The following is a 51,611-nucleotide window of genomic DNA, read 5'->3' as shown; positions in this document are numbered from 1 at the left end:
CCACAGGGGGGCGCCGGGTGGGAGGCCCGCTTCGGCGGCGGCGAGGGCGGCGGCGGAACCGCCGTCCAGGAGGCGGCGGAGGACGGCCGCGTCGCGCTCGCCCGGTCCCGGCTCCCCGCCCGCCTGCGCCTCGCGGTGCGCCGTGATCAGCCTGGACCGGACGGCCTCCGCCCAGTCGTCGTAAAGCTCCCGCGCGTCCAGGACCAGGCCCGCGCCGACGCCCTCGGCGGCCGCGACCTCCCGCGCCCTGGCCCAGATGGCGCGCTCGGCGACGTGGATGGCGCTCAGCACCGCCTCGATCGGCACGCCCTGCCGCGCCCGGGTGACGCCGAGCTCCGCCACGAACGACAGCTCCGCCTCGGTGGGGCCGCGCCGGGCCGCGATCGCGCGGGTCGCGGCGGCGAGCAGCGCCCGGGTGTGCCCGGCGATGTCGGCGGTCGGGAGCACCGACACCTCCCGGACCATCGACGACACTCCGGCGACGACGGACGGCAGCAGGTCCTTCTCGGCGGTGACGCGCTCGATGAGGTCGATCACCGGAGCCCAGTCGGTGTCAGTGTTCACGGAACCGATTGTGGTGGGCTACAAGGAGGACCGCCAAACGCGTGGCTCCGTCCATGTTTGTCGGCGGTCTCTCATGCATAAGGTTGGACCTCACCACAAATGGACCTGTCCAAGGGAGTTGTGCATGACCTGCCGTGCCGCCGTCATCGGTGCCGGGGCCGCCGGACTTGCCACCGGCAAGGCGATGCTCGACGCGGGCGTGGAGGTCGTGCTCTACGAGAAGGGCGACCGGCCAGGCGGGTTGTGGGCGCGGGACAACGCCGCCGGCCTGTCGCCCGCGTACGCGTCCCTGCACACCAACACCAGCAAGGGGCGCACCGAGTTCGCCGACCTCCCGATGCCCCGGTCGTGGCCGGACTACCCGTCCGCCGACCTGGTCGCGGAGTACCTCGCCGACTACGCGGAGCGGTTCGGCGTCGTCCCGCACATCAGGTTCCACAGCGAGGTCGTCTCCGTCGAACGGGACGGGCCCGAGTGGATCGTGACGACCGGCGACGGGGCGGCCGGCCGCTTCGACGCCGTGGTCGTCGCGAACGGGCACAACTGGGACCCCCGCTGGCCCGACCCCGCCTACCCCGGCACGTTCACCGGGATGCAGATCCACGCCCACGACTACCGGACCCCCGGCATCTTCCGCGACCGGCGGGTGCTGGTCGTGGGCATGGGGAACTCGGCCATGGACATCGCCGTGGACGCCTCCCACGTCGCGCACGGCCCCGTCCTGCTGTCGGCGCGGCGCGGCGTCCACATCGTCCCGAAGTACCTGTTCGGACGGCCCGCGGACGCGACGGGCGGTGCCCTCGCCGTCCTGCCGTGGCGGCTGCGCCAGCGCGTCGCCGAGACGATGCTGCGGCTGGCGGTGGGCGACCCGCAGGACTACGGCCTGCCCGCCCCTTCCGGCGGCCTCTTCCAGAACCACCCGACGATCAGCGACACGATCCTGCACCGGCTGACCCACGGCGAGGTCGAGGCGCGGCCCGGCATCGAGCGCCTGGACGGGGAGAAGGTCGTGTTCACCGACGGCACCGCCGACCCCGTGGACGTGATCGTGTGGGCCACGGGCTACCGGGTCGGCCTCCCGTTCCTGCCGTCCGCGCTGGTAGGCGACGACCCGGAGCGGCTGCCGCTGTACAGGCGCGTCTTCCACCTGGACGAGCCGAGCCTGGCGTTCGTCGGCCTGATGCAGTCCACCGGCGCGGCGCTGCCCATCGTGGAGGCCCAGGCGAAGCTGGCCGCGGCGTACTTCTCCGGCGGGTACGCGCTGCCGCCCGCGCCGGAGCGGCGCCGCGCCGTCGCCCGGGACCTGCGCGCCGCGACCGCCCGCTGGGGCGACCGGCGGCCCATGATGCGCGTCGACTTCGACCGGTACGTCGCGGAGCTGCCCCGGGAGGCGCGGGCCGGTCGGGGCAGGCTCGCCCGCGGCGCCCGCCCCTTCACCCCGACGGACCGTGAGGAGAGCACCCGCATGAACGAAGCGGACCGGAGAGGCTCGGGCGCGGCCCGGCACCGGCAGGCCGCGCGGCCGCCGGGGGACCGCGACCCGCGCGGCCTGCGAGTCCTCGTCACCGGCGCGTCGGGCACGTTCGGCAGGGCGGTCAGCACCCGGCTGGCCGGCCTCGGCGCCCGCGTTGTCGGCCTGGACGCCGCGCCGCGCCCCGACGACCCCGTCGAGGTCATCGCCTGCGACCTCACCGACGACGCGGCCGTCCCGGCGGCGGTGGCGGCGGCGATCGAGAAGCTGGGCGGGCTCGACGTGCTCGTCAACAACGCCGGGATCGGCGGCCCCGCCCCGGCCGAGCTGCCGCCCGGCGACGAGGTGCGCCGCCAGCTCGACGTCAACCTCCTCGGCACCTGGCGGGTGACCGCCGCGTGCGTGGACGCCCTCGTCGAGTCGCGCGGACGCGTCGTCATGCTGTCCTCGCGGATGGCCGTCATGCAGCTTCCCCTGGCCGCGGCCTACGGCGCGTCCAAACGAGCACTCGTCGCATATGCGGATGCTCTTCGCATGGAACTCGGAACGCACGTCGGCGTGACATGCGTGTACCCTTCGGCCGTGCGGAGCCCGATCCATGACTCGACCGCCGCGGCGGGGCTCTCCCTTGAGGGCATGAGCCGCTACGAACCCCTCGACGGCGTGGTGGACGCGGTGCTGCGCGCCGCTCTCTCGCGCCGCCCCCGCCGGGACGTGACGACGACCCGCCGCGGCGCCGTCGAGTTCTTCCTCGCCCGGCACGTACCCGGGCTGACCGACCGGATCGTCGCTCGGACGTTCGCCGACCGGGTCCGCTCGGGGGCGTTCAAGGGCGCCGAGCTGGCGGCCGGTGCCGTCCGCCGCCACACTGGCCGAGCATGAGCACCACGGAGAGGAAGTCGCAGCCGGGTCCGGCGACGCGGCCCCGCGCCCGCGACCTCGTCGGCTACTCCGCCGGCTCGCTCGGGATGGGCGTGTGGGTCACCGTCCCCGGGCTGCTGCTGCTCTACTTCATGACGCACACGCTCGGCGTGTCCCCGTTCCTGGCCGGGCTCACCCTGCTGCTGCCGAAGGCCCTGGACGCGATCGTGCATCCGTGGTTCGGCTCGGTGTCGGACCGGCAGGCGCGCCGCGACGGGCACCGGCGCCGCATGCTGCGCTGGGGGCTGCTGCTGGCGATCGCCTGGATCGGGCTGTTCTCGGTGCCGGCGGGGTTCTCCGGCTGGTCGGCGGCGCTGTGGGTCGGCGGCTTCTACATCCTCGGCAACGTCCTGTACGCCTGCTTCCAGGTGCCGTACCTGACGACGCCGTCCGACCTGAAGATCGGGTACCACGAGCGCACCCGCGTGTTCATGTACCGGATGCTGCTGCTGACGGTCGGCCTGCTCGGCGCGGGCGTCGCGGCTCCGGCGCTGGTCGCGTCGGGCGGACGCGACGACTACGCCCGGATGTCGGTCCTGCTCGCCGGCGTCCTCGTGCTCACCGGCGTCGTCGCGATCGTGTTCATCCGGCGGCTCGCCGACCACTCCGGCTTCCGGATCCCGGACGGGGACCACGCGCACTCCGTCATCGACGACCTCCGCATCACGTGGCGGGACCGCGACTTCCGCGCCCTGACGCTGTCGTACCTGTTCACCGGCATCACCACGCACATCTTCCTCGCGGCGGTGCCGTTCTACACCGAGTACACGTTCGACGACGAGCGGCTGACCGCGGTGTTCATGGGGGCGTTCCTCGTCCCCGCGGCGGTCGCCGGGCCCGTCTGGAAGAAGGTGTCGGAGCGCGCGGGCAAGCAGCGCTGCCTGCTGTTCTGCCAGGTCGTCTTCGTCATCGGGTCGCTCGCCCTGTGGCCGGGGGAGGCGATGGGCGTGCTGCCGACGCTCGCGGTGATCGTCGTGCTGGGCTCCGCGTTCGCCGGCCTCCAGCTCTTCGCGTTCTCCCTGATCCCCGACATCGTGGCCGCCGCCGAGGCCCGGGGCACGGCCCGCGCCGGCGCCTACACCGGCGTGTGGACGGCGACGGAGGCGACCGGCACCGCCATCGGCCCCTACGTGTACTCGGCGGTGCTCGCCGCGGGCGGCTTCGTCGCCACGACCGAGGGGCGGGCCGTCGCGCAGTCGGACTCCGCGATCCTGGCGCTGCTCATCGGCGTGACGGTGGTGCCCGCCGCGCTGATGGCGGTCGCGGTCGCGTTCCAGCGCCGCTTCGCCCTCGACCGCGCCCCCGCTCGCTGACCCCCGCCCGCTGACCGCGCCCGTCACCGCCGGGCGGGCGCTCACTCGTCCGCGGTGTGGATCCTCCGCGCCTGGTAGACGACGTCGGGGACGGCGTGCGCGCGCAGGCCGCGCAGGAGGTCGCGCCAGTCCGCGGACCAGCCCGCGCGGGGGCCGTGCCGCTCGGTGAGCGCGCACGCGAGCAGGCCGCCGGCGAGGTCGCCGCGCGCGACGAGCCGGGCCGCGTGGGGGTGCGCCTCCTCGGGGGCGGGCCGGGCGTGTTCGGTGTACTCGGACGGCCCGGTGGCGAGGGCGTCCGCGACGTCCAGGACGGCCAGGACGCCGAGTCCCGCGCACCTCCCGGCCAGCGCGTCGATCTCGCCGGCGGCGCCGGGCCCGTCCCAGCGGAGGACGGCGGCGGCCAGTTCGGTCGCGACCGGCTCGGGCAGGCGGCCCTCCACCGCCTGCACTGCGCGCTCCCCGAGCGTCCGGTGCCGGGCGGAGGCGTCCCGCACCGCCTCGGCCAGCGCGATGAGCCGCTGGAACGCGGGCAGGTCGCGCTCGGGCTCGGCGTCGGGCACGGCCGGGGCGGCGGCGAGCCCGGCGGCGGCACCGCCGAGTTCGGCGGCTCCGATGCCGGTCGTGACGCAGCGGACGAGGGCGTGCACCGCGTCCCGCCAGGCGCGGGTCTCGTCCAGGTCCGTGACGAGGCCGGCGAGCAGGGCGGGCGCTTCCGGCGCCCACGGCGCCCAGGTGGCGACGGCGGGCAGCGCCGCGGCGCGGGCCTCCGGGTCGGCGGAGCGCGCGACGCGCAGCACCAGCGCGGCGTAGCGGCTCCGGAACCGCTCCTCGACGTACACGGGCGGCGTGCCGAGCACCTGCCGGGCGAGGTCGCGCGGCCCCTCCGCGGCCTCGGCCAGGATCCGCCGCGCGACCGGCTCGTCCAGGCGGTCGCGGACGGCGGAGGCGATCGCGGCCCGCACGTCCCGGTGCTGGCCGGGGTCGTCCCAGGCGGCGGCGAGCGCGTCCATGGCGTCCGGCACCCGGTTGCGGAGCAGGATCCGCGCGGCCTCCTTCCGCGCGGTGACCTTGCCGTCCGCCAGCACCGGCCGGAGCATCGCCGACAGCGCCGACGGCGGGACGAACCGCGCCGCCCGGGCCGCGGCGTAGACGGCGACGTGCGCGTCGTCCGACTCGGCGCGGGCGAGCAGCTCGGGCAGGACCTCCTGCGGGGAGCGGGTCCACGGCAGGACGGTGAGCGCGATGCGCCGGACGTACGGGTCGCCTGACTCGAAGTAGGGGCGCAGCCGGGACGCCTCCGTCCCGGGGATCCGCGCCAGGGCCGAGACGGCGGCCGCCCGGTCGGTGGCGGGCGCCTCCCCGTCCGCCGCCACCCGTTCGAGCAGGGCGCGGTAGGCGTCGCGCTGCCGGGCCGTCCAGCGGTCCGCCCAGGCCGGGACGATGCGCGGCACGTAGGTGACGTCGGGGCGCCGGAAGCGCCCGGCGGGGGCGGTCCCGGAGAGGACGAGGCCGAGGAGGTCGGTGCGCTCGCGGGCGATGGCCGACAGGACCGCCGGGACCGCGACCGCCGACGGGTCGCGGGCCACGACCCGCCCGGCGCGTTCGGCGCGGGTCCCGGGCGCGGCGAGCCACAGGGTGATCGCCTGGGTGAGGACGCCGTCGTCGCGGGCGTCGAGGGCCGCCTCCAGGGCGTCCTGCAGTACCGGGACGCGGTGCGCGCGGCGGCGCAGCGCCCGGACGGCCAGCAGTGCGAGCCGGTGGTCGTCGCGGCGCGCGCCCGCCTCCAGGCGCGGTGCGAGCATCGCCGCGAGCAGGTGCTCCTGCCCGCGCCGCAGCACCCGGTCGAGGCCGCCGAGGGCGAGCGAGCCCGTACTGCCGGCCACCCGGTCCACCAGCTCCAGGCCGGAGACGAGGAGGTCCGCGTCGTCGTGCGCGGCGCCCTGGCGGCACAGCGCCGCGGCGATCCGGCCGATCTGGTGCCGGGTCTGGTAGGAGGTGTCGCGGGCGTTCAGCGCGTCGTCCGCGAGCCGCCCGGCCGCCGCCGCGGGCCCGGCGCGCAGCAGCCCCTCCGGGACGGACGTCAGCGCGTACAGCGCGCTGAGCCGGACGGGATCCTGCTCGTTGCGCAGCCGCGCGAGCGACTCCAGCGCCGCGCCGAGCACCGCCGGGTCGCCGGAGCGGCCCGCGCACCGGATGAGCAGCGCGTAGCCGGTGGCGCGCTCGTCGGCGTCCGGCCGGCGGGTCAGCTCGCCGAGGATCGGCAGGGCCTCCTCGTACGGCAGGAACGCCGCCATCGCCCACGTCCGGGACGGCGTCCCGGCGACCTTGCGCAGGCCCATCATGCGGCGGGCCTCCCGGTACCGCAGCGCGCGCGGGAGGACGTCCAGCAGGTCCTCGTCCAGCTCGGCGGCGCCGCGGTCGACGCCGCGCATGGCCGCCTCGAACACCGCCTCCCGGCGGCTCGGCGGGAACGCCGCCAGCAGCCGCCGCAGCGCGCCCGCGTCCTCCCGGACGGCGCGCGCGACGGCGGCCACGTCGCGGTCGCCGAGCCGCGCGAACCGGTCCCGGACGGACCTGCGGTGCAGCAGGACGGCCAGGTCCGCGCGGTGCGAGTCCGACAGCAGCAGGGCGAGCATCCGCTCCGGCTCGGCGTCCAGCAGCGCACCGGCCGCGGGGTGCAGCGGCCGCGGCAGCGGCCGGGTGCGGCAGTGCCGCTCCAGCAGCCGGACGACCCGGCCGGGGTCGTGCCGCAGCGCCGCCGCGACACCGGGCGCGTGGTGGAACCACCAGGCGTTCCGCGCCGCCTCGGGCAGCTCGGCGAGGCTGCGCTCGGCGTGGCCGAGCACGGCGTCCGGGTGGGCGCGGCCCAGCGCCGCCCAGTTCCCGACGGCGTGCGCGAGCCCGTCGAGCCGCTCGGCCACGGCGGGCGCGGCGCAGGCGGGCAGCAGCGTCGCCGCCTCCTGATCGCCCCAGCGGTCCGCGACCCGGCCGACGAGCGCGTCGGCCAGGTCGCCGCGCCGGTACTTGCGGACGGACTCGTACAGCGCCGCGCGCACCGCCGCGGGGGCGTCCTCCAGCCCGTCGAGGAACGCCCCCGGCGCGGCGCCGTACCGGACCGCCAGCCGGATCGCCCGGCAGGCCAGGCCGGCGTCCGGGTCGCCCGTCGCGCGCACCAGGTGCGCCACGGACGCCTCGTCCCGGACGGCCGCCGCGACGAACAGCGCCAGCGACCGCTCGTAGTGGCCCCGCGCGGACAGCTCGTCCAGCAGGGCCGCGAGGGCGGGGTCGCCGGACAGGCCGCGCAGGTCCGCCAGCCGGCGGCAGCGGGCCTTGAACGGCAGCGGTTCGATCTCGGTCAGGAGCTCCTCGGCGCGCATGGCACGCCATCCTGCCCGACCGAGGATCCCGCTTTCAGGTGATTATCCGGCCGCGGGGTGCGGGATCGACTTGTGCTCCAGGTAGGCGTGCAGGCCCTCGGGGCCCAGTTCGCGGCCCAGGCCGCTGCTCTTGTAGCCGCCGAACGGGGTGTTCGGGTCGAGGGTGTACATGTTGACGCCGCAGCTGCCGGTGCGGATGCGGCGGGCGACCTCGACGCCGTGGTCGACGTCGGCCGTCCAGACCGAGCCGCCCAGGCCGTACTCGCTGTCGTTGGCGATGCGGACGGCGTCCGCCTCGTCGTCGTAGGGGATGAGGACGAGGACCGGGCCGAAGATCTCCTCGCGGGCGATGCGCATGTCGTTGGCGACGTCGCCGAACACGGTCGGCGCGACGTACCAGCCGCGGTCGTGCGGGCGGTTCAGGCCGCCGGTGATCAGCTTGGCCCCCTCGTCCTGCCCGACGCGGATGTAGTTCTCCACCCGCTCCTGCTGCCGCCTGGCGACGAGCGGGCCGATCTCGGTGCCGTAGTCGGCGGGGTCGCCGACGGCGAGGCCGCCGACCATGGCGGCGAGGGCGTCGGCGACCTCGTCGTAGCGGCGGCGGGACGCGAGGATGCGGGTCTGCGCGGCGCACGCCTGGCCGTTGTTCATCAGCGCCGCCAGCTTGAAGCCCTCGATGGTGGCGGCCAGGTCGGCGTCGTCCAGGATGATCGCGGCGGACTTGCCGCCGAGCTCCAGCGTGACCCGCTTGAGCTGTTCGCCGCACACCGCGCCGATCTTGCGTCCGGCGGCGGTGGAGCCGGTGAACGAGACCTTGTCGACGTCCGGGTGCGCGACGAGGTGCGCGCCGACCTCGCGGCCCGCCGGGACGATGTTGACGACCCCGGCCGGGATCCCGGCCTCCTTGATCCACTCGGCGAGGAGGTAGGTGTCCAGGGGCGTCTCGGGGGACGGCTTGGCCACCACGGTGCAGCCGGCGATGAGCGCGGGGGCGAGCTTGAGCATCAGCGTGAACTGCGGGACGTTCCACGGGACGATCGCCGCGACGACGCCGGCCGGCTCCTGGGTCACGGTGACCGGGCCGAGCATGCCCTGCCGCTCCTCCTCCCACGTGTAGGAGGCGGCGAGGTCCACGTAGTACTGCAGCACCATCTGCGGGATGGCGGCCTGGCCGAACACCGAGAACATGATCGGCGAGCCCATCTCGGCGGTCACGAGGTCGGCCATCTCCTGCTGCCGCTCGGCGTAGATGGACGACAGCCGCCCGACGATCTCGGCGCGCTCCGCGGGCGTCATCCGCGGCCAGGGGCCCTCGTCGAAGGCGCGCCGCGCGGCGGCGACCGCCGCGTCGATGTCGGCCTCGGTGCCCTCGGGCACCCTGCCGAGGACCTCCTCGGTGTGCGGGGAGATGACGTCGATCGTGCCGGTGCCGGCCGGTGCGGCCCACTCGCCGCCGATGAACAGCCGATCGTGCTCACGCATGCTGCCGTGCCTCCTGACCGAGTGCTTGCTTGGGGCACAGCATCGCACGCCTGCCCGCCCGGCGGAAGAGCGATGAGACTCGCGTCTCACCTGGAGTCTGCTCCGGGTTCGAGCGGTCAGCGAAGGTGGGTGTTGGGTTCGCGCGCGCGGGGGGCCAGGTCGGGGATCTCGGTGAGCGCGACGCCCGCCGCCGTGAGGATCTCCGCGCCCCTGCCCTCGGTGAAGAGGGCCGGTTCCCGCCAGGCGAACACCACGCGCCGCGCGCCGGACGCCACGATCAGCTCGGCGCACGGCCGGGGCCGGGACGCCCGGTGCCCGCACGGTTCGAGGGAGCTGTAGACGGTCGCGCCGGCCAGGTCGCCGGACGTCTTGGCGAGGGCGGCCTCCTCGGCGTGGTCGTGCGGGTCGTCCTCGCGGGAGAAGCCGCGCGCGATCTCCCGGCCGTCCGCGCCGACGATCACCGCGCCGACGGAGAACGCGGTGGCCGACGGCGGGCACAGCCTCGCCAGGTCGCACGCCAGCTCCAGCCAGGCCCGGTCCGGGTCACCCACGCGCGTTCCCGATCAGGTAGCGCAGCAGCGCGAGGTCGCCGATGCGGGTGGCCTCCGCGAGCCGCATCGGGCGCTCCGGCGACTGCGGGAACACCCCGGACCGGACGAAGCGCGGCGCCGCCGGGTCGCCGATGAAGAACGGCGCGACCACGAGCTGCAGCTCGTCCACCAGGTCCGCGGTCAGGAACAGCGTGTGCACCCCGCCGCCGCCCTCGACCATGAGCCGCCGGACGCCCCGCGCGGCGAGGTCGCCGAGCACCCGCGGCAGCGAGAGGGGGTCGCCGGCGTCCACGACCTCGGCGAGGCCGGCCAGCCGCGGCGCCAGCTCCCCGGCCGCGGCGGGCGGCGCGTACACCAGTTTCGGCGCGTCCCCCGTGGTGAAGAACCGCGCGCCGGGGTCGAGGTCGCCGCTCCAGGTCAGCGTCACCTTGGTCAGGTCGGCCGGCTGCCCGCGCGCGACCCGCTTGGCGCGCCGCGCCTCGGAGCGGATCAGCAGTTCGGGGTCGTCGGCCCGGACGGTCCCGGCGCCGACGAGGATGGCGTCGCAGCCGGCGCGGACCGCGTCGACGCGGTCGAAGTCCGCGGCGCTGGACAGCCGCAGCCGCTCCGGGGTCGCGTCGTCGATGTAGCCGTCTGCGGACATCGCGCAGCTCAGCAGCACGTACGGACGATCACTCACCCCGCAACCCTACGGGAGCCCCGGCGACCGGGGCCGCGCGGCCATCGAAGATCGTTTGGGATGACACGGCGTTTCTGCGCGGGATGTGTCGGAGGGGGTGCCTATGGTTGCTGCGACATGCGATTCCTGCACACCTCCGACTGGCATCTCGGCAGGTCCTTCCACCGCGAGGACCTGCTGGCCGCGCAGGCGGCGTTCGTCGACCACCTGGTCGCGACCGTCGCGGCGGAGCGGGTCGACTGCGTGCTCATCTCCGGGGACGTCTACGACCGGGCGCTGCCGCCCGTCGACGCCGTCCGGCTGTGCGACGAGGCGCTGCGGCGGCTCGCCGCCCTCACCCGCGTGGTGCTCATCGCTGGCAACCACGATTCGGCGCGGCGCCTCGGCTTCGGGGCGGAGCTGATGGACGACGCGGGGGTCCACATCCGCACCGACTTCGCCCGGGTGGGGGAGCCCGTCATCGTCGGGGACACCGCCGTCTACGGCATCCCCTACCTGGAGCCCGAACTCGTCCGCCACCCCTGGGACCTGGACGAGCGCAGCCACGCCGCCGCGCTCACCGAGGCGATGCGCCGCATCCGGGCGGACGCCGCGGGCCGCGCGGAGCGGCCGGTCGTGCTGGCGCACGCGTTCGTGACCGGCGGCGAGGCCAGCGAGAGCGAACGCGACATCTCGGTCGGCGGGTCGTCGCAGGTGGCGGCGTCGGTGTTCGAGGGCGCCGACTACGCGGCGCTCGGCCACCTGCACGGCCGGTGGAGCGTCACCGACCGCGTCCGCTACTCGGGCTCGCCGCTCGCGTACTCGTTCTCCGAGGCCGACCACGTCAAGGGCTCCTGGCTGGTCGAACTGCGCGACGGCGCGGTCGCGGCGGAGTTCGTGGAGGCGCCCGTCCCGCGCCGCCTGGCCCGCCTCAGGGGACGCCTCGACGACCTGCTCACCGACCCCTCGTACGAAGCGCTCGAAGACCGCTGGCTCCAGGTCACGCTCACCGACCCGCGCCGCCCGTCCGCCGCGATGGAGCGGCTGCGCCGCCGGTTCCCGCACGCGCTCGTCCTCGGCTTCGAGCCGGAGGGCGGCGGGACGGACGGGGCCCGCACCTGGTCCGAACGCGTCCGCGAACGCTCCGCACTGGAGATCGCGGGCGACTTCGTCGCCGAGGTCACCGACGGCCCCGCGACCGAAGCCGAGCGCGCCCTCCTGCACGAGGCGTTCGAGCACTGCCGCCGCCGGGAGGCCCTGGCGTGAGGCTGCACCGGCTGCGGATCACGGCGTTCGGTCCCTTCTCCGGTACCGAGGAGATCGACTTCGACGCGCTGTCGGACGCCGGGCTCTTCCTCGTCCAGGGCCGCACCGGCGCCGGGAAGACGAGCATCCTCGACGCGGTGTGCTTCGCGCTGTACGGGCAGGTCCCGGGCGCGCGCAACGCCGCGAAGGGGCTGCGCAGCGACCACGCGGCCCCCGGCACGGGCCCGTCCGTGGTGCTGGAGACGACGATCCGCGGCCGCCGCCTGCGCATCACCCGGTCGCCCGCGTGGGAGCGGCCGAAGCTGCGCGGCACCGGGACCACCGCCGAGCACGCCAAGGTCATCCTGGAGGAGCTCGAGGACGGCACGTGGGTCGGGCTGACCACCCGGCTCGACGAGGCGGGCGACCTCGTCTCCCGGCTGCTCGGGATGACGGCCGTCCAGTTCTGCCAGGTCGCGCTGCTGCCGCAGGGCGAGTTCGCCGGGTTCCTGCGGGCCGGGGCCGACGAGCGCCGCAGGGTCCTGGAGCGGCTCTTCGCGACGGAGGTCTTCACGCACGTCGAGAAGTGGCTGGCCGACCGGCGGGCGGCAAGCGGGCGCGAGGCCGCCGAGCTGGGCGCGGCGGCGTCCTCGGTCGCCGGCCGCATCGCCGAGACGACGGGCGTCCCCTCGCCGCTCGGAGAACGCCCGGCGGTCCCGGCGCCGCGCCGGCCCGAGCCCGCCCCCGAACCGGCCGCCGACATCGGGGCGCTGCCCGCGTGGGCCGCCGAGCTCGCCGCCGGCCACGTTGACGTCCGCGCCGTCACAGAGGGGCTGCGTCAAGAAGTCAGGACACGGCTCGAAGCCGCCCGCCGGGCACTGGAGGACGCCAGGGCCCTCGCCGACCGGCAGCGCGGCCACGCCGACGCGCTCGCCCGCCGGGAGGCCCTGCGCGAGCACGCCGAGGAGAAGTCGCGCATGGCGTCGCGGCTGTACGCCGCGGAGCGCGCCGGCCGGGCCGTCCCGCTGGTGCGCGCCGTCCAGGCCCGGCACGCGGAGGCGCGGCGGGCGCGCCGGTGGGCCGACGAGAAGCGCGCCGAGGCCGGGGCGCTCCTGCCGCCGAACGCGTCGGAGGACGTGCTGGTCAAGGCCGAGCGGGCCCGCCGTGACGAGATCGCGAAGCTGGAGCGCGCCCGCGGTGAGGTGGCCAGGCTCCGGCAGGTCGAGGACGAGCGCGCGGCGCTGGCGCGCGAGCTTGCCGAGCTGGAGCCCAGGGAGGCGCGGCTCGCCGCGACCCTCGCCGAACTGCCCGGAATCGTCGCCGCCCGCCGGACCGAGCTGGAAGCGGCCAACATCGCGGCGGCGGGACGCCCCGGAGCGGAGGCCGCCGTCCGAGAGGCCGTGCGGCGGCTCGACGCGGCGCACCGCCGCGACCAGCTGGAGCTTCGCCTCGCCGAAGCGGAGGCGGGGTACCGGTCGGCGGTCGACGCCGCGCAGGCGGCCAAGGAGCGGGTCCTCGACCTGCGGCAGGCGCGGCTGGACGGGATGGCGTCCGTCCTCGCCGGGGAGCTGCGGGACGGCGAGCCCTGCCGGGTCTGCGGCTCGACCGAGCACCCGGACCCCGGCGCGCCGCCCGGCGACATCCCGGACGAGGCGGAGATCGAGCGCGCGCAGGCCGGAGCGGACGAGGCCCAGGAGGCCCGGGAGCGGGCCGGGACCGCCCTGGAGGGGTTGCGCTCCGAACGCGACCATGCGCTGGAGACCGCCGGGGAGGCCGACGCCGAGACCATCGCCGGGGAACTCGGAGAGGCGGAACTGGCGCTGCAGGCCGTGAACGCCCGCGCGGCGGAGGCCGAACGGCTTGAGGGTGCTCTCCTCCGGGACGAGCGGGAACTCGAGAACGTCCGCGAGGAGCACGAGGTGGTCTCGCGCGACCTCGCCGCGAACCGCGCCCGCGACCCGGATCTCGCGGTGGAGCAGGCCAGGCTGTCCGCCGAGCTCGACGAGGCGCGCGGCGAGGACGCGACGATCGAGGCGCGCATCGCCCGGCTCGGCCGCGAGGCGGGCGTGCTCGCCGCGACGATCGAGGCGCTGCGCGAATCCGACCGCGCCGCCGCGGAACTGGCCGCCGCCCGCGAGAACGCGAGGGCCGCCGCCGAGGCGGAGGGGTTCCGCACCCCGGAGGAGGTCCTCGACGCCGCGCTGCGGGACGAGGAGCAGGGCGCCCTGCGCGACAAGATCCGCCGGCTGGACAACGAGGAGGCCGCCGTCCGCGACCGGCTCCAGGACCCGGCACTGGTGAAGGCGGCGGCAGAGCCCGCCCCGGATCTGCCGGCCCTCGAGGCCGCGCTCGCCGCGGCGGAAGCGGCGCACACCGCGGCGGCGAGCGCCGCCGACCGCGCCCGGCTGCGTTGTGACCGGCTGGCCGATCTGCGTGCCGGACTCGGCGAGGCCGTCGGCGCGTGGCGTCCCGCAGCCGAGCGCCACGAGGTGGCCGAGCGCCTCGCGGGCCTGACGTCCGGCAAGCACGCCGCGAACCGGCACGCCATGTCGCTGTCGGCGTACGTGCTGGCCGCCCGCCTGGAGCAGGTCGTCGCCGCCGCGAACGAGCGGCTCTCGCGCATGTCCGGCAGCCGCTACGCCCTGCTGCACACCACCGAGAAGGCGGCGGGCGACCGCACGCGGGGCGCGGGCGGGCTCGGCCTGCGGATCGCCGACGCCTGGACGGGCATGGAACGCGACCCGGTGACGCTGTCGGGCGGCGAGTCGTTCATCACCTCGCTGTCGCTGGCGCTCGGCCTCGCCGACGTCGTCACCGCCGAGGCGGGCGGCACCGAGATCGGCACGCTGTTCGTCGACGAGGGCTTCGGCACCCTCGACGAGGAGACGCTCGACGAGGTCATGGACGTCCTCGACGGCCTGCGCGACGGCGGCCGGGCCGTCGGCGTCGTCAGCCACGTCGCCGAGCTGCGCACCCGCATCCCCGCGCAGCTGCGCGTCACCAAGGACCGCGCCGGCTCCACCGCCATGGTCACCGTCTGACGGGGCGCCCCGGCCCCGCGGCGTCCCCCCGGCGGGACGTCACAGGTAGAGGCCGGTGCCGTGCTCGGGACGTTCGCTGGCGATGGCGTGCAGGTCCCGCTCGCGCATGACGAGGTAGTTCTCGCCCTGGATCTCGACCTCGAACTGGTCGCCCGGGTGGTACAGCACCCGGTCGCCGGGCTTGACGACGCGCACGTGGTGGCCGACGCCGCAGACCTCACCCCAGACCAGGCGGTTGGCCTGCTCCACCGTCGCCGGGATGACGATCCCGCCGGTGCTGCGGCGCTCACCGCCGTCCTTCTCGGTCCTGATCATGACGCGGTCGTGGAGCATCTGGACTTCGAACTTAGGCTCGGACACGCTGGGGAGTTTATCCGCCGCCCCGGGGCAGAACGTTCCACGAGCATGCGGTGATCTCCGCCCACCCGGAACGCCCCGGTTCAGCGGACGGCGGGCAGGTGGCGGTCGCCGCCGGCGTGCGGCGGCTCGGGCGGGCCCGGATCCTCGTGCCGGGGGAACATGATCAGCGCCACCAGCGCCAGCGCGAAGCCGCCGGTCCGCAGCAGGAACGGCCCGGTCTCGCGCGGCCAGTCCTCGCCGAACAGGAACGTGCTGCTGAGGATCAGGTACGTCCGGCCGATGACGGTGAGCACCACCGCGATGATCGCGACGCGGCAGCGCTGCAGCGCGACCTGCAACTGGCCGAGCGCGATCGCGGCGGCCCCGATCGTCAGCCACGGGTAGGCGGACTCCAGCACCGCCTGGAGGCTGCCGGTCTCCATGTACACGATCGAGATGCCGCGGATGCCGGCCTCGGCCAGCCCGGCGCAGGCCCCGGCGCCGATGCCGTAGGCGACCCCGGCGAGCTTGCGGGCGTGCCGGCCGCCGGCGCGCCGGTCCCCGACGAGCCAGACGAGCGCGGCGATGACGATGGCCGGGGCGCAGATCGCGAGCATCGTCCACGGGCTGAGCAGCGTTCCCACCAGCGTGTGCTCCGCCCGCACCTCGCCCCCGGACGTGGCCGAGAGCCCGATCAGGATCGTGGCGAGGACGAACAGCGCGACGCTGGTCCACTCCCGCCCGCTCAGCCGCTCGCCGAGGAAGCGCACCGCGAACCAGACGAGGAGCACCAGGCCCGCCGCGAAGATCGGCTGCACGACGGGCAGCGGCACCCGGGAGAACGCGACGACCTCGTACCCGAGGCCGAGGAAGAGCAGGAGCCCGCCGCCCAGCCAGATCGGGTCGGTGAGCATGAGCCGCGCGACGCGGAACGGGCGGCTGCCGCGCAGCGGCTCCATGCGGCGGGCGGAGATCCGGAAGACGAGGAACGCGATGTAGTAGATGGTCGTGGCGAGCAAGGCCAGGGCGGCGTAACCCAGGTCGTGACCCATCGGGGGAGGAACCTCTCGGTTTGGCGAGTCGAGCGGAGCTCGTCCATCTGATGGTGGTGGGGGCTGGTGGACGGTGGGTGTCGTTCGCGCGCCAAACCGAATCGACCTTGCTCGCCAGCTTGCCCTGTTACTCCGCCCGGTACAAGGGCGCGGTCCTTGACCGCATGATCACTTGTATTTACGCCCCGTGGTGGAGGACATCCGCGCGAGCAGGCCGCGGGGCAGGAGCCGGCTGGCGCCCACGATCGCCTTGTACTGGGGGCTGGGGACGCTCACGAGGACGCCGCGCCGCAGATCGCGCAGCGCGGCGTCGACGACGTCGTCCTTGTCAAGCCACATGAAGTCCGGGACGTCCGACATGTCCATCTGAGCGCGTTCGTGGAACTCGGTGTGCACGAAGCCCGGGCACAGCGCCATCACGCGCACCCCGCCCCCCGAGCGCGCCCGGATGTCGGCGGAGACGCCCTCGCTGAAGCTCACCGCCCACGCCTTCGACGCCCCGTAGGTGCCGCGGGTCGCGAACGCCGAGACCGACGAAACGTTGATGACGCCGCCCCGCCCGCGCTCCAGCATCCCCGGCAGGGCGGCGTGGGTGAGCCGCAGGACGGCCTCGCAGTGGACCCTGAGCATCGTCAGCTCGTCCGCCACCGGGACGTCGAGGAACTTGCCCCGGTTGGCGAACCCGGCGTTGTTGACCAGGAGGCCGATGTCCTCGCGGACGCGCTCCTCGGCGGCGGTCAGGCCCTTCTCGGTGGACAGGTCGGCGGTCAACGTCTCGGTGCGGACGGCGTAGGTCTCGTGCAGCTCCGCGGCGGCCCGCTCCAGCCGCGCGGTGTCGCGGGCCAGCAGGACGAGGTCGAAGCCGTCGGCGGCGAGGCGGCGGGCGAAGGCGGCACCGATCCCCGCGGTGGCACCGGTGATGAAGGCGGTCGGCATGGGCCGAGCCTATGCCGACCGCCGGGTGGTCCGGGGCGGGCCAGGGCTCATCAGGGGCTCATCGGGCGGCGGCCCTCGCCCGGAAGTGCCGCGGGTCGGGACGCCGGGTGGCGCGGCGGTAGGCGAAGGTGAACCCCGGCCAGTTGTTGACGACCTTGCCGTCGGCGGTCATGTACCAGCTGTCGCAGCCCGTCTCCCACACGGTCGAGCGCATCCGCTCCCGCATCTCCCGGGTGAACGCGTCCTGCACGTCCGGCCGCACGTCGATCCAGTCGAGCCCGTGCCGGCGCAGCACCTCCACGCAGCCGAGAATGTACCGGAACTGCGACTCCAGCATGTAGATGATCGAGTTGTGCCCGAGGTTGGTGTACGGCCCGTACAGCAGGAACAGGTTGGGGAAGCCGCTGACCGTGATGCCGAGGTGCGCCTCCGCGCCGTCCCGCCACGCCTCGTTCAGCTCCCGGCCGTCCCGCCCGACGATCTTCATCGGGGCGAGGAAGTCGCTGGTCTGGAACCCGGTGCCGTACACGATGACGTCCACGCCGTACTCGCGTTCCGCGGTCCGGACGCCGGCCGGGGTGATCTGCTCGATCGGGTCGGTGACCAGGTCGACGTGCGGCCGGGCGAGCGCCGGGTAGTAGTCGTTGGAGATGAGGATCCGCTTGCAGCCCAGCGGGTAGTCGGGGATGAGGGCCCTGCGCAGCGCGGGGTCGTCCACACCTTCCTTCAGCGTCTTCCTGAACCGGCTGTCCACCATCGACAGCAGCTTCGGGTATTTGAAGAACCCGATCGCCCGCGACTCGAGCAGCGCGTAGATCCTGGCGCGGTTCAGCTCGTACAGGCCCGGCACGTTCCCGAGGAGGGCCTGCTGCCACGCCCGGTACGGCTTGTCGGGCTTGTCGATGACGTAGGGCGCGGACCGCTGGAACAGCCGCAGCTCCGCCGCCTCCTCGGCGATCTCGGGGACGAACTGGACCGCGCTCGCGCCCGTGCCGATCACCGCGACCCGCTTGCCGCGCAGGTCGGCGCCGTGGTCCCAGCGGGCGGAGTGGAAGCTCGTCCCGGTGAACGAGTCGCGGCCCTCGATGTCCGGCAGGACCGGCCGGTTGAGCTGCCCGCAGCCCGAGACCAGGACCCGCGACTCCAGCACGCCGGAGGTCGTGGAGATCCGCCAGCGGGCCCGCTCCTCGTCGAACCGCGCCTCGGTCACCTCGGTGCCGAACCTGATCCGGTCGAGCACGCCGTACTTGCCGGCGCAGTGCCGCAGGTATTCGAGGATCTCCGCCTGCGGCGGGAAGCGCCGCGTCCAGTCCGTCTTCCGCTCGAAGGAGTACGAGTACAGGTGCGAGGGGACGTCGCAGGCGGCGCCCGGATAGGTGTTGTCCCGCCAGGTGCCGCCGAGACCGTCCGCCTTCTCCAGGATCACGACGTCGTGGATCCCGGCCTGCCGCAGCCGGATCGCCATCCCGATCCCGCCGAACCCGCTTCCGATGATCACCGCACTGTGCACCATGGGCCGTCCGAACCTCATTCTGTAACGGTCTCCATGAGCGTAGGTGACCACGAGGTCACTGAACAGACGTCGCCCGGATCCGGCTCGGACGAGCCCGTGCCGCGCGGGCGAACGGCCGCGGGCGTGAAACAATCGCTCTGATCCGTCCCGCTGGGCCCGCGGCCCTGAAGAGGTGACACGACATGGCTGTGCCGGCGTGGCTGGGCGCGGCCGGCGCCTGGTCGTTCGTCGTGACCTTCCTGCTGGACGGGTGGACCCGGCCGGGGTACCGGCCCGTCCGGCACCCGGTCAGCGCCCTGGCCCTCGGCTCCCGGGGCTGGCTGCAGACGGCGAACTTCATCGTGTGCGGCCTGCTGATCGCGGCGGGCGCGGTGTCGCTTGCGGAACCGCTGAGCGGCGGGCTCGCGGTCGTGGTGGGCCTGTTCGGCGCCGCCCTCGTGGCCTCCGGCGTCTTCCCGATGGACGCCATGCGGGGCTACCCGCCGGGGACGTCCGACGAGACGCCCGCGGACGTGTCGGTGAGCCACCGGATCCATGACTGGGCCGGGATGGCCGTCTTCGGGGCACTGCCGCTCGCGGCGCTCCTGGCGGTGTTCGACGCCCCCGGCGCGGGGTGGAAGTGGTACTCGGGCGTGACGTGCGCGGCCCTGGCCGGCGGCCTGGTCGCGTTCGGGTCGGCATGGGAGCGGGACTCCGCGTACGCGGGACTCGTGCAGCGCGCGACGATCATCGTCGGCTGGCTCTGGCTGGGCCTGCTGTTCCTCCACGCGGCGCGGTAGCCGCCCCGCGGGATCAGGCGTCGCCGAAGGTCTGCGGGACGATGACGCGCAGCGCGTTGCCGCGCAGCCGGATCGACACGGGGGTGCGGCCGCGGACCTCGCCGTCCACGTCCACCCGCAGCGGCGGATCGGTCTCGATCCGCACCTCGTCGGTGGTGAGGAAGGCGTCCTCCCGCAGGCTCCGCCGCCGGCCCGTGAGGACGTGCCGCGCCGTCGCCGAGGCCAGCCGCAGCCGCCGCTCGTCGCCCAGCCGGTAGACGGCGAGCAGCCGGTCGTCGGGGCTGGCGTCGCGGGCGATGCGCTGCCCGCTCTGGTGCGCGCCGTTGGCGATGTTGAGCTGGTGCGTGGCCAGCTCCGTGGTCTCGCCGTCGATCGTGATGCGGGCGGTGAAGGCCCGGTGCCTCGCCAGCAGGGCCGCCGCCGTCATGCCGTAGGCGGAGCGCCCCACGACGCGCTTGAGCGCGTGCGGTACCCGGTCGGCGACGTGGACCGACAGGCCGAGGCTCACCATGTTCGCGAAGATGTGCTCGCGCTCCTCGCCCGGCCCCTCGCCCCTGGGGTCGCCGGTGCTCTCGAACCAGCCGACGTCCACGTCGGCGACCTTCCCGCCGCCCGGCTTGCCGAGGGCGAGCGTCCGGATCGCGCCGGGCAGGTCCATCGGCAGTTCCAGGCTGCGCGCGAAGTTGTTGGTCGTGCCGAGCGGCAGCACGCCGAGCGCGATGTCGCGGTGCGCCAGGTGCCCGACGGCCTCGGTGATCGTGCCGTCCCCGCCGCCGACGACCACGAGGTCGGGCTCCAGGGCGAGGACGTCGGCGAACAACTCGCGCAGCCGGGTCGGGTCGGTCACCGGGAAGACGTGCGGGAACTCGATCCCCGACTCGCGCAGCATCCGGCGCGCCCTGCCGTAGAGCCGGCGGCCCCGCCGGGACTGGGAGTTGATCACCAGGGCGGCGCGCCCGCCGGCCGCGATCGCCGACTCCAGCTCGGCCTTGCTCCGCATCTCGGCGCTCCGCATCTCGACCGGTGCTCCCTCGTCCGCGTCGTACCGGCAGTGAACGTGGACCGGGACCCCGGCCCGGTACTTTATAAACCCTTAACCGGCCGTTGAAACATGCCCGCAGGTGGGGACCATTACAGGTGACGTACATCTGAATGACCCGGGGCGTGAACATGGGGCTGCGCGGCTTTGCGGGAGTTGGGTTCGTCCTCGGAGTCGCCGGGCTGACGGCGTCCATCGCGGCCGGCGGCGCCGCCCGCTCGTCCGTCCTGGCCGACGACGGCGCGGCCGTGGTCGGCGAGCGCCGCCCCCGCCGCCGGGTGCTCGATCTCGCGATCCGCTCGCCCGTCCTCGCGGGCACCGGCCGCGCCCGCCTGCTGCTGCCGCCCGCCTGGTCGCGGGACGCGGCGCGCAGGTGGCCGGTGCTGTGGCTGCTGCACGGCGCGGGCCCGCGCCGGGCGGGCCACACCGCCTGGAGCGACCACACCGACATCGAGGAGCTGACCGAGGACGCCGACGTGATCGTCGTCATGCCGGACGGCGGGCCGTGCGGCAGCTACACCGACTGGTGGAACCGCGGCGGTGGCGGCACCCCGCAGTGGGAGACGTTCCATCTGCGGGAGCTCCGGCAGATCCTCGAACGCGGGTACCGCGCCGGGCCGGACCGCGCCGTCGCCGGCAACGCGATGGGCGGGCTCGGCGCGCTGTCGTACGCGGCGAGGCACCGCGGCCTGTTCCGGGCGGCGGCCTCGTTCAGCGGGCCCGTGCACACGCTGCACCGCGAACCGTGGGGGCTGGACGTCGCCGACCTCGTGGAGCTGGGCGTCGCGGTCGGCGCGCCGTCCCTCGACTGGACGGACGTGTGGGGCGACCCGGTCGAGCAGCGCGTCGTGTGGCGGCAGCACAACCCGTACGACCTGGCCGACCGGCTCGCCGGGGTCCGGGTCCACGTCAGCGCCGGCGACGGCACGCCCGGCCCGTACGACCCGCGCCCCGGCACCGGCCCGGACGCGCTGGAGGCGCTCGTCCACACCGTGTCGCTGGAGTTCGCGGGCAAGCTGCGGAAGCTCGGGCTCCCGGTGTCGACGCACTTCTACCGCGGCACGCACGGCTGGCCGTACTGGCGCCGCGAGCTGCGGGCCGTCCTGCCCGCGCTGCTGGCCGAGATCACCTGATCTCCGGCTAGGGTCGGGACGTGACCGAACCTCGTTCTGATTCCGGGGTGCCCGCGTTCTGGCGGGCGCTCGGCCTGCCCGGCATCATCGACGTCCACGTGCACTTCATGCCGCAGCGGCTGATGAGCGCGGTCTGGGAGTACTTCGACGCGGCCGGCCCGCTGATCGGCACCGACTGGCCCATCCGGTACCGGGACTCGGAGGAGGAGCGCCTGGCGTTCCTGCGCGGGCTCGGCGTCCGCGCGTTCACCTCGCTGCTGTACCCGCACCGCCCCGGCATGGCCGAGTCGCTGAACGAGTGGGCCGCCGGGTTCGCCGCCCGCGTCCCCGAATGCGTCCAGACCGCGACGTTCTTCCCCGAGCCCGGGGTCGAGGACTACGTCGTCCGCGCGCTGGACGCCGGAGCCCGGGTCTTCAAGGTCCACCTCCAGGTCGGCGGGTTCGACCCGCGGGCCAAGGAGCTCGACCCGGTGTGGGGGACGCTCGCCGACGCCGGCGTCCCGGCCCTCGTGCACGCCGGGTCGGGCCCGGTCGCCAACGGGTACACCGGGCCGGGGCCGTTCGGCGAGGTCCTCGCCCGGCACCCGCGCCTCACCACGATCGTCGCGCACCTGGGCGCGCCGGAGTTCGACGGCTTCTTCGCCCTCGCCGACCGGTACGACCGCGTCCATCTGGACACGACGATGACCTTCACCAGCTTCGGCGAGCTGGGCGCCTTCCCGCCCGCGCTGATGCCCCGGCTGCGCGACCTCGGCCTGGCGGGGCGCATCCTGCTCGGCACGGACTTCCCGAACATCCCGTACCAGTACGCGCACCAGCTGGAGGCGCTGGCCGCCCTCGACCTCGGCGACGACTGGCTCCGCTCCGTCTGCTGGCACGGCCCGGCGGCGTTCTTCGGCCTGTCCTGACCGCGCGAGCCGCCGTTTCACGAGTTTTCACGCCGGACGGCTGGTCATCGGCGGCGGCGGCACGGGGCGCCGTCCCCGTCCTTGACAGTTCCGGCGGCCGCCGAGATTTTGGGAGCGCTCCCACTGTTCACCGAATGAGGTCCCCGCATGAAAGCGCGTCTGACGGCCGGCGCGGTTCTCGCCGCCCTCCTCCTGGCGATTCCCCTGGCGCTGTTCTCGTTCGTCGCGCCCGCCGGCGCCGCGACCCAGCTCTGCGGAGCCACCGACACGGTCTCCGTCGCGGGCGGCGAGTACATCGCCCAGAACAACATCTGGGGCGCGGACACGCCGCAGTGCATCACGGTGGACGGCACGTCATTCACGGTCGACTCGGCCGGCCACTCCAACTCCACCAGCGGCGCCCCCGCCGCGTACCCGTCGCTCTTCAAGGGCTGCCACTGGGGCCAGTGCACCACCGGCAGCGGCCTGCCCGTCCAGGTGGACGGCGACATGCCGGCCGTCACGACCGACTGGAGCACGAGCCTGCCCGGCTCGGGCTCGTACAACGCCGCGTACGACCTCTGGTACAACACCGCTCCCGCCACGACCGGGGCGCCGGACGGCGCGGAGATGATGATCTGGCTGGACTACAACGGTCCCGTCCAGCCCGCCGGGACGCGGGTCGCGAGCGGCGTGCAGATCTCCGGCGCCTCCTGGGACGTGTGGACCACCCAGATGGACTGGCGGTACATCGCCTACGTCCGCACCTCCGGCACCGCGTCCGTCGACGACCTGGACCTGCGGGCCTTCACCAGGGACGCCGTGGCGCGCGACGCCGTCGAGGAGGACTGGTACCTGATCGACGTCGAGGCCGGGTTCGAGATCTGGCAGGGCGGGCAGGGCCTGCGGACGAACGCGTTCTCCGTCGACGTGGGCGGCACCACCGACCCGCCGACCGACCCGCCGGGGGACGGGCGGCAGTGCTCCGCGACGCTGCGCACCGACAACTCCTGGAACAGCGGGTTCACCGCGACCGTGACCGTTGTCAACACCGGGGACGAGCCGCTGTCCGGCTGGAGCGCGGACTGGACGTTCACCGGCGGCCAGCGCGTCGTGAACGGCTGGAACGCCACGGTCACCCAGAGCGGGGCCGACGTCCATGCCGTGAACGCGGACTACAACGGAGCCGTCCCCGAAGGCGGATCGACGAGCTTCGGATTCCAGGGGAGCGGCCCGGCACCGGGCACGCCGGCCGTCACCTGCACGGCCGGCTGACGCCCGCCCGGGCGATCGACCACCCGACCCCCGCCGGACCCGCGGCGAGCCGTCGCCCCCGTGGCCCTCATGACGGCGGCTCGCCGCGGCCCGGCCACCGGATCGGGGGCTAGTGGTCGCAGGGGGCGGGGCCCGCGTGTTCGTGCGGGGCGCCGGTGTCGCCCACGTGGCGGGGGCCGTGCGGGTCGTCGCAGTGGCCTTGCCCGTCCCCGGAGGGCTCGTGCACGTGGTCGACCTCCAGGGTCGTGTGGGTGATCCCGTACGAGGCCCGCAGCAGCTCCTGGAGGTCGCGCCGGACGGCGTGGCAGTCGCCCCCGGTGTCGACCAGGACGTGCGCCGACAGCGCCGGGTAGCCGGAGCTGACCTCCCAGACGTGCAGGTCGTGCACCTCCTGCACGCAGGGGCGCGCGGCGAGCCTGGTGCCGAGCTCGGACGGGTCGATGCCCGCCGGCGCGGCCTCCATGAGGACCCGGCCCGCGTCCCGCAGCAGCCCGTACCCGGCCTTCAGCATCAGCGCGGCCACCAGCAGCGACGCGATCGCGTCGGCGCGGTCGAAGCCGGTCGTCCACACGACCAGGCCCGCGATGGCCGTGGCGATGAACGCGAACAGGTCGTTGAGGATGTGCTGGAACGCGCCCTCGACGTTGAGGCTGCTCCGGTCCGCCCTGCTGATCAGCCAGGTCGCCGCGACGTTGACCGCGATGCCGACCAGCGCCGTCCAGAACACGAACTGGCCCTCGACGGCGTGCGGTTCGATCAGCCTCCGGACACCCTCGTAGGTGAAGTAGGCCGTGAGCAGGATCAGCGTCAGCCCGTTGAGCTGGGCGGACAGGATCTCGGCGCGGCGCAGGCCGTAGGTGAAGCCGCCCTTCGGCGGTCGCGCCGCGATGCGCATCGTGACCAGCGCCAGCGCGATCGCGAACGCGTCGGTCGTCATGTGCGCGGCGTCGGTGATCAGCGCCAGCGACCCGGCGATGAGGCCGACCGCGACCTCGCCCACCATGAAGGTGAGGATCAGCGCCAGCGCGGTGCCGAGCAGCCGCCGGTCGGCCCCCGCCGACACGGCGTGCCCGTGTCCATGCCCGTGCCCGTGCCGACGGCGGTGCGCGTGCCCGTTCGTGCGCGGAGCCGGAGCGCTCTCCCGGTCCCCGGTCATGTGCCTTCCTCCCCGTGGCCGACGTGGGTGAGGGCGAGGTCCAGCAGCATGCGGACGTGCGAGTCGGCCAGCCGGTAGTAGGCCATCCGGCCGGCCCTGCGGACCCGGACGACGCGGTTGGCGCGCAGCAGGCGCAGCGCGTGCGAGACCGCCGACTCCGAGTGCCCGCAGGCGGCGGCGATGTCGCAGACGCACATCTCCCCGCCCTCCAGCAGTGCGGTGATCACCCTCAGCCGCCCCGGGTCGGACAGCAGCCCGAACACCTGCGCCAGCTCGGCGACCGTCTCCGCGTCCGGCAGGGCGGCGGTGACGAGGGCGACCTTCTCAGGATCGACCACGCGGACGGCGCACGCGTCGGCGGGGGCGACATCTGAAGCACTGCTCATATGAGCAAATATACCGCACGGTACTCAGCCGACCGGCGGGGCGGGCTCCTCGGACGGCGGCAGCGAGATCGGCGCCCGCGACTCCTCGCCGGTGCCCGAGCCCGCCGGGTCCCCGCCGCCCATACCCGGGTCGTGCGAGGTCACGCCCGGTGAGCCGGGGGAGTCCCCGCCGCCCTCCCCGGTGCCGGGCGAGGGCGTGCCGGGAGACTCGGTGCCCGTGGGCTCGGTGCCGGGCGTCCCGGTCCCCGGTGACTCCGTCCCCGGTGACTCCAGTCCCGAATCGTACGGCGACGGCGATTCGCTGTCGGTGACCTCGGTCTCGGTCGCCGGGAGCTCCGCCGGCGGCCCGTCGGCCTCGCCCTCGGTGGCGCGCGGCCGCTCGAACCCCATCGTGCCCTCGGGATCGACCAGGACGAACGTGGTGATCGTCCCCTTCTCCGAATCCCGCGGCTCGATCTCGGTCACATTCCGCTTCTCGAATCCCGGCCAGGACCGGCCGGTGTAGGACGCGCCGTCCGGGGAGATCTTTCTGTCCGGCCGGGTCAGCGGATTACCGCAATTGCACTTCACGACCGGCACCCCGTAGCCATTGACCAGAACGCCCATTCCCGCCTGCAGCACGGCGGGGCCGCTCGTCGCCTTCCCGTTCCGGTAGCCGTGGTTGGTGACCAGCGTGTCGGTCCGCAGCAGCACCGGCGTCAGCCGCGACACGTACCGCGGGATGTCGCTCACCGGGATCCCCTGGACGCCCGCCCAGGCCCGCGCCTTGCCGGGATTGGCCTGGAGGAACGCGATCAGCTTCTGCGGGTCGCACGTCGCCTCCTGGCGCGTTCCCCCGTACAGGCCGGGGGAGTCGCCGGTCTGGGTCCCGCCCGCCTTCGGCCGTTCCTTGACATCGGTCTTGTCGGTGCCGGACACCAGCGTGTACGGGTCCGGGCCCGGCGTCCCCACCGTCAGCCGGGTGATGGCCGCCCCCGCGTCCCCGCACGCGGTCAGCACGCCCGCCGCCAGCGCAAGGGCCGCGACCGCCGCCGCCGGCCCCGTGAACCGGGCAATTGGTGAATGGATCTCGGCCATGCTTTGTCTCTCCCGCTCCGGGCTCCCCGTATCTATACTCTTTGATGCCGGGTGGAGCGGATTTGTGCCCGGCGGAATGCCGAATTTTTTACGCCGGCCGCCCGGCCGGTATCCGGGGGACCCGGACGGGGGTACGAATGGCGAGCCCGATTCCGCTCACCGCGGCCGACCCCGACCGGCTCGGCGGCTGGGAGCTGCTCGGCCGGATCGGCACCGGGGGCCAGGGCGTGGTCTACCTCGGCCGCCCGGTGGAGCCCGCCGGCGGGCCGTCCCGCGTCGCCGTGAAACTCCTGCACGCGCAGCTGCTGGGGGACGCCGGCGCCCGGGAGCGCTTCGTCCGCGAGCTGGCCCTGCTGCAGCGCGTCGCGGGGTTCTGCACCGCGCAGATGCTCGAGGCCGACACGGCCGGCGACCGCCCCTACATCGTCAGCGAGTACATCCCCGGGCGGTCGCTGCGCGCGCTCGTCCTGGAGGAGGGCCCGCGCTCGGGCGCCGACCTCGACCGCCTCGCCATCAGCTCGGTGACGGCGCTGTCGGCGATCCACCGCGCCAACGTCGTGCACCGCGACTTCAAGCCGCAGAACGTGCTGATGGGGCCGGACGGCCCCCGCGTGATCGACTTCGGCATCGCCCGCGCGTTCGACGCCGGGTCCACGCTGACCAGCCAGGTCGTCGGGACGCCCGCCTACATGGCGCCCGAGCAGTTCTCCGGCCGCGTCGGGCCCGCCACCGACCTGTTCGCCTGGGCGGGCACCCTGCTGTTCGCCGCCACCGGCCGTGACCCCTTCGCCGGCGGCCCGCTGCCCGCCGTCATGTACCGGATCATGCACGAGACGCCCGACCTGGGCGTGCTGCCGGGCAAGCTCGCCGAGGTCGCCGCGGCCTGCCTCGCCAAGGACCCGAAGGCCCGCCCCGCCTCCGAGGACGTCCTGCTGTGGCTCCTCGGCGAACGCGACGGGAGCACCCGCCCGCAGACCGCGACCGAGCGCCTCCCCGGCCCCACGGTCCCGGCGCCCGGTGTCCCGGCTCCCGCATCCGGCGCCATGTCCGGCGCCGGGTTCCACGGTGCGCAGCCCGCCGCAGGGCCGCCGACCGCCCGGCTCACCCAGGACGCGGAACCCGCGACGATCCGGCAGCCGCCGCCGGACGGCGCGCCCCCGTACCCGCCCGGTCCCGCCGCACCGGAGACGTGGCGCGCGCCGTGGCCGCACGGCGGCGGCGAGCCGGGCCCGGCCGCCGACGCGCACCGGCCGTCCCCGGCACCGCGCACCGGCCCCGCGCTCCGGCGCGGCCCGGCGCTGGTGGCGGGCCTCGGCCTCGCGGCGTTCCTGGCCGTGCTGGACGTGGCCGCCCTCGCCATCCTGATCGCCAGGCCGGCGCTGAGCGAGGGCGCCCGCGGCGGGCTGCTGCCCGTGGTCGCGTCGTCGTTCGCCGTGCTGGCGGTGGTCACGCTGGTGGCGGTGATCCTCGCCTGGCGCGGCAGCCGCCCCGCGGCGTGGACGGTGATGGGCGCCCGCGTCGCCCGGGTCGCGATGTGGGGCGCGTGGGGCGCGCTCGTCGAGATCCAGGTGTCCGCGCTCGCCGGGCACGCCGTGGTGACCGCCGTCGTCGTGGTCCTGCTCGCCCGCGGCCTGACGAGAGCCCCCCGCTGACGGTCACCCCGCGGCGCCCGGGTCGTTCCGCTCCGACCACTCCCTCAGGTCGCGGCGTTCGATCGCGGCGGCCATCAGGTCGGGGAACGCGTCCGGCGTGCACGCGAACGCCGGGACGCCCATCGCCGCCAGCGCCGCCGCGTTCTCGTGGTCGTAGGCCGGGGCGCCCTCGTCCGACAGGGCGAGCAGCACCACGACCTGCACGCCCGCCGACGTCAGCGCCGCCACCCGCCGCAGCAGCTCGTCCCGGATCCCGCCCTCGTACAGGTCGCTGATGAGCACGAGGATCGTGTCGTCCGGCCGCGCCACCAGGCCCTGGCAGTAGGCGACCGCCCGGTTGATGTCGGTTCCGCCGCCGAGCTGCGTGCCGAACAGCACCTCCACGGGGTCGTGCAGCTGGGCGGTCAGGTCGACCACGTTCGTGTCGAACACCACCAGCGACGTCCGCAGCGACCGCATGGACGCCAGCACCGCGCCGAACACGCTCGCGTACACCACCGACGCCGCCATCGACCCGCTCTGGTCGATCGCGAGGATCACGTCCCGCTTCACGGCCTGCCGCCGCCGCCCGTACCCGATGAGCCGCTCCGGGACGAGCGTCCCGTGCTCGGGCAGGTAGTGCCGCAGGTTCGCGCGGATCGTGCGCTCCCAGTCGACGTCGGCGAGCCGCCGCGGCCGCAGCACCCGCGCCGACCTGTCCAGCGCCCCGCCGAGCGCCGAGCGCGTCTTCTGGGCGAGCCGCCGCTCCAGCTCGGTGACGACCTTCCGCACCACGGCCCGCGCGGACTCCCGCGCCCGGTCGGGCATCACCCGGTTCAGCGACAGCAGCGTCCCGACGAGGTGGACGTCCGGTTCGACGGCGTCGAGCATCTCCGGCTCCAGCAGCAGCCGGGTGAGGTCGAGCCGCTCGATCGCGTCCTTCTGCATGACCTGGACGACGCTCGACGGGAAGTACGTGCGGATGTCGCCGAGCCACCGCGCCACCGAGGGCGCCGAGTCGCCGAGCCCGGCGCCGCGCCGCCGCGAGCGCCCCTCCTCGCCGCCCGCCCCGTAGAGCCGCTCCAGCGCCCCGTCCATCCGCGCGTCGTCCCCGGCGAGCGTCACCCCGGTCCCGTCGGCCCGCCCTCCGCCGAGCACGAGCCGCCACCGCCGCAGCCGGTCGTCCTCCGGCGCCGCCGCATCGTTCACGATGATCCCTCCCAGCCGAGGATGTGCAGGGTCGTCGCGGTCGCGGCGGCCGCGCGGGCGGCGTCCACGTCCTCCTCGTCCGGGCCGGACGACGCGGCGGAGGTCTGGTCCAGGCGGCGCAGCCGCTCGCCGATGGCGCGGCGCTCGGCGTCGGCGTAGGCGCCGAAGGTGCGGCGCAGCAGGGGGAGCACGTCGGTGAACGAGTCGCCCGGCAGCCCCGCGATCCAGTCGTCGACGAGGCGGAGGAGCGCGGTGTCGTGCATGAGGATCAGCCCGCCGCCGGACAGAAAGCCCTCCACCCAGGCGGCGGCGCGCGCGGGGGCGGTGCCGGTGGACACGGCCCGCGCCATCCGGTCGGCCGCGTCGTGCAGGCGGCCCGCGTCCAGGAGGAGCCGGGTGAGGCGCCCCTCGATCAGGCCGTGCAGGGACTCCGGGCGGGCCACGAGGCCCTCCAGCGTGCGGCGCCAGCGCTCGATGTGGCCGTCCTCGGCCAGTAGCGCCAGCGCGCCGTGCACGGCGTCGACGTGGCCGAGGAACTCGCGGGCGGCGTCGTCGTCCAGGCCGGTGACGGCCGGCGGGAGCCCGACGCAGATGCGCACGACGAGGCCGTCGACGACCGTGCGGAGCGGGCCGGTGGGCGTGCCGCGCACGTCGCCGTAGCGCAGCGCCCGCACGAGGGCGGGCATCGCGGACATCAGCTGCGCGACGTCGGTGTCGACCGCGGCCCGGTCGGCGAGCACGCGCATGACGGTCGGCAGCGCGTCGCCGAGGTCGGCGAGCAGGCAGCGCTCCGCCACCGAGGTCAGGTCGGCGAGGGTGCCGGCGCCGGTGGCGGCCGACTCCGCGCGGGCCGTGGCCGCGCCGCGGACGGTGGTGCCCCACGCGCTCGCCTCGATCAGCTCGACGTCGAACTCCGGCCGCCACGCCAGCGTCCACGTCTCGCGGAACGTGCCCTTGGACCGGCCCGTCTCGGCCGGGACGCCCCAGTCGACGTGCAGGAGGCGGAGGCGGTGCAGGAGGCGGCTGCGCTCCAGGTCCACGGGCCTGCGCAGGTCGAGGTCCTGCTCCTTGTCGAGCGCGGACGGCTTGAGCCGCAGCCGCCGCTGCTGCGCCTGCAGGTCGCGCTGGAGCGGGACCATCGGCGTCCGCTCCGGGACGGCGCCGAGCCGCTCCCCGACGACCATGCGCCGCTGGATCAGCTCGACCGGCAGGTCGGCGCCCTCGCACAGCACCGCCCTGGTCGCCTCGGTCACCTCGTCCAGCCCGGCGAGGGGGCGCCCCCGCAGCGCGGCGAGGGCCTCGGCGAGCCGGACGGCCTCGATCACGTGCGCCGAGGAGACGTGCAGGTCCTCGTCGCGCAGGACGCGGGCGGCGGCGGTGAGCCACCGCTCGACCGGCCGGTCCGGGGCGGTGAACAGGTGGTGGTACCAGCCGGGGGACCGGACGCCCGCGCCGTAGCCGGAGCGCCCGGACAGCCGCCCGTGCGTCCACGGCACCCACGTCATCGCGACCTTGGCCTTCGGCAGCCCGCGCAGGGTCCGGTCGTCGTGGGCCGCCGGGACCTTCGCCCGCAGGGCCGGGACGTGCCACGCGCCGCACACCACGGCGACCCGCTCGTGGCCCTCCTTGAGGGTGCGGCGCAGCGTCCGCCGCATGTGCGCCTCGCGCTGCTCCTCCCGCAGCAGGTGGCCGGGCGGAAGGCCGGCGGACGCGGCGCCCTCCGGGAGCTCGGCGAGCTGCTCGCGCAGCTCGGCCATGGCCTCGGCGATCGCCGGGAACGGCGAGGGCCCGCCGCCGCGGTGCTCGACGACGTCGTCCCACCACCGCTCGGCGTCGTCGTACCCGGCGGCCTTCGCCAGCCACCCCAGCGGATCCAGCCGGATGCCCTCCGCCGGCTCCGGTGGAGCCTCGCCCTCCCCGGCGCGGTCCTTCTCCGCGCTCTCCTTCTCCGCGTCCTCCGGTTCGGAGTCCTCCTCCGCGCCGGGGGACGGGACGAGCTGGTGCGCTGCCGGAAGGTCGCAGAAGCGGACGGGGACCCCCGCGCCGAGGGCGTACCGGATCGCCTGCCATTCCGGGCTGAACTCGGCGAACGGCCAGAACGCGGCCTTGCGGCCGTCGCCCCGGTCACCGGCGCCCGCACCGGCGCCCGCACCGGCCGGGGCACCGCCGGTGGCGGGGGAGTAGGCCAGCAGCGCGACCGGCGGCACCATCCCCGGCTCGCCGGCCAGCGCCACGATCGGGTCGGCCTCGGGCGGGCCCTCGATCAGCACCGCGTCCGGCTTGAACTCCTCCAGGGCGCCGCGCAGCGCCCGCGCCGAGCCGGGCCCGTGGTGGCGGATCCCGTAGACCTCGACGTGGCTCAAGAGACCTCCCGGCACGCGCGGTAGAAGTCGCGCCACTCCGGCCGGTCGCGGACGACCGCCTCCAGGTACTCCTGCCACACCACCCGGTCGGACACCGGGTCCTGCACGACGGCGCCGACGATCCCGCCCGCCACGTCCGCGGCGCGCAGCACCCCGTCGCCGAAGTGCGCGGCCAGCGCCAGCCCGCTGGTGATCACCGAGATGGCCTCGGCGGTGCTGAGCGTCCCGCTGGGCGACTTGAGCTTGGTCCGCCCGTCGCCCGTCACGCCCGAGCGCAGCTCGCGGAACACGGTGACGACGCGGCGGATCTCCTCCAGGCCCGCCGGGGACTCGGGCAGCTCCAGCCCCGCGCCGATCTGGTCGACGCGGCGCGCCACGATGCCGACCTCCTCCTCGACGGACTCGGGGAGCGGGAGCACCACGGTGTTGAACCGGCGGCGCAGCGCGCTGGACAGCTCGTTCACGCCCCGGTCGCGGTCGTTCGCGGTCGCGATGACCGTGAAGCCCTTGCGCGCCTGCACCTCGGTGTTCAGCTCGGGGACCGGCAGCGTCTTCTCCGACAGGACGGTGATCAGCGTGTCCTGGACGTCGGACGGCATCCGGGTCAGCTCCTCGATGCGGGCGACCGCGCCGAGCCGCATCGCGCGCATCAGCGGGCTCTCCACCAGCGCCTGCTCCGACGGGCCCTCGGCGAGCAGCCGCGCGTAGTTCCAGCCGTAGCGGATCGCCTCCTCCGCCGTGCCCGCCGTCCCCTGCACGAGGAGGGTGGAGTCGCCGCTGACGGCCGCGGCGAGATGCTCCGACACCCACGTCTTCGCCGTCCCCGGCACGCCGAGCAGCAGCAGGGCGCGGTCGGTGGCCAGCGTCGCGACCGCGACCTCCATCAGCCGGCGCGGCCCCACGTACTTCGGGGTGACCGCCGTGCCGTCGGGCAGCTCGCCGCCGAGCAGGTACGTGGTGACGGCCCACGGCGACAGCCGCCAGCCGGGCGGGCGGGGCCGGTCGTCGTGCTCGGCCAGCCGCGCCAGCTCGCCGGCGTACTCCTGCTCCGCATGCGGCCGCAGAACCGCGGTCTCTCCGGAGGGGCGCCCCTCCAGGCCCCCCGGCACGTGCTTTTCGGTCACGAACTCAACTCCTTCAACATCTCATCGCGAAAGCGCAGGGTGTCGATCAGATCGGTGACGGCGCGCGGGGCCGCGGCGCCCGCTTCGGCCGCGAGCGCGTCGAGCCGGGGCGCTGCGGCGGGGTCGAGCCGCTCGTGGGCGAGCCGGCACAGCTGGTTGACCAGGTGCTCCTCGCGGCGCGTCTCGCGTTCGGCGGCCGCCGTGACGATCGCGACCACCGCCGCCGCGAGCGCCCCCGTCCACGGCCCCGGCACCCGTTCGAGGACGCGGAGCAGGTCGATCTCGCCCTTGACCCAGCGGATCAGGCCGGCCGCCGCGGTGTCGCGCTCCGCCTCGGGCAGGACGGGCAGCAGGTCGGCGAGCGCCTCGGGCTCGTCCACCATGACGCCGCCCTTGAACAGCGCCCGCGCCCACCCGGCGTCGCGCTGGATCACGGCGGCGCGGGCCCATCCGACGTGCACGTCGCTCCCGTCCTCCGGCTCGTTCCGGGCCGCCGCCCCTCCGGAGCCACCGGCAACCGCGGTGATGGGCAGGCACACGATCTCGATCGGCGGCAGCCCGAACAGCTCCGTCCAGGTGGTCAGGGGAGTGCGGGACAGGACCTCGCGGAGCCACGCCGACCGCGCCCCCACCGGCCTGCCGCCCCGCGGCACGAACGACCCGGCCGGGTGGAACGGGATGCCGTCGCGCGCCATCTCCTCGTCGTGCGCGGGCGGCGGATCGACCTTGATCCACGTCTGCTGCCGCCCCCGCACCGTGCGGACCTCCGCCGCCAGGCAGGCGCGGGCGCGCGCCGCCATCCGCTCGCCGTAGGCGGAGCCGGGCAGCCGGGCCAGCAGGTCGGACGCGATCTGCCGCACGTCCTTCCCGCGGTCCTCCAGGGCGGCCTCCAGGAACTCCTCGTCGTCCGGGGACAGGCCGTGCGCGAAGGTGGCGAGGAAGGCGGCGCGGTCGGGTGCGGGCTCTTTGGCCCACGTCTCGCGGAGCAGTTCCCCGGCCCGCTCAGGATCGGTCTCGCGCAGCCCGGTCAGGTAGGCGACCCGCCGGTTGCGCGTCCCGGTCTCCCACACCTCGGGGCCGCCGCCGGGATCGTCGCCGGAGCCGACCAGGTACGCCCAGTCGGTGTTCTGCAGCGCCAGCCACACGCCCCGGCGCCCGGCCGCCCGCGCGATCGACGGCCGCAGCGCCCGGTCGCCGCGCCCGCGTTCCAGCAGGTCGGGCAGCAGCTGGGCGGGCACCCGCAGCCCGCGCGCCGCCGCGGCGTCCAGCCACTCGGCCAGCACCCGGGCGTGCTCCCCGCCCAGGATCCGCCGCAGCCGCGCCGCCGCGGGCGCGGGGACGACCGGGGCGTCCTCCACCGGGGCGAGCGCCACCGGAACGGGCGCCGCGCGGGAGGGGACGCGCCCGGCCCGGCGCCGCACGGTCAGCAGCGCCGCCTGGTCGAGCAGCCGCCCGGCCCTGTCGCCGCCGCCGCCGTCTCCGGCGGGGGCCTCGGGCAGGACCGGCGGGTCGCGCCGCTCGGTGCCCAGCAGCGCCGCGGTCACGTGCGCGCTCCACCCGTTCTCGTCCGGGCCGGTCACAGGACCACCGTCCCCTCGGTCTCGTGCCACGCGGCCAGCGGACGCAGGCCGCGCGGTCTCCACTCCCCGGCGAGCGTCACCGGCCCGCCGCCCGACAGCGCGAGCAGCCGCCACGGGTCCGCCATCCGGAGCGGCAGCGCGTCCCCGGCTTCGTCAGTCGCGTACAGGTCGGCCGCGTACAGGTCGCCTCCCTCGGCGCGGGCGAGCCGGACGTTCTCCAGCGTCGCCGGCCAGCGGTCCAGCCACGGGTCCCGCGCGAGGGCCGCGGCGTGCTCGTCCAAGAACCCTTGGACGGACGTCCCGCCGGGCGCGGCCGGGACCGCAGCCCCGAAGCGCTCGGCGACCAGCGCCCGCAGCGGCTGCGCACCCGGGTAGAACGCCAGCTCGGCATCGACCTCCGTACCCACGATGAGCGACGCGTCCAGGGACGTGCCCGGTGCGGAGAACGACAGCACGAGCGCAGGGCGGCCGGTCCGCCGCCCGCGCAGCCACACCCGCCGCGTGGTGAGCAGGTCCTGCGCGGTGTCCCGCGACCCGGTCACGCACCAGTGGTCCCGGACGCGCTCCCCGCCGCTGACGACCTCGTCCTGCGGGACCGTGAATCCGACGCGGGAACGGACGGTCTCGCGCAGCCCCTGGGGCAGCTCATCCCGCCGCCGGTGGGCCCGGACGAGGAGCCGCAGCAGCGCGTACTCCTCCAGCAGCCGGTCGGGCCAGCCGGGCGTCCGCGGGATCGCGGCGAGGCCCTTGACCGGCCCGGCGAGACCGCCCGCCTGCGCGTCGACGAGCCGCCGCGCCGCGTCGTCCCACAGCCGGTAGGGGGCCTTCTCCGCCTGCGCGAGCCCGTGCGCGACCTGGTCGCGGAGCCACCGGTCGAGTTCGGCGAGCCCGTCCTCGACGCGCCGCTCCCGCCGCTCGGCCGTCTTCGGGTCCTTGCCCCTGCCGTCGCCCGCGCCCTCGTCGCCGCTCCTGTCCGCCGCCGCGGCCCGCCGCCGGGCCGCCCGGTCGGCGCGCTCCCGCCGTTCCGCCAGCCACTCGGCGACCCAGCCCGCACGCGGCCCGTCCTCCACCGAGCCGGCCGCCCACAGGAGGAGCAGGCCCAACACGTGCTTGCAGGGGATCTTCCGGCTCGGGCACGAGCAGCGGAAGGCGGGCTCGGTCAGATCGACGCCCGCCCGGTACACGGACTTCCCGCTGCCCTGGCACTCGCCCCAGACCGCCTCGTCGTCGCACCCCGTCCCGCCCCACTTGGCGGGCTTGGCGACGCTCCCCGCCGCCTTGGCGGACGCGGCGTCCGGCGCGAGGCCGAGCACCTGGTCGCGGCTCCATCGTTCGCTCACACAGCCGAAACTATCGGTGCCCCCCGACATTCCAGGACGCCTTACCGCAGGTCAGATCTCCGGGTCAGAAATCGGCCGTGGAGGGGAGGCCGGGGAGGTCGGGGAGGTCGACGTCCGGGACGAGGAGGGCGCCGCCCGCGAGCAGGGCGAGCAGCGCGGTCGCGCCGAAGAGGGAGACCCAGGCAAGGCCGGGGACGCCGGTGAGGTGGGCGAGCTGGTCGGCGTCCGAGCTCGGCGCCATGTGCCGGGCGCGCATCCGCTGCAGCTCGACCACCGGGCGGGTGGCGGCGAAGAGCAGGAACCAGGCGGCCAGGTACGCGAACCCGGCCTGCACCTCGGCGCTGCCCAGCCACGACACCCCGAAGATGATCGCGCCGGTGGCGACCACCGAGAGCACGCCGTAGGCGTTGCGGATCATGATGAGCATCGCGCCGAGCAGCGCGAGCGAGAACCACAGCATCAGCGTGATCCGGCCGGCCGCGAGCAGCAGCGCGAAGAACAGCCCGAGCAGCGGGGGAGTGACGTAGCCCGCCAGCGCCGTGAAGATCATCCCGGGGCCGTGCGGCTTGCCGCGCGAGACCGTCACCCCGGAGGTGTCGGAGTGCAGCTTGATGCCGTCCAGCTTGCGGCCGGTGAGCAGGGCCACGAGCGCGTGCCCGCCCTCGTGCGCGATCGTCACGGTGTTGCGCGCCAGGCGCCAGGTGGGGCCGTGCAGGACGGCCGCGAGCGCCACCAGGCCGACGAAGGCGACCAGCCACCACGGGGGATCGGGCTGCGTTCCCGTCACGCGGTCCCACAGGTCGGTGATGCTGATGTCGTCCACGTCCACCTCGGAGTCGTCGTCGCGATGCCCAACATTAGGACGTCATGGATAACGCTCGCGTTCGGTTCGCCCCGGGCAATCGGTGAATCTCAGGACGGAATCGTTGCGAAAACGGTTATTGTGCCCTTCGCGACGGGGGTCGCGGCTGAGGGGTGCGGGTGATGAGCGAGAGCGCGGGGGTGGACGCGGACGCGCTGGCGGGGCGGTTCGCCCAGATGTTCGCGGCGCTGGCGGGCAACATCGAGCGGGTCGTGCGCGGCAAGCGGGAGAAGGTCGAGCTGGCGCTGGTCTGCCTGCTGGCGGAGGGGCACCTGCTCGTCGAGGACGTGCCGGGCGTCGGCAAGACGACGCTGGCGCGCGCGATCTCGGCGTCCATCGAGGCCGAGTGGGCGCGCATCCAGTTCACGCCCGACCTGCTGCCCAGCGACATCACCGGGGTGTCGATCTTCAACCAGGGGACGAGCGCGTTCGAGTTCCACCCCGGGCCGATCTTCGCGAACCTCGCCGTCGCCGACGAGATCAACCGCGGCTCGCCGAAGACGCAGTCGGCGCTGCTGGAGGTCATGGAGGAGCGCCGGGTGACCGTGGAGGGCACCCCGCATCCGGTGCCGCGCCCGTTCATGGTGATCGCGACGCAGAACCCGGTCGACATGGACGGGACGTACCCGCTGCCGGAGGCGCAGCTCGACCGGTTCCTGATGCGCATCTCGATGGGCTACCCCGACCACCAGGCCGAGGTGGCGCTGCTCGCGGGCGCCCCGACCGGCGCGATGCTCGACGCGATGCCGCCGGTGCTGGGCCGCGAGGACCTCGCCCGGATGATCGACTTCGCGCAGCGGCTGCACGTCGCGCCGCCGCTGTTCGACTACCTGGTGCGGGTCGTGGCCGCCACCCGCGCGCACGCCGACCTGCGGCTCGGCGCGAGCCCGCGGGCCGGCATCGCGCTGCTGCGGGCGGCGCGGGTCCGGGCGGCGGCGGCCGGCCGGTCCTACATCGTCCCCGAGGACGTGAAGGCGCTCGCGGTCCCGGTCATCGCGCACCGGCTGATCGTGACGCCGGAGGCGGAGCTGCGCGGCCGGTCCGGCGCGGACGTGGTCGCCGAGGCGCTGGGGGGCGTGCCGACCCCGCAGGCCGCCGGCGTGTGAGGGCCGTGAGGGAGGCCAGGTGCTGACGCCGCTCGGCCGGGGGACGGCGGCCGGGTCCGCGCTGCTGTACGCGGCGGGCTGGGCGCTCGGCTACCCGGAGCCCGCGATCTTCGGGGTCGCCGGGCTCGCCGCGGTGGCGGGCGCGGTGCTGTGGACGCTGCCGCAGGTGAGGCTGGACGTCCGCCGGGAGATGGCCCCGGCCAAGGTGGAGCGCGGCGAGCCCGCCGTGGGCGTCCTGCACGTCACCAACCGGGGGCGCGGCGCGCGGGGCGTGCGCGCCCGGGACGCGGCCGGGCCGGGCTCGATCGAGGTGGACATCCCGCGGCTGCGGGCCGGCGGCACCCGCACCGTCACCTACCGGCTGCCGACCGGCCGGCGCGGCGAGCTGCCGGTGGGGCCGCTGCGGCTGGAGCGCGCCGACCCGCTCCGGCTGGCCCGCCGGACGCGGGAGTACGGCGCGCCGGAGGTGCTGCTCGTCCGGCCGCGGACGGTGCCGCTGGCGCTGCTGCCGTCCGGGCGCGCCCACCACCTGGAGGGGCCGACCAGCGACCGGTCCCCGGCGGGGACGGCGACGTTCCACGCGCTGCGCGAGTACGTGGTCGGCGACGAGATGCGCCACATCCACTGGAAGTCGTCGGCGCGGACGGGGACGCTCATGGTGCGCCGGCTCGTCGACGCGAGCCTGCCGACGACGACTGTCGTGCTGGAAACGCGTCCCGGGGCGTGGCCCCAGCCCGACGACTTCGAGCTGGCCGTGGACGCGGCGGCGTCCGTTGCGGCGGGGGCGGCGTCGGCGCACTTCCCCGTCCGCGTCCTCACCGGCAAGGGGCCGGTCGCGGAGACGCGCGGCGGCCCCGACGACCTGGAGACCCTGCTCGACCGGCTCACCTCGGTGGAGGTCCGGGAGGGTGAGCGACTCACCTCCGCGGTGCGCCGGGTCCGCGGCGGCGGGTCGCTCGTGGTCGTGGCGGGCGGCGCCGCGGGGGCCGCGGAGCTGGGGGGCGTCGCGGCGGTCCGGAGCCGGTTCGACCGGGTGGTGGTGCTGCGGGTCCGGCCGGCGGAGCCCGCGTCCGCGCCGCCCGGCGTGCAGCTCGTCGACTTCGCCGACCTGGAGGGGCTCGCGGACGCGTGGCGGCGGCTCGGGAGGGTCCGGTGACCCGGTACGCCTCGCTCGCCGTGACGGCCTGCCTCGCGGCGGTCGCCGGGCTGGCCTTCCACCGCGTCTTCGGGTTCGGCCCGGTGGCGCCGGTGGCCGCCGTCGCCGCGGTCGTCCCGACCGTGCTTTCCGGGCTGCTTTCCGGCCCGCGCAAGAGCGGGGACCCCTGGCCGCTGTGGATCTCCCTGGTGCTGAGCGTGGTGGCGTGGGCGGGCACCGTGACCGGTACCGTCCTGCGTCCCACCCTGGCGGACGGGACGCTGCCGCAGGCCCTCCGCGACGGCGTGCTCAGCTCGTGGAAGGCGATCCTGACCACGCTGCTGCCCGCCCCGGCCGAGCCGGAGTACCTCGTCCTGGTCAGCGTGGTGGTGTGGCTCGCGGCGTTCGCGTCCGCCGAGCTGGCGCTGCGGACCTCGCTGCGCGCCGCCCCGTGCGTGCCCGCGCTCGGCGGGTGGGCGGTGGCGCTCCCGCTGGGCGTGGACGGCCCCGGCTCCAACCTGCCGCTCGCCGCCGCGGCCGTGGCGCTGACGGCGGTCCTGGTGCTGCTCCGCGCGGACGGCCCCGGCGCGGGCGTCGCGTGGCGGCCGCTGGCCGCCGGGGTGCCCGCCGCCGCGGTGCTCGGCGCGCTGGCGTTCGCGGCGGGTCCGGTCGTCCCGGTCGGCGCGCGGCCCTACGACCCCCGGGAGCAGGTGCAGGCCCCGCCGCCGCAGCAGCGCGACGGCGTCAGCCCGCTCGACCGCGTCGGAGGCTGGCTGCTGCGGCCGGGCGAGGTGATGTTCACCGTCCGGTCCGGCCGCCCCGAGCGGCAGCGGCTCGCCGTCCTCGACCGGTTCGACGGCGTGACGTGGTCGTCCACGGCCCGGTTCGTGCCCACCGGGAGCCGGGTGCCCGAGGGACCGCGGCCGGGGGAGCGGCACGAGGTCGAGCAGCACATCACGATCCGCGACCTGCCCGGCGTGTGGGTGCCCGCGCCCGACCGGCCCCGGCGGATCGACGGGCTGCCCGTCGTCGTCGACCCGGAGAGCGGCGCGCTCGCGGCCGGGCGGCCGCTCCGGCCCGGCCAGTCCTACCGCGTCACGTCCGTCGTGCCCGAATGGACGGCCGGGGACCTCGCCGCCGCGGCCCTCGCGACCGACGCCGAGGCCAGGGCGGCGATCGCTCTGCCGTGGGGGCCGGGCGCGACGGAGCCGCCCGTCCAGATCGCCGAGTTCCGCCGGTTCGCGGAGGCCGCCACGCGGGGTGCGGGCTCGCCGATCGAGAAGGCCGCGCTGCTCGCCGAGTACCTCAAGCGCTACGCCGCCTACGACGTGACCGCACCGCCCGGCCACGGCTACCGCCAGCTCGACTACTTCCTCAGCGAAGGCAGGCGCGGCACGCCCGAGCACTTCGCGACCGCGTACGCGCTGCTCGCCCGCACGATCGGCCTGCCGTCCCGCGTCGTGGTGGGGTTCCGCGGCGGGCAGCGCGTGGGCGACACCGTCCAGGTCCGGTCGGGGGACGTGCTGGTGTGGCCCGAGATCAAGTTCGAGGACCTCGGCTGGATCCGCTTCAACCCGCTCCCGGACTCCGGGCGCCGCGCCAAGGAGGACGACTCGGTCGCCGCCGGCGAGACGGAGCAGAAGCTGGAGCAGGCGCAGAAGGCCGCCGCGTCCCAGCAGCGCGGCGAAGGGCCGGGTCAGAACACGGAGAAGGGACCGCGCGAACCCGCCGACGGCGGTGGATCGCCCACGCCGTGGTGCGTGTTCACGTCGGTCGCGGCGGCGGTGCTGGTCATCGGCTACGTGCTCGCCGTCCTGCTCGCTCCCGCCCTGCGGAAGCGCCGCCGCCGCGCGGGCCCGCCCGCCGCGCGCATCACCGGCGCCTGGCACCAGGCCCTCGACCACCTCGCCGACGTCGGCCTGTCCACGGCGCGGACGCTGACCGCGCACGAGGTCGCGCGGTTCGGGGCGTCCAGCGTCGGCGCGGACGCGCACGGGCACCTGGGGCCGCTCGCCGACCTCGTCAACCACAGCCGCTTCGCCGCGTCGCACCCAGACCCGCGGGCCGCCGACCGGGCGTGGGAGCACTCCGACGCGGTGGGACGCCTCGTCACCGCCAAGGCCGGACGCGTCCGGCGGCTCCGGCGGCGGCTGCATCCCCGGTCGCTCACCGGCAGGTCGGGCGGGGAGCGCCGCCCGCCCGCCGGGCGGCGGCGCGTCAGGGGCCCGGGAGGCTGACGGCGATCTCGCCGCCCAGCACGGCGCCGTCCGCCAGCGCCAGGTCGTCCCCGCTCCAGAACCGGCCCGGGTCGAACCAGTTCGGGCGGCGGCCCTTCGGCAGCAGCCCCATCGCCTGGTAGGTCACCGCGACGATCTCCGCGCAGAACGCCGTCTCCAGGTCCTCCGCGCGCTCGGCGGGCCGCCGGATCGGCACCCGGCCGCGCAGCCACCGCGTCGCCAGCCGCGACGTGGACGGGAACGGCGTGCCGTCCAGCCGCGCCACCGCGCGCAGCGCCGCGTCCTCCATCTCCCTGGACGGCGGCGGCTCGAGCTGCCGCAGCCACGCCCGCTGCCCGTAGCGGTTCCCCCACGCCATGACCGCCTCGCGCAGGTCGTGCAGCTGCGCGCCGCGGTGGTGCCCGCCCGTCCACATGTCCCGCAGCGACCTGCCCAGCTCGGCGTGCCACATCAGGGGCGGCAGGTCGTCGATGACGATCGACATGCCGACGTGGTTGACCGGGCTGTTGGTGGTCATCTGGATGGCGCGGTCGAAGGCCGTGCGGCCCCGGAAGAGCCAGACGTCCCCGGTGCGCGTCAGCTCGGCGGCCTCGTCGAGGGAGATGCTCGTACCAGGCATGATCGATACGGTAGCCGCATGCGACGGTGGAGAGTGCCCCGCCCTGGAAAGGCATCCGGCCTGCTGAAGGCGTCGAACCTCTGGAAGGCGCTGGGCGTCGCCGGGTTCCTCGGCGTCGCCGCGACCGGGGCGGTGATCGTGCGGAGCGAGCGCCGCCGCCGCGCCTACACCCCCGAGGAGATCCGGGAGCGGCTGCACGCGCGGCTGGACGAGGAGGAACCGGGGAGGCGCCCGTGACGCCCCGCGCCGTCCGCCCCCCGGACCGGGACGACCTCGACCGCGCGTGGCGGGCCGTCTCCGCCGAACTCGATCCGACGCCCCTCGTGCCGTCCTCCCTGGCCCCCGGCGCCATGCTGAAGCTGGAGACGTGCCAGCCGACCGGCGCGTTCAAGGTGCGCGGCGCGCTCGCGGCCGTCGCGGCGCTGCCGCCGGGGCGGCCGGCCGTCACGGCGAGCGCGGGCAACCACGGCCTCGGCATGGGCCACGCGGCGGCCCGGTCCGGCGCGGACGTCACCGTGGTCGTGTCCACCCGCGCGTCCCCCGTGAAGATCGACAAGATCGGCGCGTACCCGGTGCGGCTCGTCCAGCACGGGACGACCTACGACGAGGCCGAGGAGCACGCGCTGACGCTGCCCGGCCACTACGTGTCGCCCTACAACGACCCGGCGGTCATCGCCGGGCAGGGCACCATCGGGCGCGAGCTGGAGCGGCAGGCGGACGGGCCCCTCACGGTCGTCGCGCCGGTCGGCGGCGGCGGCCTGCTCGCCGGGCTCACCCTGTGGGGGCGGGACCGGCCGGACGTCCGGATCGTCGGGGTGGAGTCGGCCGTGTCGCGCGGCATCGCCGCCTCGGTGGCGGCCGGGCGGGTCGTCGAGGTCGAGGTCGGCGAGACGTTCGCGGACGGCCTCCCCGGCAACCTGGAGCCCGGCAGCGTCACCCCGGGGGTGATCGGCCGGGCCGCGGAGCTGACCGCGGTCACCGATGACCAGATCCGGACGGCGATGCGCTGGCTGTTCCGCGAGCACGGGCTCGTCGCCGAGGGCGCGGGCGCCGCCGGGATCGCCGCCGTCCTCGCCGGGAAGGTGGAGGTCACCGGCCGCCCAGTGGTGGTCATTACCGGACGCAACATAACAATCCCGACGTTCATCGACGCGATTCGCGAAACTGAACATCTTCGTATTTGCGAGAACACCGACATCAGCGGCCCGCCACCCGCTAACTTGTGCGATCGAACGGGGAAGGTGATCAGAATCGTGCGGGTGGCGATCCTGAGATTGTTCCGCCGCGACCGCCTCACCGGGCAGGTCGCGGTCGGGCTGGTCGGCGTGCTGGTGATAGCCGCGGCGGTGTACGGGGTGGGCGTCGCGAGCGCCCAGTACCGCCTCGCCGACGTCGGCGCGTGGCTGACCGCCAAGAGCAAGGGCATGGTCGTGCACGTCAACGGCCCCGCCGCCAAGGTCGACGGCAAGGCCGGCGTGATCCCGCAGATGCGCGGGCACAACGTCAAGGTCGTCCAGGACGGCGCCACGGTCCTGATCATCGACCTGGACACGGGCGTCGTCAGCCGCCTCGACCCGTCCCAGCTGAGCATCGGCCAGAGCCGCTCGCTGGGCAGGGGGATCCAGGTCCTCGCGGGCGGCGGGAAGGCGTACACGGTCGACTCGGTCAAGGGCGTCGTCCAGGAGATCGACCCGGTCGGCCTGACGCCGGTCGGCGCGTCCGCCGCGCTGCCGCCGGTCCTCGGCCAGGCCGGGATCGACGGCAGGGGGACGCTGTGGGTGCCCGTGTCGCAGAAGGGCGAGGTGTCGGCGTTCCGGGACGGCGCCCTCCGGCCGCCCGTCCGCGTCGGCGCGCCCGGCGGCGACCTGGCGCTGACCGTCGCCGCCGGGGACCCCGTCGTCACCGACTCGACCGCCGCCACCGCCACCGTCGTCCGGTCCGGCTCCCCGCTCACGATCAGCCTGCCGACGACCGTGCGGCGCGCGGGCCGCGGCGGCGTGCTCGCCCCCGCGCAGACCGACGGCAGGATCGTCCCGCTGCTGGTGCCCGGCACCGGCTCCCTGGTCACCGTCGACACCGACACCGGCCGGTACTCCAGCACACGGCTGCCGATGCCGAGGCACCGGTACCGGCCGCCGCAGGTGCTCGGCGCGAAGGTCTACATCCCCGACGAGACGGCCGGCGCCCTGATCGTGTACGACTCGGCGGCCAACCGGTTCGAGCGGCCGATCGCGGTGACGAACCGGCCGGCGAGGCTGGACGTCTTCGTCCGGGACGGGCTGCTCTGGGCGAACGACCCGGCCGGCCCGCACGCCGTCGTGATCGACCGGGGGAACGTCCACCGGGGCGTCAACAAGTACAAGGACCGGGTCGCGGGCGGCCCGAGGCGCCGGACGATCCCGCTGCCCGGCGACGGGGACGCCCCGCCGCCGTCGCGCGGCCGTCCGCCGGAGGCGCCGCCGCCGTCCCGCCCCCCGGCGCCCGGCGAGCCGCCGACCGCGCCCGGCAACGTGTCCGTCACGCCCGGCGCGGGGACGATGCGGGTCGACTTCCAGCCCTCGCAGGGCGACGGCGTCATCGGGTACGTGCTGAAGGACGCGGTGTCCGGCCTGTCGGTGAGCCCGTCCGCCATCGGACCCGGCGCGGGGCCCTTCACCTTCACGATCACGGGCGGCGACTGCGGGACCGAGTACCGGTTCCGCGTGGCCGTCCGCTACCGGGACGCCCGGGGCAGGACGCGCGAACTGCCGTCGCCGGCGAGCGACCCCGTCCGCCCGTGCGTGACGCCGGGAACGCCGACCGGCCTCAAGGCGCTGGCGACGAAGTCGGGCGCGCAGGTCTCGTGGACGGCCGCGCCCGGCGGCGGCTCGACGAGCTACCGGCTCACCTGGGAGGGCCCCGTCTCGGGGAGCAGGACCGTCTCGACCACGTCCGCCATCCTCGGCGACGTGTGGTCCAACGGCGACTACACCTTCACCGTCACCCCCACGAACGGCGCGGGAACCGGTGCCAACGCGACGGTCAGCACCAAGCTGACCGGCCCCACGAGCACCTATGCCGTGAGGATGAACGGCAACTCCAACGGCTATATCAGGGCAGAGGCCAGCCCCAGCGGCACCACCGTGGCCACCATGCGCGACAACAACGGTGACAGCGTCACCGTGCACTGCAAGGAGCAGGGCCTCGCCTACGAGCACTCCAGCGACCCCAACCTCTCCGGTGACATGTACACCAACATCACCTGGAAGGGGAACCGCGGCTACGTGGTCAGCTACCTGGTCAACACGCCCGGCGACTGGAAGAGCTTCAGCGGCCCGGCGATCTGGAAGTGCTAGCCCGCGTCAGCTCGGACGCTTCGCGCTGATGCAGGCGGGCGCCGACCATGACACGTCCGGTGCCTGGCCGGGGTTGAGACGCAGCACGGAGCCCACCTTGAAGCAGTAGCGGGTCCTCGGCCGCAGGCCGGGCATGGTCGCCGAGCGGGAGCCGGCCTGCGCCGTCACGAGCGGGTTCGCGCCGGCCGGCTGCTGCTGGATGAGCAGCGGCAGCTCCTTAGCGGCGGGCGGCAGCGTCCAGGCGAGCACGGCCGTGCGGCCCGCCGGCCTCGCGACGAGCCCGCGCGGGCGCGTGGCGGTGAACTGGGCGCGCGGAAGGGGCTCGGGCGGGACGTCAGCGGCCTGCCCCTGAGGGCCCGGTGTGGCGGCCGCCGGAGGGCCCGCGGCCTGCCGTCCCTCCTCGCCGCCCCCGCGGGTGAGGGCGAGCGCCCCGACGCCGAGCGCCAGCCCGCCGACGAGCGCCACGCCCGCCGCGACGATGAGGCCCCGCCGCGGGCCGTCGCCCGGCTGGTCGAGCGTGTGCTGGTGCGGGACGGGCTGCGGGGCCAGCTGGTGCGGGGCCGTGTGCGGTGTCGTGTGGGCGCCGCTCGCCCGCGGATCGCCCGCCCGCGGCGGCCCCTGCACCTGGCCCCCGGGCGTCGCGGGCCAGGCCGTAGGGGCGCCGTCGCGCGGGACGGTGTGCGGCTCCCGCGGCATCGTGCCCTCCTGCGGGAGGAGGGCGTCGGGCGTCTGCGGCGGGGAGGCGTCCGGGTGCCAGGGCGACGGCGGAACCGGGGGCCCGAGGACGGGCGCCTGGGCGGTCGGCGCCCACTCCGGGACGCGCGGCGGCCCGGAGGTGTCGGGGAACGACGGCCGCGGCCCCGAAGGAAAGTCGGACGACGCGAAACCCGACGACGACCCCGTGCCGCCGTCCTGCCGCGGAACCGGCAGGACGGCGCCGCTGCTGTGCGGGACGTCCGTGACCGGCAGGCCCAGCTCGGCCTGCACGCTCTGGAGCGCCTGCGCGAACTCCACGGCCGTCGCGAAGCGCTGCTCGGGGGTCTTGGCCATCGCGTGCACGATGACCTCCTGCACCCGGGGCGGCACGTCCGCACGGGGGATCGGCGGCGGCGGATCGCTGAGGATCCGCAGCATCAGCTGCGCGATGCCCTCGCCGGCCGGGCCCTTGAACGCGGGCTGCCCCGCGAGGAGCTGGTACAGCGTCGAGCCGAGCGAGTAGATGTCGGAGCCGACGCCGGGCTGCCTGCCCTCCAGGATCTCGGGCGCGGCGTGGTGCGGGGTGAACGCCTGCGTGTGGGTCGCGTCGAAGGTGTCGACCAGGCGGGCGATGCCGAAGTCGGCGAGCGCGGGCTCCCCGTAGCGCGACAGCAGCACGTTCTGCGGCTTGACGTCGCGGTGCAGGACGTCGGTCTCGTGGGTGGCGGCGAGCGCACCCGCCATCTTCACCCCGATGCGCAGCACGTCCGCGACCGGCAGCGGCCCCTCCCGCGCGAGCCGGTCGGTGAGCGCGCCGTGCTCGAAGTACTCCATCGCGATGTAGGGGCGCCCGGACCGGGTGGTGCCGGTGTCCAGCACGGTCACGATGTTGGGATGGCCGGACAGCCGCCCGGTGATCTTGCTCTCCCGCTGGAAGCGGCGCATCGCCGCGTCGTCGACCGAGCCGATCGACAGGACCTTCAGCGCGACCATCCGGTCCAGGTGCTCCTGGTGCGCGCGGTAGACGACGCTGAAGCCGCCCTCGCCGACCTGCTCCAGCACCCGGTACCCAGGGACGTCCTCGGTCATGGGCAGGGGGATCCTTCGTGGTCGCTCGTGTGGTTCGCGGCGGGGGCGCGATCATTCGATGTACTGCGGTCCGGGGAGGTTCCCCCCGGGGGCAACAGCGTAGTACGGGGACGAAACGGGCGCGGGCTTCTCCCGCCGAACGGTGCGGGCGCCGATCTTCCGGCGGCTCCGGTACGGAAATAGGCGGACATTTCCAATGGCCCGGTTAATCGTTGTCCCAATTCCGCTCCTGCCCCGCCCGCATGCGGCCTAACCTCGTGGTTCGCGACGACAGAACGGCCCAGAGGGAGTGGCCCGCCGTGACGGAAGATGTCCTGACGAATACGAGGACGGAAACGCCGCTGCCCAAAACGGCATATGGCGACCTTGTCCGGATGGCGTATTTCGTTCTTCCCGGGACGGGAAAGCGCGTCTACCGGCTGGCGGTCGCGCGGCGGATCGTGGACGCCTCCGCCCGCGGCGCCCGGGACCGCTCGCCCGCCGGGCTGGCCCGCCGCCGCACCCGCGTGCTCCGCCGGGCGATGCGCCCGTCCCGGCGGCTGCACATCGGCCTCGGCCCCTGGCTGCGCGCCCTGCCCACCCGGCTGCCCGACCCGGCGCTCACCGCCGCCCTGGCCAAGCTCCATCCGCACGTCCGCGTCGCCTACGTGCTGCGGCACGTCGAGGGGCTGCCCCGCTACGCGGTCCACGACCAGCTGGTCGAGCTGCGCATCCGCGACCCCTGGCCGGCGATCCGCGCGGCCGACGCCGTCCGGCCGCCCGCCGCCCGGCGCGCCGAACGGTTCGAGCCCGCGCTGCTGCGCCCCGTCCGCAACCGCTCGGTGCTGCCGCTGGTCACCGCGGCCGTCCTCACCGCCGCCCTCGTCGCCGTGCTGGTGGCGACCGAGCGGGGCGACCCGCGCGAACCGGAGCTGCGGCTCGTCTCGTCTGACCCCGGCGGCTGGACGGGCGGCGCCCGCACCCTCGACGCCTGGCCGGCCCGCGGCGACCTCGCCCGCGACCGGGCGTTCACCCGGGGCGCCGCCGCGGCCTGGGCCGCCGCCCCGGCGGGCCGCCGCGCGACCGGCACCGCGCAGCTCCTCTACGCGGGCAACGTCGGCGGCACGGCGCTCGCGGTGCTGCGGCAGGGCGGCCGCGTCGCCCGCTACACCCGGGGCGGCCTGGACGTCGTCGACGCCGGGCAGGACACGTCCGCCCCGATCGCCCTCGGCGGCGGGCGCTACCTCCTGGCGCCCTGGGACGCGCGGCCCGAGACCCTCGCCGGGGACGCCCTCGCGGTGACCGACGGGGTGACCGCGCCCGCCCGCGCCGAGTCCGGCTGCGGCCGGGGCCCCCTCTTCCACGTCGGCTCCAGGACCCTCGGCGACCTGGGCGGCCCGCGCGCCACCGTGCTCGGCTACCACTCGCCCGCCTACCGGCCGGACGGGAAGGACGAGCCCGCGCGCCTCGGCCGGGGAGGCCGCGAGTTCTGGAACCGGCTCGCCTGCGCGCCGCACCGGCCGGACGGGCCGGACCGGCCGGTGACCGAGGCCATGGCGTGGAACTTCTGGTCCGGCGGGCTGCCGCGCGGCGGCGGCTCCGCCGACTGGGTCTGCACCCGCCTGACCTTCGCCGACGGCGCCGGCGCGGCCGCCGCCACGCTGCTCGCGGCGAAGGACCGGGCCACCGGCCCCTGCGACGCCCGCCGCCCGGTCAGCGGAACGTGGTGGAAGGCCCCGTCCGGCCGCTGGTACTACCTGGCCGCCGCGGGGCCCGGCCTCGTCCCGCACGCGGACGGCGTCCGCCGCTCCACCGTCCGCAAGCGCCTGCTCACCGCGACCGGCACCCGGGACGCGCCGGTGGAACTCACCGCCCGCTAGCGCCGCCCGGGTCAGCGCGCCCTTACCTCGATCGGGCACACTGGGGGGACCGAACGAGATTCAGGGAGATGCGCATGGGCAAGGGGCCGCTGTCCGGAGTACGGGTGATCGAGCTTGCCGGGATCGGGCCGGGGCCCTTCGCCGCGATGCTGCTGGCCGACCTCGGCGCCGACGTGATCCGCGTCGACCGCGCCTCCGCGGTGAAGGCCGGTGAGGCCACCGGCGGGACCGACTTCAGCAACCGCGGCAAGCGCTCCATCGCGATCGACCTGAAGAGCGAGAAGGGCAAGGAGGTCGTCCTCCGGCTGGTCGAGAAGTCCGACGTCCTCCTCGAAGGGTTCCGGCCCGGCGTCACCGAGCGCCTCGGCCTCGGCCCGGACGACTGCCTCGCCCGCAACCCGAAGCTCGTCTACGGGCGGATGACCGGCTGGGGCCAGGAGGGGCCGCTCTCCCACACCGCCGGGCACGACGTCGGCTACATCGCCATCACCGGCACGCTGCACGCCATCGGCCGGGCCGGCGGACCTCCGCAGGTGCCGCTGAACCTCCTCGGCGACTTCGCCGGCGGCAGCATGTACCTCGTCGTCGGCATCCTGTCCGCCCTCCTGGAGTCCAGGACGAGCGGGCGCGGCCAGGTCGTCGACGCCGCCATCGTGGACGGCGCCGCGCACCTGTCCACCTTCATCCACGGCTTCCTGCGGGGCGGCCTGTGGGAGGACCGCCGCGGCGTCAACCTGCTCGACACCGGCGCCCCCTGGTACGACGTCTACGAGACCTCCGACGGGCGCCACATGGCCGTCGGCGCGATCGAGCCCCAGTTCTACGCCGAGTTCCTCCGCCTCAGCGGCCTCGACAAGGAGGACCTCCCGGCCCAGCACGACCGCTCCGGCTGGCCCGCGCTCCGCGAGCGCTTCGCCGAGGTGTTCCGCACGAAGACCCGCGACGAGTGGACGGAGATCTTCGTCCCGAGCGACGCGTGCGTGGCCCCCGTCCTGTCCATGGCGGAGGCGGCCGAGCACCCCTACAACACGTCCCGCGACGTGTTCCCCGAGCTGGGCGGCCACCCGCAGCCCGCCCCGGCGCCCCGCTTCTCCCGCACCACCACCGAGACCGACGGCGTCCCCGCCCTGCCCGGCGGCCAGACCCGCGCGGTCCTGGAGGACCTCGGCTTCAGCGACGCCGAGACCCTCCTGAAGGAGGGCGCGGTCGCCCAGGCGTGACCGGTCTCCGCCCGTAGGGGCTGGTCGCAGGTGACCGGACTCCCGCGATTGTGAGTCGCCTGACAATTCCCCCGGGGTAACCGGCGGCCATTCCACAAGACCGCGCCGGAATGCGGCCGTACGTTATGTGCACTCCACCCCCACCGACACGGCGATGAGGGGCCGGACCCGGATGCTCGGGTCCCGGCCTCTCTTGGCCGTGCCCGCTTTAGGGAGATGCACATGCGTTTCAGGCGGCTCCGCAGATGGGCGGTCATCGCGGCCGCGATGACCGCCGTGCTGGGCACGACCGGCGTCACCGCGCCCGCGCAGGCCGAGATCGTCCCGGAAGGGGCGAACGACTGGAATTGCAAACCGTCGTTCTGGCATCCGCGGCCGGTCGTGCTCGTGCACGGCACGGTCGAGAACATGGCGTTCAACTGGCAGAAACTCTCCCCGGCGCTGAAGAAGGCCGGATACTGCGTCTACGCCCTCAATTACGGCGGCCCGAAGGACGGCCCCATTCAGGGAATCTACGACATTCCCACGTCGGCCGGTGAGCTGTCCGCGTTCGTCGACCGGGTGCTCGAATCGACCGGGGCGCCGAAGGTCGACATCGTCGGCCACTCGCAGGGCGGCATGATGCCGCGGTACTACATGAAGTTCCTCGGCGGGGCCGCGAAGGTGAACAAGCTCGTCGGCATCGTCCCCTCGAACCACGGGACGAACGCGTCGGGGCTGGTGGAGCTGGGCCGGCTGCTCGGCATCACCCAGGCGATCGTGAAGGCCGCGCCGGCGGCCGGGCAGCAGATCGTCGGCTCGGACTTCCTGCGGGAGCTGAACGAGGGCGGCGACACCGTCCCCGGCCCCCAGTACATCGTGCTCGCCACCAAGTACGACGAGGTCGTCACGCCCTACACCTCGTCGTTCCTGAACGGCTCCAACGCGCACAACGTCCTGCTCCAGGACAAGTGCCCCGGCGACACCAACGCGCACCTCGGCATCAACTTCGACCCAGTGATGATCAAATTCGTGCAGAACTCGCTCGACATCTGGGGCCCGTACTGGCCCATCGACTGCGCCGATCCGCTCGGCTGATCCCGCGCGGACGGCACGGCGCCCGGTGCTCCCCTCTCCGTGAGCACCGGGCGCCGGTGTAGCGGGCGTCTCCCCGCGCGGGTCAGCCGACCGCGTCGGCGACGGCGTCCGCCCAGAGGCCGAGCGCGTCGTCGATCTGCGACTCGGTGACGATCAGCGGCGGGATCATCCGGACGACGTTGCCGTACGCGCCGCAGGTCAGCAGCAGGAGCCCGCGCTCGGTCGCCGCCTTGTGGGCGCGCGCCGCGGCGTCGGCGTCGGGCTCGCCGCCGGGCGCGGTGAACTCGGCGGCCTGCATCAGCCCGAGCCCGCGCACGTCCCCGATGGCCGGGTGGTCGGCGGCGACCTTCTGCAGGCCGTCGTTCAGCCGCGCGCCCTGCCGGGCGGCGTTGCCGACGAGGTCCTCGTCCTGGATGACCTGGAGCGTGGCGAGCGCCGCGGCGCAGGAGACCGCGTTGCCGCCGTAGGTGCCGCCCTGCGAGCCGGGCCGGGCCTTCTCCATCAGCGCGGTCGGCGCCGCGATCGCCGACAGCGGGAAGCCGCTGGCCAGGCCCTTGGCGGTGATGAGGACGTCGGGGAGCGCGGCGGAGTGCTCGTGCCCCCAGAACCGGCCGGTCCGCCCGAACCCGGTCTGCACCTCGTCCATGATCAGCAGGATGCCGTGCCGGTCGGCGCGCTCGCGCAGCCCCTCCAGGAACCCGGGCGGGGCGGGGATGTAGCCGCCCTCGCCGAGCACCGGCTCGACGATGAACGCGGCGGTGTCGGACGCGGGGCTGGCGGTGACGAGCAGGTAGTCGAGCTCGCGCAGCGCGAACCGGGTGGCCTCGCCCTCGTCCCAGCCGTACCGGTAGGCCTGCGGGAACGGCGCGATGGCGGCGCCCGGCATCAGCGGGCCGATGCCGGCGCGGAACTTCGTGCCCGCGGTGGTGAGCGC

38 protein-coding genes and 1 pseudogene (1 of these 39 only partly in view) are annotated in these 51,611 nt (G+C 75.2%); 17 read left to right on the top strand and 22 right to left on the bottom strand.

Features of this window, described 5'->3' with window-relative positions:
• A pseudogene (locus tag E1266_RS01125) lies at positions 1–564 on the bottom strand (PucR family transcriptional regulator); the annotation flags it as partial.
• A gap of 124 nt (positions 565–688) precedes the next feature.
• Between E1266_RS01125 and E1266_RS39175 the strand changes: the two are divergent.
• Together E1266_RS39175 and E1266_RS01115 are read left to right on the top strand one after the other, a co-directional pair.
• Positions 689–2,917 carry an SDR family NAD(P)-dependent oxidoreductase gene (locus E1266_RS39175; RefSeq protein ID WP_132042721.1) on the top strand — a complete coding sequence of 743 codons (2,229 nt, stop codon included), beginning with the start codon at positions 689–691 and terminating at the stop codon, positions 2,915–2,917.
• Entirely contained in the window at positions 2,914–4,269 is a 1,356-nt protein-coding gene (locus E1266_RS01115; protein WP_132042719.1) for an MFS transporter, read from the top strand. Before E1266_RS39175 ends, E1266_RS01115 begins: the two co-directional genes overlap by 4 nt.
• A gap of 41 nt (positions 4,270–4,310) precedes the next feature.
• Here the strand turns inward: E1266_RS01115 and E1266_RS01110 are convergent, their stop codons facing one another.
• The 4 genes from E1266_RS01110 to E1266_RS01095 form a co-directional block, all read right to left on the bottom strand.
• Positions 4,311–7,646 (bottom strand): hypothetical protein, encoded by a 3,336-nt coding sequence (locus E1266_RS01110; protein WP_132042716.1) that lies wholly within the window; start codon positions 7,644–7,646, stop codon positions 4,311–4,313.
• Between the two features lie 42 nt (positions 7,647–7,688).
• Positions 7,689–9,128 (bottom strand): aldehyde dehydrogenase, encoded by a 1,440-nt coding sequence (locus E1266_RS01105; protein ID WP_132042714.1) that lies wholly within the window; start codon positions 9,126–9,128, stop codon positions 7,689–7,691.
• A 116-nt stretch (positions 9,129–9,244) separates the two neighbouring features.
• On the bottom strand, positions 9,245–9,679 hold the full coding sequence (locus tag E1266_RS01100) for a deaminase (protein ID WP_132042712.1): 435 nt from the start codon (positions 9,677–9,679) through the stop codon (positions 9,245–9,247).
• Positions 9,672–10,358, bottom strand: a complete 687-nt coding sequence (locus E1266_RS01095; protein ID WP_132042710.1) for a dihydrofolate reductase family protein — start codon at positions 10,356–10,358, stop codon at positions 9,672–9,674. The genes E1266_RS01100 and E1266_RS01095 overlap by 8 nt, the downstream gene beginning before the upstream one ends.
• 117 nt (positions 10,359–10,475) lie before the next feature.
• Here E1266_RS01095 and E1266_RS01090 point away from each other — a divergent pair, with 117 nt between their 5' ends.
• Positions 10,476–11,603, top strand: a complete 1,128-nt coding sequence (locus E1266_RS01090; RefSeq protein WP_132042708.1) for an exonuclease SbcCD subunit D — start codon at positions 10,476–10,478, stop codon at positions 11,601–11,603.
• Entirely contained in the window at positions 11,600–14,623 is a 3,024-nt protein-coding gene (locus E1266_RS01085) for an SMC family ATPase (RefSeq protein WP_132042706.1), read from the top strand. Before E1266_RS01090 ends, E1266_RS01085 begins: the two co-directional genes overlap by 4 nt.
• 39 nt (positions 14,624–14,662) lie before the next feature.
• Here E1266_RS01085 and E1266_RS01080 read toward each other — a convergent pair whose 3' ends face one another.
• From E1266_RS01080 to E1266_RS01065, 4 genes are all read right to left on the bottom strand, one after another.
• Positions 14,663–14,983 (bottom strand): co-chaperone GroES, encoded by a 321-nt coding sequence (locus E1266_RS01080; RefSeq protein ID WP_132042704.1) that lies wholly within the window; start codon positions 14,981–14,983, stop codon positions 14,663–14,665.
• 80 nt (positions 14,984–15,063) lie between these two features.
• A complete protein-coding gene (locus tag E1266_RS01075; protein ID WP_132042702.1) occupies positions 15,064–16,014 on the bottom strand; it encodes a DMT family transporter in 951 nt (316 codons plus the stop codon).
• 168 nt (positions 16,015–16,182) lie between these two features.
• Positions 16,183–16,950 (bottom strand): SDR family oxidoreductase, encoded by a 768-nt coding sequence (locus E1266_RS01070; protein WP_132042699.1) that lies wholly within the window; start codon positions 16,948–16,950, stop codon positions 16,183–16,185.
• 58 nt (positions 16,951–17,008) lie between these two features.
• The gene (locus tag E1266_RS01065; RefSeq protein ID WP_132042697.1) at positions 17,009–18,463 is read right to left on the bottom strand and encodes an NAD(P)/FAD-dependent oxidoreductase; all 1,455 of its coding nucleotides are present in this window, start codon (positions 18,461–18,463) and stop codon (positions 17,009–17,011) included.
• Between the two features lie 182 nt (positions 18,464–18,645).
• Between E1266_RS01065 and E1266_RS01060 the strand changes: the two genes are divergently transcribed.
• Positions 18,646–19,242: a DUF998 domain-containing protein gene (locus tag E1266_RS01060; RefSeq protein ID WP_132042694.1), complete on the top strand. Its 597-nt coding sequence runs from the start codon at positions 18,646–18,648 to the stop codon at positions 19,240–19,242.
• Positions 19,243–19,255: 13 nt separating this feature from the next.
• Here the strand turns inward: E1266_RS01060 and E1266_RS01055 are convergent, their stop codons facing one another.
• A complete protein-coding gene (locus E1266_RS01055) occupies positions 19,256–20,257 on the bottom strand; it encodes a diacylglycerol kinase family protein (protein WP_243718157.1) in 1,002 nt (333 codons plus the stop codon).
• A gap of 137 nt (positions 20,258–20,394) precedes the next feature.
• Here E1266_RS01055 and E1266_RS01050 point away from each other — a divergent pair, with 137 nt between their 5' ends.
• The 3 genes from E1266_RS01050 (at position 20,395) to E1266_RS39795 (ending at position 23,576) form a co-directional block, all read left to right on the top strand.
• The gene (locus E1266_RS01050; protein WP_132042691.1) at positions 20,395–21,414 is read left to right on the top strand and encodes an alpha/beta hydrolase family protein; all 1,020 of its coding nucleotides are present in this window, start codon (positions 20,395–20,397) and stop codon (positions 21,412–21,414) included.
• Positions 21,415–21,434: 20 nt separating this feature from the next.
• Positions 21,435–22,322, top strand: a complete 888-nt coding sequence (locus E1266_RS01045) for an amidohydrolase family protein (RefSeq protein ID WP_132042689.1) — start codon at positions 21,435–21,437, stop codon at positions 22,320–22,322.
• 147 nt (positions 22,323–22,469) lie between these two features.
• Positions 22,470–23,576 (top strand): cellulose binding domain-containing protein, encoded by a 1,107-nt coding sequence (locus E1266_RS39795; protein ID WP_132042687.1) that lies wholly within the window; start codon positions 22,470–22,472, stop codon positions 23,574–23,576.
• Positions 23,577–23,685: 109 nt separating this feature from the next.
• On the opposite strand, the gene E1266_RS01035 is transcribed toward E1266_RS39795, so the two are convergent.
• From E1266_RS01035 to E1266_RS01025, 3 genes are read right to left on the bottom strand one after another with little or no spacing between them, the layout of a single operon-like run.
• On the bottom strand, positions 23,686–24,732 hold the full coding sequence (locus tag E1266_RS01035) for a cation diffusion facilitator family transporter (protein WP_132042685.1): 1,047 nt from the start codon (positions 24,730–24,732) through the stop codon (positions 23,686–23,688).
• On the bottom strand, positions 24,729–25,118 hold the full coding sequence (locus E1266_RS01030; RefSeq protein ID WP_132042683.1) for a metalloregulator ArsR/SmtB family transcription factor: 390 nt from the start codon (positions 25,116–25,118) through the stop codon (positions 24,729–24,731). Before E1266_RS01030 ends, E1266_RS01035 begins: the two co-directional genes overlap by 4 nt.
• Before the next feature lie 24 nt (positions 25,119–25,142).
• On the bottom strand, positions 25,143–26,195 hold the full coding sequence (locus E1266_RS01025) for a DUF6777 domain-containing protein (protein ID WP_132042680.1): 1,053 nt from the start codon (positions 26,193–26,195) through the stop codon (positions 25,143–25,145).
• A gap of 137 nt (positions 26,196–26,332) precedes the next feature.
• Between E1266_RS01025 and E1266_RS38700 the strand changes: the two genes are divergently transcribed.
• Complete coding sequence (locus E1266_RS38700; protein WP_243718156.1) at positions 26,333–27,847, top strand: serine/threonine-protein kinase; 1,515 nt, start codon at positions 26,333–26,335, stop codon at positions 27,845–27,847.
• A 3-nt stretch (positions 27,848–27,850) separates the two neighbouring features.
• On the opposite strand, the gene E1266_RS01015 is transcribed toward E1266_RS38700, so the two are convergent.
• The 6 genes from E1266_RS01015 to E1266_RS00990 form a co-directional block, all read right to left on the bottom strand.
• Positions 27,851–29,035 carry a VWA domain-containing protein gene (locus E1266_RS01015; protein ID WP_207945351.1) on the bottom strand — a complete coding sequence of 395 codons (1,185 nt, stop codon included), beginning with the start codon at positions 29,033–29,035 and terminating at the stop codon, positions 27,851–27,853.
• Positions 29,032–31,398, bottom strand: coding sequence for a DUF5682 family protein (locus tag E1266_RS01010; protein WP_243718155.1), 2,367 nt, complete (start codon positions 31,396–31,398; stop codon positions 29,032–29,034). Before E1266_RS01010 ends, E1266_RS01015 begins: the two co-directional genes overlap by 4 nt.
• A complete protein-coding gene (locus tag E1266_RS01005) occupies positions 31,395–32,522 on the bottom strand; it encodes an AAA family ATPase (protein WP_243718154.1) in 1,128 nt (375 codons plus the stop codon). The genes E1266_RS01010 and E1266_RS01005 overlap by 4 nt, the downstream gene beginning before the upstream one ends.
• Complete coding sequence (locus tag E1266_RS01000; protein WP_132042675.1) at positions 32,519–34,102, bottom strand: DUF5691 domain-containing protein; 1,584 nt, start codon at positions 34,100–34,102, stop codon at positions 32,519–32,521. Before E1266_RS01000 ends, E1266_RS01005 begins: the two co-directional genes overlap by 4 nt.
• Positions 34,099–35,442 (bottom strand): SWIM zinc finger family protein, encoded by a 1,344-nt coding sequence (locus E1266_RS00995; RefSeq protein WP_243718153.1) that lies wholly within the window; start codon positions 35,440–35,442, stop codon positions 34,099–34,101. Before E1266_RS00995 ends, E1266_RS01000 begins: the two co-directional genes overlap by 4 nt.
• A gap of 64 nt (positions 35,443–35,506) precedes the next feature.
• Complete coding sequence (locus E1266_RS00990; protein ID WP_207945350.1) at positions 35,507–36,271, bottom strand: M50 family metallopeptidase; 765 nt, start codon at positions 36,269–36,271, stop codon at positions 35,507–35,509.
• A gap of 155 nt (positions 36,272–36,426) precedes the next feature.
• On the opposite strand from E1266_RS00990, the gene E1266_RS00985 reads away from it, so the two are divergent.
• From E1266_RS00985 to E1266_RS00975, 3 genes are read left to right on the top strand one after another with little or no spacing between them, the layout of a single operon-like run.
• Entirely contained in the window at positions 36,427–37,410 is a 984-nt protein-coding gene (locus tag E1266_RS00985) for a MoxR family ATPase (protein ID WP_207945349.1), read from the top strand.
• Positions 37,411–37,429: 19 nt separating this feature from the next.
• Entirely contained in the window at positions 37,430–38,566 is a 1,137-nt protein-coding gene (locus E1266_RS00980) for a DUF58 domain-containing protein (protein ID WP_132042667.1), read from the top strand.
• The gene (locus E1266_RS00975) at positions 38,563–40,782 is read left to right on the top strand and encodes a DUF3488 and transglutaminase-like domain-containing protein (RefSeq protein WP_132042665.1); all 2,220 of its coding nucleotides are present in this window, start codon (positions 38,563–38,565) and stop codon (positions 40,780–40,782) included. Before E1266_RS00980 ends, E1266_RS00975 begins: the two co-directional genes overlap by 4 nt.
• Here the strand turns inward: E1266_RS00975 and E1266_RS00970 are convergent.
• Positions 40,763–41,401: a hypothetical protein gene (locus E1266_RS00970; protein WP_132042663.1), complete on the bottom strand. Its 639-nt coding sequence runs from the start codon at positions 41,399–41,401 to the stop codon at positions 40,763–40,765. The two genes, E1266_RS00975 and E1266_RS00970, sit on opposite strands and share 20 nt — an antisense overlap.
• Before the next feature lie 18 nt (positions 41,402–41,419).
• On the opposite strand from E1266_RS00970, the gene E1266_RS00965 reads away from it, so the two are divergent.
• Together E1266_RS00965 and E1266_RS38695 are read left to right on the top strand one after the other, a co-directional pair.
• A complete protein-coding gene (locus tag E1266_RS00965) occupies positions 41,420–41,638 on the top strand; it encodes a hypothetical protein (protein ID WP_132042661.1) in 219 nt (72 codons plus the stop codon).
• The gene (locus tag E1266_RS38695; RefSeq protein ID WP_207945348.1) at positions 41,635–44,736 is read left to right on the top strand and encodes a pyridoxal-phosphate dependent enzyme; all 3,102 of its coding nucleotides are present in this window, start codon (positions 41,635–41,637) and stop codon (positions 44,734–44,736) included. The genes E1266_RS00965 and E1266_RS38695 overlap by 4 nt, the downstream gene beginning before the upstream one ends.
• A 6-nt stretch (positions 44,737–44,742) precedes the next feature.
• Here the strand turns inward: E1266_RS38695 and E1266_RS00955 are convergent, their stop codons facing one another.
• Positions 44,743–46,521: a serine/threonine-protein kinase gene (locus E1266_RS00955; RefSeq protein WP_132042659.1), complete on the bottom strand. Its 1,779-nt coding sequence runs from the start codon at positions 46,519–46,521 to the stop codon at positions 44,743–44,745.
• A gap of 374 nt (positions 46,522–46,895) precedes the next feature.
• On the opposite strand from E1266_RS00955, the gene E1266_RS00950 reads away from it, so the two are divergent.
• From E1266_RS00950 to E1266_RS00940, 3 genes are all read left to right on the top strand, one after another.
• Positions 46,896–48,380, top strand: coding sequence for a hypothetical protein (locus E1266_RS00950; RefSeq protein WP_132042657.1), 1,485 nt, complete (start codon positions 46,896–46,898; stop codon positions 48,378–48,380).
• Positions 48,381–48,454: 74 nt separating this feature from the next.
• Positions 48,455–49,600: a CaiB/BaiF CoA-transferase family protein gene (locus E1266_RS00945; protein ID WP_132042655.1), complete on the top strand. Its 1,146-nt coding sequence runs from the start codon at positions 48,455–48,457 to the stop codon at positions 49,598–49,600.
• Between the two features lie 222 nt (positions 49,601–49,822).
• Entirely contained in the window at positions 49,823–50,677 is an 855-nt protein-coding gene (locus tag E1266_RS00940; RefSeq protein ID WP_132042652.1) for an alpha/beta fold hydrolase, read from the top strand.
• 82 nt (positions 50,678–50,759) lie between these two features.
• Here E1266_RS00940 and E1266_RS00935 read toward each other — a convergent pair whose 3' ends face one another.
• Positions 50,760–51,611 carry the 3' portion of an aminotransferase class III-fold pyridoxal phosphate-dependent enzyme gene (locus E1266_RS00935; protein WP_132042649.1) on the bottom strand. 402 nt of this gene lie beyond the right edge of the window, so the window shows 852 of its 1,254 coding nt (coding positions 403–1,254); its start codon lies off the right edge, out of view — the gene reads right to left on this strand; it ends in the stop codon at positions 50,760–50,762.

The organism is Actinomadura sp. 7K534 (assembly GCF_004348575.1).
Classification (GTDB): domain Bacteria; phylum Actinomycetota; class Actinomycetes; order Streptosporangiales; family Streptosporangiaceae; genus Spirillospora; species Spirillospora livida.
Note: the sequence above shows the minus strand (reverse complement) of the source record. Positions and strands in the feature narration are given on the sequence as shown.

Bases quoted from the DNA above. Each gene is read 5' to 3' on its own strand.
- E1266_RS00945 (WP_132042655.1), top strand. From the start codon at position 48,455: ATGGGCAAGGGGCCGCTGTCCGGAGTACGGGTGATCGAGCTTGCCGGG.
- E1266_RS01035 (WP_132042685.1), bottom strand. From the start codon at position 24,732: ATGACCGGGGACCGGGAGAGCGCTCCGGCTCCGCGCACGAACGGGCAC.
- E1266_RS01050 (WP_132042691.1), top strand. From the start codon at position 20,395: ATGACCCGGGGCGTGAACATGGGGCTGCGCGGCTTTGCGGGAGTTGGG.
- E1266_RS01065 (WP_132042697.1), bottom strand. From the start codon at position 18,463: ATGGTGCACAGTGCGGTGATCATCGGAAGCGGGTTCGGCGGGATCGGG.
- E1266_RS39795 (WP_132042687.1), top strand. From the start codon at position 22,470: ATGAAAGCGCGTCTGACGGCCGGCGCGGTTCTCGCCGCCCTCCTCCTG.
- E1266_RS00965 (WP_132042661.1), top strand. From the start codon at position 41,420: ATGCGACGGTGGAGAGTGCCCCGCCCTGGAAAGGCATCCGGCCTGCTG.
- E1266_RS01060 (WP_132042694.1), top strand. From the start codon at position 18,646: ATGGCTGTGCCGGCGTGGCTGGGCGCGGCCGGCGCCTGGTCGTTCGTC.
- E1266_RS01110 (WP_132042716.1), bottom strand. From the start codon at position 7,646: ATGCGCGCCGAGGAGCTCCTGACCGAGATCGAACCGCTGCCGTTCAAG.
- E1266_RS01070 (WP_132042699.1), bottom strand. From the start codon at position 16,950: ATGCCGACCGCCTTCATCACCGGTGCCACCGCGGGGATCGGTGCCGCC.
- E1266_RS01055 (WP_243718157.1), bottom strand. From the start codon at position 20,257: ATGCGGAGCGCCGAGATGCGGAGCAAGGCCGAGCTGGAGTCGGCGATC.
- E1266_RS00970 (WP_132042663.1), bottom strand. From the start codon at position 41,401: ATGCCTGGTACGAGCATCTCCCTCGACGAGGCCGCCGAGCTGACGCGC.
- E1266_RS00940 (WP_132042652.1), top strand. From the start codon at position 49,823: ATGCGTTTCAGGCGGCTCCGCAGATGGGCGGTCATCGCGGCCGCGATG.
- E1266_RS01105 (WP_132042714.1), bottom strand. From the start codon at position 9,128: ATGCGTGAGCACGATCGGCTGTTCATCGGCGGCGAGTGGGCCGCACCG.
- E1266_RS01025 (WP_132042680.1), bottom strand. From the start codon at position 26,195: ATGGCCGAGATCCATTCACCAATTGCCCGGTTCACGGGGCCGGCGGCG.
- E1266_RS00955 (WP_132042659.1), bottom strand. From the start codon at position 46,521: ATGACCGAGGACGTCCCTGGGTACCGGGTGCTGGAGCAGGTCGGCGAG.
- E1266_RS00950 (WP_132042657.1), top strand. From the start codon at position 46,896: ATGGCGTATTTCGTTCTTCCCGGGACGGGAAAGCGCGTCTACCGGCTG.
- E1266_RS01115 (WP_132042719.1), top strand. From the start codon at position 2,914: ATGAGCACCACGGAGAGGAAGTCGCAGCCGGGTCCGGCGACGCGGCCC.
- E1266_RS01090 (WP_132042708.1), top strand. From the start codon at position 10,476: ATGCGATTCCTGCACACCTCCGACTGGCATCTCGGCAGGTCCTTCCAC.
- E1266_RS01075 (WP_132042702.1), bottom strand. From the start codon at position 16,014: ATGGGTCACGACCTGGGTTACGCCGCCCTGGCCTTGCTCGCCACGACC.
- E1266_RS38700 (WP_243718156.1), top strand. From the start codon at position 26,333: ATGGCGAGCCCGATTCCGCTCACCGCGGCCGACCCCGACCGGCTCGGC.
- E1266_RS00985 (WP_207945349.1), top strand. From the start codon at position 36,427: ATGAGCGAGAGCGCGGGGGTGGACGCGGACGCGCTGGCGGGGCGGTTC.
- E1266_RS01030 (WP_132042683.1), bottom strand. From the start codon at position 25,118: ATGAGCAGTGCTTCAGATGTCGCCCCCGCCGACGCGTGCGCCGTCCGC.
- E1266_RS39175 (WP_132042721.1), top strand. From the start codon at position 689: ATGACCTGCCGTGCCGCCGTCATCGGTGCCGGGGCCGCCGGACTTGCC.